Here is a 55,110-nt window from a genome sequence, read left to right on the forward strand (position 1 = left end):
ACTCCAGCGCCTTGACGGCCTGCGGCCCGTTCACCAGCAGCTGCTTGTTGCTGAACCAGTCACCGCCGAAGCCGCGCAGCAGCGACGGGTAGATGTACATGTTCTGGCCGGCGCCGGAGAAGCCGCGCAGGGCCAGGCCGTACATGCGGTTGGCCGGGTCGGTCAGCGCCTTGGCGTTGGCCAGCAGCTGGTCGTAGGTCTCGGCGGGCTTGAGGCCCTTGGCCTCGTACAGGTCCTTGCGGTAGACCTGCACCGTCACCTCGCCGTCGTACGGGATGCCGTACGGCTTGCCGTCGATCGAGTCGGCGTCGCGCCAGGCCTTGAAGATGTCGTTGTAGTTGAACCAGGCCGGATCGGTCAGCGTCGCGTCGTTCAGGTACTTGTCGAGCGGCTCCACCCACTTGTTGGACACGTACAGCGGGTAGTACATCGGGTCGGCCGCATGCGTGGCGTAGGTGCCCGTCTTGGACGACAGGTCCAGCATGGCCTTCTGGCGGATCTGGCCGGGCGGCACCTTCTCGGCGCGCACCTTGATGCCGGTCAGCGCCTCGAACTGCGGCAGCAGCGCCAGCAGGTTGTCGAAGTAGCTGGCCGGGATCACGGCCACGGAGATGGACTCGCCCTCGGCCTGGCGCCAGTTGATCTTGGCGCTGCGGTACGGGGCCAGGTCGGGGGCGCCCTGGGCCCAGGCGCCGCCGGCCCAGCTCGCGCCGACGCCCGCCGCGGCGAGCGCGGCGGCCTGTCCGATGAAATCGCGGCGCGTGCCGCCCGCCTCGGCTCGTTCTTTCTCAGTCATCGCATGTCTCCTTCGTCTTCTCGGGGTGGAACTGACCGGGCGCGCGTGCCGCCACGGCTTGTGGCCGGGGCAGGTCGGTGCATCGCCATGCAATCGATTACATGAGGCGGGAGTCTAGGGGCAAGACGGCCTCCTGTCAGTCTTCCGCGCTCAGGGATTTCCCTGTTCACGCGCCCGGTTTTCCGGGCATGGGCCGAGGTACATTCGCGCCAGCTGGCGGCCTCGCCATGCAATCGATTACAAGGAGCCACGCGCAGCGATGGAGGGACACCGGGGCAAGCACGCCGCACCGTCGGCCAAGTCGCGCAGCGGCGCCAAGGACGTGGCGCAGCTGGCCGGCGTTTCCACGGCCACGGTCTCGCGCGTGCTCAACAACTCGCAGCAGGTCGACCCGGCCACGCGCCAGCGCGTGCTGGAGGCGGCGGCCAAGCTGCGCTACGTGCCGCACGGCGCCGCCCGCACCTTGCGCAGCCACCGCAGCAAGATGATCGGCGCCATCGTGCCGTCGTTCGATTACGCGCTGTACGCCCGCACCACCAGCGCGTTGCACCAGCGGCTGGACGAGCGCGGCTATTCGCTGGTGCTGGCCGAGCACCACTACGACCTGCAGGCCGAGTCGCGCATCGCCTTCCAGCTGGTCGAGCACGGGGTGGATGCCTTCATGCTGGTCGGCCTGGACCACGAGCAGGGCCTGTTCACGCTGCTGGAGGACTACGGGCGTCCGTACGTGCTGACCTGGGGCGTGGATCCGCTGCGCCGCCATCCCAGCATCGGCTTCGACAACCGCGCGGCCACCTACCTGGCCACGCGCCACCTGATCGCGCTGGGCCATCGCCGCATCGGCCTGCTCAGCGCCCCGCTGCCCGGCAACGATCGCGCGCAGGCGCGCGGCGAGGGCCTGCGCGCCGCCCTGGCCGAAGCGGGCTTGTCGCTGGATCCGCGCCACGTCGCCTACGAGCCGATCTCGCTGGCCAGCGCGGAGGCGGGCATGCACCGGTTGCTGCAGGCACCCGACCGCCCGACCGCCGTGGTGGCCACCAACGACGTGTTCGCGGTCGGTGCCATGGTGGCCTGCCGCCAGGCGGGCGTCTCGGTGCCGGGGGAGATGTCGATCACCGGCGTGGACAACACCGACCTGGGCGCCACCCAGACGCCGGGCCTGACCAGCGTCGCGACCCCCATCGTGGACATCGGGCGAGCCGCGGCCGACCAGCTCGTGGCGCGCCTGGAGGGCGTGGGCTGGGAGCCGTTCCACGACTACCCGGTGCAGCTCGTCATCCGCGGCAGCACGGCCGCGCCGCGGCCGGGCGACTAGACTCGCCGGCATGCACATCGACGACACGCGCGTCGCCTTCATCGGCGGCGGCAACATGGCCACGGCCATCCTCGGTGGCCTGCTGCGGCAGGGCTTCAAGCCGTCCCAGCTGGACGTGGTCGAACCCTGGGCCGAGGCCCGCGAGCGGCTGGCGCGCGAGCACGGCGTGCAGGCCCGGCCGCAGGCCGACGCCGCGCTCGCCCGCGCCGGGCTGGTCGTGTGGGCCGTCAAGCCGCAGACCTTCCGCGACGCCGCGCGGGCGGCCGCGCCGCACACCGGCGCCGCCCTGCACCTGAGCGTGGCGGCCGGCATCCGCTCGGACAGCATCGCCCGCTGGCTGGGCACCGAGCGCGTCGTGCGCAGCATGCCCAACACGCCGGCGCTGGTCGGCCAGGGCATGACGGCGCTGTTCGCGCGCGCCGCCGTGTCGCCGGCCGACCGGGCGCTGGTCGAGCAGGTGCTGGCGCCGACCGGCGCGACGCTGTGGGTCGATGCCGAGGCGCAGCTGGACGCCGTGACCGCGCTGTCGGGGTCGGGCCCGGCCTACGTCTTCTATTTCATCGAAGCCATGGCGCGCGCGGGCGCCGAGATGGGCCTGCCGCCGGACAAGGCGCTGCAGCTGGCGATCGGCACCTTCCGCGGCGCGTCCGAGCTGGCGCGCGCCTCGGGCGAGCCGCCGCAGGTGCTGCGCGAGCGCGTGACCTCCAAGGGCGGCACGACCTATGCCGCGCTGACGGCGATGGAGGCGTCGCAGGTCGGCGCCCACTTCGTGCAGGCCATGCACGCGGCCTGCCGCCGCGCGAGCGAGCTGGGCGACGAATTCGGCCGCGACTGAAGGCAGGCTACTTCAGCGCATAGCCGGCGACGATGCCGGCGAACACCGCGAAGCCCACCCAGTGGTTCAGGCGGAAGGCCCGGAAGCACCCATCGCGCGTGCGATCGCGGATCAGCCGCCAGTGCCACAGCGCCTGCGCCGCGGCGGCGGCGATGCCGGCATGGAACGGCCACCCCAGCTGGCGCGGGGCGAGCGCCGCCACCCAGATGGCGAGGAACGCGGCGTAGCAGGCCATCACCACCGGCACGTCGGCGCGGCCCAGCGTGATCGCCGAGGTCTTGATGCCGATGCGCAGGTCGTCGTCGCGGTCGACCATGGCGTACTCGGTGTCGTAGGCCAGCACCCAGAACAGGTTGCCCAGCAGCAGCACCCAGGCCAGCAGGGGCACGCGCGACTGCACCGCCGCGAACGCCATCGGGATGCCGAAGCTGAAGGCCACGCCCAGGACCGCCTGCGGCATCGACACCACCCGCTTGGCGTACGGGTAGACCAGGGCGATCGCCAGCGCCGCGAACGACCAGGCGATGGTGGCCGCATTCGTCGTCAGCACCAGGCCGAAGGCCAGCAGCGCCAGCACGGCGCCCAGCGCCAGCGCCTCGCGCACCGACACGCGGCCGGCGGTGACCGGGCGCTGCGCCGTGCGCTTGACGTGGCGGTCGAAGTCGCGGTCGGCCACGTCGTTCACGCAGCAGCCGGCGCTGCGCATCAGGACGGTGCCGAGCGTGAACACCGCCACCAGGTGCCAGCCGGGAAAACCGTGCGCCGCCACCCAAAGCGCGCCCAGCGACGGCCACAGCAGCAGCAGCCAGCCCGCCGGCCGGTCCCACCGGATCAGGTCCAGCCAGAGGGCGATGCGCTCGCGCATGGAACGGGCGGCGGCGCGCTCGCTCAGGCGAAGCCCAGGCGCCGCAGGTCGAGCTGGCCGTGGCGCATCGGGGGGCACCAGAAGTAGGCGCCGGTGACGGGCTTGGAGAGCTGGAACACGCCGTCCAGCAGGCCGTCGTCCAGGCCGGCCATGCGGCGCATCTGGGCCTCGAAGGCGTCGAAGGAACGGCCGAAGGCGACGAACATCAGCCCCGCGTGCGTGCTGGCCAGCCAGGGCATGGAGCGGCGCAGCAGGAACGCCGGCGGCTCGAAGCTCTCCTGCGCGGTGCGCTTGACGTGCGCGGACTCGGGCGCGTCGTCCAGCTCCTCGTTGTCCGACAGCCGCCGGCCGATGCAATGGTTCTGTTGCTCCTCGGGCATGGCGTCGAAGGCGTCGAGGTCATGCACCCACTGCTGCACGGCGACGAAGCTGGCGCCGTCCAGACCCTCGCCCTGGCCCTGCGCGAACGCGGCCTGCAACGCCTCGTCGCCGCAGGGGTTCTCGGTGCCGTCCTCGAACCCGGTGAGGTCGCGGCCGAAGCCGGTGGCGTCGTCATGGCGGTGCCGGAACGCGTCGACCACGTGGCGCAGCGTGAACACCGGCGCCAGCGCCTTCTGCACGCGGCGCGTGAGGTGCAGCAGGTCGCCCAGGTCGTCGCCGCGCACCCAGCACCACAGCTGCCCGGGGGTGGCAGGCACCTTGGCGTGCGCCGACAGGTCGGCCGGGAATTCGCGCAGGCCGGGGATGTCGCCGCCGAGCGCGCGCACGAGCGAGGGCCCGAGGCCGACCACGACGTCGCTGCCGTTGGCCAGCGGCGACAGGCGCGTCAGCGCCTCCTGGATGGCCTGGGCCGGCTGCTGCTCGCCGGTCAGGGCGAACAGCACGTAGCGCGCGACGCGCGGCACGCCCTCGAGGATGCCGGGTTGGTAGAGGGTGTCGGTGGGCATGGGAAACGACGGGTCTGGAGGTTGCGGCCGGCGTCAGGACAGGCGTTTCACGCCCGGCAGTTCGCAGGCATAGATCGCATTGCGCAGCGCGGCGATCGCCTCGTAGCGCGTGAAGCTGCGGCGCCACGCCAGCACCACGCGGCGCGTCGGCGGGTCGCCGTCGAACGGGATGTAGCGCACGAAGGCCTGGTCGTCCTTGCGCCGCCGGGTGGCCTTGGGGTCGAGCGCGTCCTTGGGCACCGACAGCCGCGGCACCAGCGTGACGCCCATGCCCGCCGCCACCATGTGCTTGATGGTCTCCAGCGATGAGCCCTCGAAGCTCTTGCGGATGCCCTCGGCGTCACTGGAAAAGCGCGCGAACTCGGGGCAGACCTCCAGCACGTGGTCGCGAAAGCAATGCCCCGTGCCCAGCAGCAGCATGGTCTCGCTCTTGAGCTCCTGGGCGGTGATCGTCTTGCGGCCGGCGAACGGGTGCGTGCTCGGCACCGCCGCGAGGAACGGCTCGTCGTACAGCGGCCCGATCGCCAGCCCGGTGTCGGGAAACGGCTCGGCCATGATGGCGCAGTCGATCTCGCCGGTGCGCAGCATCTCCAGCAGCTTGACCGTGAAGTTCTCCTGCAGCATCAGCGGCATCTGCGGCGTGCGCGCGATGGCCTGGCGCACCAGGTCGGGCAGCAGGTACGGCCCGATCGTGTAGATCACCCCGAGCTTGAGCGGGCCGGCGAGCGGGTCCTTGCCGCGCTTGGCGATCTCCTTGATCGCGGCGGCCTGCTCCAGCACGCTCTGCGCCTGGCGCACGATCTCCTCGCCCAGCGGCGTGACGCTCACCTCGTTGGCGCTGCGCTCGAACAGCTTGATCTCCAGCTCGTCCTCGAGCTTCTTGATCGCCACCGACAGGGTGGGCTGCGAGACGAAGCAGGCTTCGGCGGCCTTGCCGAAATGCTTTTCGCGCGCGACGGCGACGATGTACTTGAGCTCGGTGAGGGTCACGGGATCCTAGGCCTTGAGGTATTCCGATTTTCCACCCAACCAGCGGGCCGTGTGGCGCTGCGCCAGGTCCGGATGGCGATCGAGCATCCGGGGCGCCAGCTCGCGCGCCGCCTCCAGCAGCCGCGCGTCGGTGGCCAGGTCGGCAAAGCGCAGCAGCGGCGCGCCGGACTGGCGCGCGCCGAGGAACTCGCCGGGGCCGCGGATGTCCAGGTCGCGCCGCGCGATCTCGAAGCCGTCGGCGGTCTCCGCCATCGCCTTGAGCCGCGCCCGCGCGGTCTCCCCGAGCCGGCCGTTCTCGCCGGTCGCATAGAGCAGCACGCAGGCCGACGCCGCCGCGCCGCGCCCGACCCGCCCGCGCAGCTGGTGCAGCTGCGACAGGCCGAACCGCTCGGCGTGCTCGATCACCATCAGCGAGGCGTTGGGCACGTCCACGCCGACCTCGATCACGGTGGTGGAGACCAGCACGCCCATCTGGCCGCCCTCGAACAGCGCCATCACCGCCTTCTTCTCCGCCGCCGGCATGCGCGAGTGCAGCAGGCCGACCAGCACGCCCGGCAGCGCCGCCGAGAGGGCCTCGTGCGTCGCCGTGGCGTTGGTGAGGTCCAGCGCCTCGCTTTCCTCGATCAGCGGGCAGACCCAGTAGACCTGGCGGCCCTGCGCCAGCTGCGCGCGGATGCGCTCGATGACCTCGTCGCGGCGCGTGTCGGCGACCAGCTTGGTGACCACCGGGGTGCGGCCGGGCGGCAGTTCGTCGATCGTCGACACGTCCAGGTCCGCGTAGTAGCTCATCGCGAGCGTGCGCGGGATCGGCGTGGCCGACATCATCAGCAGGTGCGGCTCGCGCTGCCCGCCGGCGTCGCTGGGTGCGTCCTGGCGCTGCGCCGGCCCGCCCGTCGAGGAAGGCGCCGCCTGGTCCTCCCCATGCATCTTGGAGCGCAGCGCCAGCCGCTGCGCCACGCCGAAGCGGTGCTGCTCGTCGATGATGGCCAGCGCGAGCCGGCGGAACTGCACCTGCTCCTGGATCACCGCGTGCGTGCCCACCACCAGCGCCGCCTCGCCGCTGGCGATGCGCTCGAGCATCGCGCCGCGCTCCTTCTTCTTCTGGCTGCCCGTGAGCCACGCGACCCCCAGGCCCCGGGGCGCCAGCAGCGGCTCCAGCCAGCCGATCAGCTTGCGGAAATGCTGCTCGGCGAGGATCTCGGTGGGCGCCATCAGGGCGCATTGCCAGCCCGCGTCGATGGCGATCGACGCCGCCAGCGCGGCCACCACCGTCTTGCCCGAGCCCACGTCGCCTTGCAGCAGGCGGTGCATCGGCACCGCCCGCGCCAGGTCGCGGGCGATCTCCTCGCCCACGCGGCGCTGCGCCGGCGTGAGGTCGAAGGGCAGCACCCGCAGCAGCTGCTCGTGCAGCCCGCCGGCGCGCGCGGCCAGCGCCGGTGCCCGCAGCCGGTCGCGTTCGCGCTTGCTCTCCAGCTGCGACAGCTGCTGCGCGAGCAGCTCCTCGGCCTTCAGCCGCTGCCAGGCGGGGTGGCTGCGGTCCTCCAGCGCGGCCAGCGACGTCTGCGGCCCCGGGTGGTGCAGGAACTGCAGCGCCTCGCGCAGCGTCCAGCCCGCCTGCAGGCCCAGGCGCGGCGCGAACTCGGGCGGCAGGGTTTCGGCCAGGTCGGCGCGCGCCAGGCCCGCGAGCACCGCCTTGCGCAGGTACGCCTGCGGCAGCGCCGCCACCGTCGGATAGACCGGCGTCAGCGCCTCGGGCAGCGCGGCGCCGGCCGCCCGCGTGGTCGGATGCACCATCTGCCAGCCCACCAGCCCGCCCCTGACTTCGCCGCGCGCCAGGATGCGGTTGCCCACGGCCAGCGCCTTCTGCTGCGACGGATAGAAGCTGAAGAAGCGCAGCACGCACGTGTCGGTGCCGTCGTCCACCGTCACCACCAGCTGGCGGCGCGGACGGAATGCGATGTGGTTGTCGGTGACCACGCCTTCGATCTGCACGGTGTCGCCGCCGTGAGCGTCGCGCAGCTTGACGATCCGGGTCTCGTCCTCGTAGCGCAGCGGCAGGTGCAGCGCCAGGTCGATGTCGCGCACCAGCCCCAGCTTGCGCAGGGCCTTCTGCGGCTCCGACAGGGCTTTCTTCGGCGCGGCGGCGGCCTGGGTGGCGGGCATGGGACAATTCTGCCCTCACCACTTGGCACGGGTCCGTCCGACCCTCAAGCAGCATGCGTCACTTCACGCTGGCGGACTTCGATTTCGCCCTCCCCCCCGAACTGATCGCCCAGCATCCCGCGGCCGAACGCAGCGCCTCGCGCCTGCTCGATGGCCTCGCGCTGCCGCCCGTGGACCGCGTCTTTCGCGAGCTGCCTTCGCTGCTCGCGCCCGGCGACCTGCTGGTGTTCAACGACACCCAGGTGGTCAAGGCGCGCCTGTTCGGCGAGAAGCCGACGGGGGGCAAGGTCGAACTGCTGGTCGAGCGCGTGCTGCAGGAGCGCGAGGTGGTGGCCCACATGAAGGTGAGCAAGAAACCGCCCGTCGGCACCGTGCTGGCCATGCAGGGGGGCTTTTCCGCCACGCTCCTGGGCCGCTGGCCCGACGAGGACGGCGCCCTGTTCCGCTTCGCCTTCAGCGGCGAGCCGTTCGCGCTGATGGAGCGCCACGGCCACGTGCCGCTGCCGCCCTACATCGGGCACGCCGACACCGCCGAGGACGAGCGGCGCTACCAGACCGTGTTCGCCCGCCATCCCGGCGCGGTGGCCGCGCCGACGGCGGCGCTGCACTTCGATGAGGGCGTGCTCTCGGACCTGGAGGCGCGCGGCATCGAGCGCGCCAGCCTCACGCTGCACGTGGGCGCCGGCACCTTCCAGCCTGTGAAGACCGAGAACCTGGCCGAGCACCGCATGCACAGCGAGTGGTACGAGGTCCCGCCGGCCACGCAGGAGGCGATCGCGCGCACGCGCGAGCGCGGCGGCCGCGTCGTGGCCGTGGGCACGACCACGGTCCGCACGCTGGAGTCCTGGGCGCAGGGCGGCCAGGAGCGCGGCGACACCAGCATCTTCATCACGCCGGGCTTCGGCTTCCGGGTGGTGGACCTGCTGGTGACCAACTTCCACCTGCCCAAGTCCACGCTGATGATGCTGGTCAGCGCCTTCGCCGGCCACGACACGGTGATGGCGCTGTACCGCCACGCCGTCGAGCGCGGCTACCGATTCTTCTCCTACGGCGACGCCATGCTGCTGCAGCGTCGGCCCACCTGACATGCTGCACTTCGACATCCTCGCCACCGAAGGCCACGCGCGCCGCGGCCGCCTGACGCTCAACCACGGGGTCGTGCAGACGCCGATCTTCATGCCCGTGGGCACCTACGGCACGGTCAAGGGCGTGACGCCGCGCTCGCTCGAGGAGATGAACGCACAGATCATCCTGGGCAACACCTTCCACCTGTGGATGCGCCCCGGGCTGGACGTGATCGAGCAGTTCGGCGGCCTGCACCGCTTCGAGCAGTGGGACCGCCCCATCCTCACCGACTCCGGCGGCTTCCAGGTCTGGAGCCTGGGCGAGATGCGCAAGATCAGCGAGGAAGGCGTGCGCTTCGCCTCGCCGGTCAACGGCGACCGCCTGTTCCTCACGCCCGAGGTCTCGATGCAGATCCAGACCATCCTGGACAGCGACATCGTCATGCAGTTCGACGAGTGCACGCCGTACGAGACCAAGGGCCACGTCACCACCGAGGCCGAGGCGCGCGTCTCGATGGAGCTGAGCCTGCGCTGGGCGCGCCGCTGCCAGCACGAGTTCGCGCGGGTGCAGAACCCGAACGCGCTGTTCGGCATCGTGCAGGGCGGGATGTTCGAGCACCTGCGCGAGGCGTCGCTCGCCGCGCTGGTGGAGATGGATTTTCCCGGCTACGCCGTCGGCGGCGTGAGCGTGGGCGAGCCCAAGGAGGAGATGCTGCGCATCATGGCGCACACGCCGCACCGCCTGCCCGCGCACAAGCCCCGCTACCTGATGGGCGTGGGCACGCCGGAGGACCTGGTCGAGGGCGTCGCCCAGGGCGTGGACATGTTCGACTGCGTCATGCCCACGCGCAATGCGCGCAACGGCCACCTGTTCACGCGCTTTGGCGACCTGAAGATCCGCAACGCGCGCCACCGCAACGACCAGCGGCCCCTGGACGAGACCTGCACCTGCTACACCTGCCGCGGCCACACGGGCGCGGACGGCGCGGTGCGCGGGGGCTTCTCGCGCGCCTACCTGCACCACCTGGAGCGCTGCGGCGAGATGCTGGCCCCGATGCTCGCCACCATCCACAACCTGCACTACTACCTGCAGCTGATGCAGGAGGTGCGCGACGCGCTGGAGGCGAACCGCTTCGCCGCCTTCGCCCAGCAGTTCCGGCAGGATCGCGCGCGCGGCGTCTGAGCCCCGCGCGCTAGGATCGCAGCGCCATGCCGCGCGCGCTGCTGCGAATCCTGGGCCGGCTCCTGAGCTGGCCGCTGGCCCTTCTCATCCTGTTCGAGGAATGGGGCTGGGAGCCGCTGCAGCAGGCGCTGGTGCGGCTGTCCGAGCGCCTGCACCTGCGCTGGCTGGAAGCGGGCATCCGGGCGCTGCCGCCCTACGCCGCGCTGGCGCTGTTCGCCGGTCCCGCGTTGCTGCTGCTGCCGGTCAAGCTCGCGGCCCTGTGGCTGATCGGCGCCGGCCACGTGCTGCTCGGCACGCTGGTGATCGTGGCGGCCAAGGTCGCGGGCACGGCCGTGGTCGCGCGGCTGTTCACGCTGACGCAACCGGCGCTGATGCGGCTGGCGTGGTTCGCCCGCGTGCATGCCCGCTGGACCCGCTGGAAAGAATCGCTGCTGGCGAGCGTGCGCGCCTCCTGGCCGTGGCGCTGGGGCCGCGTGGCGCGCCGGCGCTGGCAGCGGCGGGTGGCCGCCATGCGGCGCGGCTGAAGGCCGCCTTCAGGCGCCGGCGGCGGACCGCGGCTCCAGGAACACGGTGAGCACGCCGGTGTAGCCGTACACGTGGTGGCGCGCGATCTCGCCGCCGGCGAAGAAGCCCACCAGCGGCACGTCGCCCAGCGCGTGGCGCACGATCTGCAGCTCCGCGCTCGGGCCGCCGAAGTGCGGGCCGCCCCGGCCGGCGCAGCTGACATAGATGGCGCCGGCGATCCGGCGCGCCGGGTGCGGGCCGGCGTGCGCCTGCGGCGCGGCCAGCGCGGCGGCCACGGGCAGCGCCAGTTCCTCGGGCTCGAGCTCCTCGCGGATCTCGGCGCAGATGCGCACCAGGTCGGCCCGCGCCGCCTGCGCGTTGCGGCGGCAGAACGCCATGCGCATGCCGGCGGCCACCTGGGACGCGATGGCCACGCCGTGCCGGGCCGGATCGAGGCCGATGATGTGGCGCACCACCACGTCGGCGCCGAAAGTGCCCGGCGGGCCGATCACGTCGGCGCCCGGCTCCGTCAGCCCCACCAGGGTCGCCCGCAGGCGCGTCATCGCCTCCTGCGGCCGCTCCAGCGAGATGCCGGCTTCCTGCAGCAGCACGTCGAGCGCCGGCTCGCCGTCGAGCTCGAGCAGCACGTTGCCCTCGGCGGCGGTGACCTGCCGCTGCCGGCCGAGCGGCTGGCAGCCCTGGGTGACGCGCGAGACGAGCGCGACGTCCTCGCCGAACGCCACGCCGGACAGGCCGCCGCGGAACACGCCGCGCGCCTTGCCCTGGCCCTTGATGTTGCCGTTGCCGCCGATGGCGAACTGGACGGTGTCGCCGCGGCTGGCGGCCAGGCCGCCGAACACGTAGCCGGTGGTGGTGCGCGCGGCCATCTCGGCGATCAGCTCGCCGACGTCGGGGGTGCGCGCGTCCGCGTGCACCAGCGCCGTGTGCGGCTCGAAGCCCATGCCCTCGCCGGTGCCCAGCGGGGCGACGCCGGAGAACACGCGGTACTGGTGCGGTGGGATGGCGCACAGCATCACCGCCAGCGCCGGCTCGTCGAAGTACTCGACGTTGTTGGAGGCGATGCCCACGCCCACGGTGCCGGACCAGTCGGTCACCTCGGGCAGCTCGGCGCCCAGGTGGTCCAGGATCTCCTGCGCGTGCGGCGCGTAGTGGTCGGTGATGTACAGCAGGCCCAGGGTCGGCGCGCTCGCGTACTCGGGCAACGCCATCTGCGCGCGCAGTTGCGCCAGCACCAGGCCGGCGGCCATCTGCCAGTGCGGATGCGTGGCATGGCCGAACGGAAACAGCTTCATGGCGCCCCCGGCGGTGTTCAGCGGGCCGCCGCCTTGCGGCCGGCCGCCTTGCGCGCGGGCGGGGCCTTGGACCGCGCCGCCTTGCGTGCCGGCTTGGCCGCCGCGCCGGCCGCGGCCGACGTCATGACGCTGCCGGCGGACTTCATCGCCTCCCGCGCCGCGCCGACCGCGTTGCCGCGCGACGCATCCTTCATCGCGTCGGCCGCGATCTGCTGGAACTGCTGCGTGAGGGCGCCCCACCATTGCAGCGGGTCGACCGCCGCCGTGGCCTTGGCCGCCGGCCTGGACTTGCCCTTGCCGTTCCTGCCGTTCCCGCTGTCCTTGCCGCCCGCGACCGCCGACACCGCGGCCGCCGCCGTGTCGGCGGTCTTCTGCATCCCGCTGGCGACGGTGTCCGCCGCCTTGAGCTTGAGCGCGTTGGCGACGTCGCCCATGTTGAAGTTCATGCCCTGCAGCGTGGCCAGCGTCATCTTCTGCACTTCGAGCGCCTGGATCGTGGCGCCCAGCGCCTTGGAGTTCTGGTCGAGCCAGAAGTGCACGGCCTTGAGTTCGTCGATGCGCTTTTCCAGCTCCTCGACGTTGAGCGTGGGCGCCACCCAGTTGGACAGGTTGGGCAACTGCGGGATGGCCTGCGACGCGCCCTTGGCGATGTTCTGCAGGAAGTCGAAGCCCGGGACGAACTTGCCGAAGCCGAGGGTGGGGTTGTCGCTCATGCGCTGCCTCCGGGGATGGTGGAAGGCAGCTTAGCAGGCCGCGGGCGCCGGCGGTGGCCGCCCGCCGGCGCGAGGCGCAAGCAACGGTTAGTGCTTGTGCATGCCGTGCGTGGTCGCGGCGCCCACGTCCTTGGGCGCCACCGTCGACACCGGCACCTGCAGCGCCAGCTGGCGCTGCTCGCCGCGCGCGGTGCGGAAGGTCAGCGTGAGCGGCACCACCGTGTCCGGCTGCAGCGGCGCCTTCAGCTCCTGCAGCATGAGGTGGTAGCCGCCGGGCTTGAGCTGCACCGGCTGGTGCGCCGGCAGCTCGAGCGACTCGACCGCGCGCATGCGCATCACGTCGCCTTCCATCTTCATCTCGTGCACCTCGGCCACGCCGGCCACCGGGGTGGAGATGCCCACCAGCCGCAGCGGCTCGCTGGCCGTGAGGGTCATGAAGGCGCCGCTGGAGCGCTGGCCCGGCACGCTGGCACGGGCCCAGGCGCCGACGGCCGTGACCGGCGCGGGCGCCGGTTGCGCCCAGCTGGAGGAAACGCCGGCCGCCAAGAGGGCGGCCAGCAGGAAACGGCGGGTGGCTTGTCGCATGGAAATCTCGGGATCTGGCCCCCGATTGTCCGGGTTTCGCGATGCCCGCCCGCGGCGCGGGGGCGGCCGGCTCAGGCGCCCGGGAACCGGGGCGCGCGGCGCTCGCGCAGCGACGCCACGCCCTCGCGCACGTCGGGCCCGGCGAAGCCCATGAACTCCAGCGCCAGCGAGGTGTCGAAGGCGGGCCCGGCTTGGCGCAGCCAGTTGTTCAGCGAGTACTTGGTCCAGCGGATGGCGCTCTGGCTGCCCTGGGCCAGCCGGTCGGCGACCTCGTACGCCTTGGGCAGCAGCTGCCCGGCCTCGACCGCCAGCGCCACCAGGCCGATGCGCTCGGCTTCCTCGCCGGTCACCGGCTCGCACAGCAGCAGGTGGTACTTGGCCTTGGCCATGCCGCACAGCAGCGGCCACACGATGGCGGCGTGGTCGCCCGCGGCCACGCCCAGCCGCGTGTGCCCGTCGACGATGCGCGCATCGCGCGCGGCGATCGGGATGTCGGCCAGCAGCCCGGCCACGAGCCCCGCACCGACGGCCGGGCCATGCAGCGCGCTGACGATCGGCTTGTCGCAATTGATCACGTTGTAGACCAGGTCGCGCGCTTCCTTCCAGACCCGGCTGCGCACCTCGAAGTCCCGCGCCATGTCCTCGACCAGCGCCAGGTCGCCGCCGCCGGAGAAGCCCTGGCCCTCGCCGCGCAGCACCGCGCAGCGCACGGTGTCGTCGGCCGCGACGTCGCGCCAGATCTCGGCCAGCTCGCGGTGCCCCTCGTGGTCGGCGGTGGGCAGCTTGCCGTTGGCCGCGCGCATCTGGATGTCCAGCACCGCGTCGCCGGGTCCGCGGCGGGTGATGGCAAGGGTGCGGTAGCGTGCGTAGTCCATGGTCGTCTCCGGCTGTGCAGGCGGCGATTGTCCCTTGGACGCCTGCGGCCTTGATTGTGGTCAAGCCGGCCGATGCCGGCCGCCGGGAAGATGGGGCCAACCGACCAACCCCGAGAGGCCCCATGAGCACCTTCCACGCCGTCGTCTGGATGGACCGATCCGAAGCGCACGTGCTGCAGTTCGACAGCGAGCACGTCGAGGCCAGCCGCATCCGCGCCCGCAGCCACCACAAGCACCAAGGCAAGGAGAGCGATCGCGGCACGTTCTTCGGCGCCGTCTCCGCCGCCCTGGCGGGCACGCACGAAGTCCTCCTGACCGGCCCGGGCGCCACCCGCGACCAGTTCGTGCGCTGGGTCAAGGCGCAGCAGCCGCAGGCCGCCGGCCTGATCGTGGACGCGGTGCCGAGCGACCATCCGAGCGACGCGCAGCTGGTGGCGCTGGCGCGCAAGTACTTCCACCGCTACGACCAGCAGGGCGCCGACCCGTCGCGCGCCTGAGGCGCACGGCGGCCGCGCGGGTCGCGGCCCTTTCCGTCCAAGCGCGTGCGCCCGTAGGAAGCCTCCTACGGAGTGAGGCGGTAGCAGTCCGCTGGTCGGGGGGGCCGGCGGATGTTACGTTCAGGGTCCATGAATTTCGTGGACATCCTGAGTCCGGCCTGCGCGCTGTTCCTGGACTTCGACGGCACGCTGGTGGACATCGCACCGGAACCCGGTGCCGTGGTCGTCCACTGCAGCCTCGTGCCCACGCTCACCGCGCTCCAGGCCTACCTGGGCGGCGCGGTGGCGGTCGTGAGCGGCCGCCCGATCCGCGAGATCGACCAGTACCTGGAGCCGCTGCGCCTGCCGGCCGCGGGCGTGCACGGCGCCGAGCGGCGCAGCGCCGGCGGCGCCGTGGACCGCATCTCGGCGAGTCCGCTGCACGCGGTCGAGCGCGCGGTGCGGGCGCTGCACCTGCGCCATCCGCAACTGCTCGTCGAGCACAAGGGCGCCTCGATCGCGCTGCACTACCGCCAAGCCCCCGAGCTCGAGGCGCTGTGCATCGAGGCGATGCAGGAGGCGGTCGACCAGTCCCCCGGCCTGGCGCTGCTGCGCGGCAAGATGGTCGTGGAAGCCAAGCCCGGCGGGGCGAGCAAGGGCAGCGCCATCGAGGCGTTCCTGCGCGAGCCCCCGTTCGCCGGCCGCACGCCGGTGTTCGTGGGCGACGACGTCACCGACGAAGCCGGTTTTTCCACCGTGCAGCGGCTCGGCGGCCTGGGCGTGAAGGTCGGCGAGGGGCCGACCGTCGCCTGGCAGCGGCTGCCGCATCCCGGCGCACTGCGTCAAGAATTCGAACAAGCGGTCGCTGCCAAGGTGGCCGCCAGAGCACCGGCATGAAAGCCAACACCTCGGTCCAGAACCTCAACCTCGGCGTCATCGGCAACTGCGCGTACAGCGCCCTCGTGGACGAGCGCGGCAGCATCGTGTGGTGCTGCCTGCCGCGCTTCGACGGCGACCCGGTCTTCAACTCGCTGCTCGACCCGACCGAGAACGGCGCCCTGTGGGCCTTCGAGCTGGAGGACTTCGAGCGCAGCGAGCACCAGTACGAGCCCAACACCGCCATCCTGCGCACGCGGCTGTACGACCGCCAGGGGCAGGGCATCGAGATCACCGACTTCGCGCCGCGGTTCTGGAACCGCGGCCGCACCTTCCGGCCGCTGACGCTGATCCGGCGCGTGCGCGTGCTGGGCGGCACGCCGCGCATGCGCGTGGTGCTGCGCCCGCGCTTCGACTGGGGCCGCGAGGCCCCGCGCGTCACCCGCGGCAGCACCCACATCCGCTACGTGGGTCCGCAGCAGACGATCCGCGTCAACACCGACGCGCCGATCGACTACATCCTGTCCGAGACGTTCTTCGTCGTCGACCGGCCGCTGAACTTCATCCTCGGCCCGGACGAGACGCTCACCGGCGGCATCGAGGACACCGCGCGCTCGTTCGAGCAGGACACGGCGGCGTACTGGCGCAACTGGTCGCGCGCGCTCGCGCTGCCGCTCGAGTGGCAGGAGGCGGTGATCCGCGCCGCGATCACGCTCAAGATGTCGCTGTTCGAGGACACCGGCGCCATCGTGGCGGCGATGACCACCAGCATCCCCGAGGCGGCCCACAGCGGGCGCAACTGGGACTACCGCTACTGCTGGCTGCGCGACGCCTTCTTCGTCGTGCGCGCGCTCAACAGCATCTCTGAAGTCGCGACGATGGAGGAGTACCTGCGCTGGCTGAACAACGTCGTGGTGCGCTCGCGCGGCGGCCACATCCAGCCCCTGTACGGGGTAGGCCAGGAGGAGCAGCTGCCCGAGTCCATCCTGGAGCACCTGCCCGGCTACCGCGGCATGGGGCCGGTGCGCCTGGGCAACCAGGCGGCCGAGCACTTCCAGCACGACGTGTACGGCAACATCATCCTCGGGGCGGCGCAGGCCTTCCACGACCACCGGCTGCTCAAGCGCGCCGGCCGCACCGAGTTCGCCTCGCTCGAGGCCGTGGGGGAGCAGGCGTTTCGCGTCTACACGGAACCGGACGCGGGCATGTGGGAGCTGCGCACGCGCGCGCGCATCCACACCTCGTCGGCGCTCATGAGCTGGGCCGCCTGCGACCGGCTGGCCAAGATCGCCGTCGGCCTGGGGCTGCGCGACCGCGCCAACTACTGGGGCGAGCGCGCCACCACCATCCGCGAGCGCATCCTGAAGGAATCGTGGAGCGAGGAGCGCCAGGCCTTCGCCGAGAGCTTCGGCGGCCGCGACCTGGACGCCAGCGCGCTGCTGATGGCCGAGGTCAACATGATCGACCCGCGCGACCCGCGCTTCGTCGCCACGGTCGACGCGCTGGAGAAGTCGCTGTGCGACGGGCCGTACATGCGCCGCTACGAGGCGGCCGACGACTTCGGCAAGCCCGAGACCGCGTTCAACATCTGCACCTTCTGGCGCATCGACGCGCTGGCGCGCATCGGCCGCAAGGCGCAGGCGCGCGAGATCTTCGAGGTGATGCTGTCGTGCCGCAATCCCCTGGGGCTGCTGTCGGAGGACACCCACGCGCAGACCGGGGAGATGTGGGGCAACTTCCCGCAGACGTACTCGATGGTGGGCCTGATCAACGCCGCGGTGCGGCTGTCGGCGCCCTGGGACACCGTGATCTGAGCCGGCCGCGATGGGCAGGCTCGTCGTCGTCTCCAACCGCATCGCCGACCCGCGCAAGACCGCGGCCGGCGGGCTGGCCGTCGCGCTCGGGGAAGTGCTGAACAACAGCGGCGGGCTGTGGTTCGGCTGGAGCGGCAAGCTGGTGGACGCCCACGCGGGCCCCGACGTGCCGCTGGACGTGCACCACGCGGGCCCCGTGACCCTGGTGACCATGGACCTCGCGCGCGAGGACTACCAGTCGTACTACGTCGGCTACTCCAACGGCGTGCTGTGGCCGGTGCTGCACTACCGGCTCGACCTGGCCGACTTCGACGCCGGCTACATCGAGGGCTACCGGCGCGTGAACCAGCTGTTCGCCCGCACGCTGCTGCCGATGCTGCGCCCCGACGACGTGATCTGGGTGCAGGACTACCACCTGATCCCGCTGGCGGCCGAACTGCGCGCGCTCGGCTGCCGCCAGCGCATCGGCTTTTTCCTGCACATCCCGTTGCCGCCGCCGCTGATCCTGGCCGCCATTCCCGGCCACGACTGGCTGGTCAAGGGCCTGTGCTCGTACGACCTGGTGGGCTTCCAGAGCCAGGCCGACCACGAGCACTTTTGCCGCTACATCGAGGCCGAGGCGCATGCGCAGGACCTGGGCGAGGGGCGCTGGCGCGTGTTCAACCGCACGGTGCAGGCGGGCGCATTCCCGATCGGCATCGACGTGCAGGAGTTCCGCACGCTGACCGAGGCGCCCGAGGCGGTCGAGATGTACGAGCGGATGAAGAAGGAATACTCGCGCCGCAAGCTGCTGGTCGGCGTGGACCGGCTCGACTACTCCAAGGGCCTGCCCCAGCGCATGCGCGCCTTCCGCGAGCTGCTCACCCGCTACCCGGACACGCGCAACAGCGCCACGCTGATCCAGATCGCGTCGCCCAGCCGCGAGGACGTGAGCGCCTACACGGACATCCTGCACGAGCTCGAGAGCCTGTGCGGCTCCATCAACGGCAACTTCGGCGAACTGGACTGGATGCCGGTGCGCTACATGCACCGCACGGTGGCCCGGGCGCGCCTGCCCGGTCTGTACCGCGCCAGCCGCGTGGCGCTGGTCACGCCGCTGCGCGACGGCATGAACCTGGTGGCCAAGGAGTTCATCGCCGCGCAGGATCCGGACGACCCGGGCGTGCTGGTGCTATCGCGCTTCGCGGGCGCGGCCGAGCAGCTGAAGGAAGCGCTGCTGGTCAATCCCTACGACACCGAAGCCACCGCCGGCGCGATCCACCTGGCGCTGCAGATGCCGCTGGAGGAGCGCCGGGAGCGCCATGCGGCGCTGCTGGCCACCATCCGCCGCACCGACGTGCACTGGTGGTGCGACACCTTCCTGCACCTGCTCGGCCAGACCGAGGCCGAGGAGAGCGGCACGCCCTGGCTGCGCCTGTGAGCGCCGGGCGCTGTCAGCGCCGGGTGTCGATCAGGCCGTCGGGCGCGGTGAAGGGCTCCCAGCTGGGCGGCAGTTGGTCGATCTCCAGCCGCACCTTGTGCTCGGCGGCCACCAGCGCCTGCAGCTCGTTGGGATAGAGGCTGCTGGTCACGTCGGCCGCGCCCTTGGCGCGCCAGGCGGCGCTGGGCCGCGTCGCGCAGGCCTTGCCGTAGCCGACGAAGCCGCCCTTGGCCGGGACGGTGTAGGCGGCCACGTAGTAGCCGCGATGCGGGCCGGTGATGCGGTGCATGCGCGAATCTTACGGTCGCGTTCGCGGGCGCGGAAGGCCCTGCAGCGCAGTCCGGCCAAGCCGCCTGCGCGCGGGCGGCGTGCGCAGCGTGGACTGCTCGCGCCGCCACCGCACGACCCCGGCTTCAGTCCAGCTTGACGCCGGCGGTCCGGATCACCGGGCCCCAGCGCTTGGCTTCCTCGCGCGCCATGGCCAGGAACTGCGCCGGCGTGCCGGGCAGCGGCTCCATGCCGAAGTCGGTCAGGCGCTTTTGCACCGCGGGCGCCGCCAGCGCCTTGTTCAACTCGCCGTTCAGGCGGCCGACCACGGCTTCGGGCAGGCCGGCGGGGCCGAGCAGTCCCTGGAACGCATAGACCTCGGCGTTGCGCACGCCGGCCTCGGCCAGCGTGGGCACGTTCGGCAGGCTGGGGGCGCGCTTGCCCGAGCCGATCGCCAGCGCGCGGACCTTGCCCGACTGGATGACCGGCAGGCCCGCCGCGAGGTCCAGGAACATGCACGGCACCTGCCCGCCCATCACGTCCTGCATCGCCGGCGCGGCGCCGCGGTAGGGGATGTGCGTGATGAACGTGCCGGTGCGGTTCTTGAACAGCTCCATCGCCAGGTGGTGCGGCGAGCCGTTGCCCGGCGAGGCGTAGTTGAGCTTGCCCGGGTTGGCCTTGGCGTAGGCGATGAAGTCGGCCAGCGTGCGCGCCTGGAAGTCCGGATGCACCACCAGCGCGAGCGGGAAGCGGGCGATCGCGCCGATGTAGGTGAAGTCGCGCTGCGGATGGAACGGCAGCTTGGAGAACAGGTGCTCGTTGAAGGCCAGGATCGCGTTGTCGGCCGACATCACGGTGTAGCCGTCCGGCTTGGCGTGCGCGACGACGTCGCCGCCGATGTTGGTCGAGGCGCCCGGGCGGTTGTCCACCAGGATCTGCTGGCCCAGGCTGCTGCGCATCGTCTCGGCCAGCGTGCGGGCCAGGGCGTCGGTGCCGCCGCCGGCCGGGTACGGAACGATCCAGCGGATCGGCTGCGCCGGCCAGGCGGCCTGGGCGCGGACGGTGGAGGCGGCGGCCAGCGCGGCGGCCGCGGCAATGAAGTCTCGTCGTTGCATGGAGTGGTTCTCGTGCTGGGAGGGCCGGCGGCGCGCCGGCATCCGGGGAAAGGGCCCCGGCTGCCGCCGGGGCCGCGGTGGCGGCTCAGGCGAGCGGCGCGATCTTCTGCTCGATGGTGCCGAAGAGGTTCTGCCCGTCCTTGCCCTTCATCTCGATGCGGATGGTGTCGCCGAACTTCATGAACTCGGTCGACGGCTTGCCGTCCTGGATGGTCTCGATGGCGCGCTTCTCGGCGATGCAGCTGTAGCCCTTGGGCCATTCCATGCGGCCGTTCTGCTCCACGCCCTTGTTGCTCACGGTGCCGGAGCCCACGATGCTGCCGGCGCGCACGTTGCGCGTCTTGCAGATGTGCGCGATCAGCTGGCCGAAGTGGAAGGTCATCTCGGGGCCGGCCTCGCACATGCCCACGCGGCGGCCGTTCCAGGTCGATTGCAGCGTCAGGTGCACGCGCCCGCCCTGCCAGGCGTCGCCCAGTTCGTCGGGCGTCACGGCCACCGGGCTGAACGCGGTGGCCGGCTTGCTCTGGAAGAAGCCGAAGCCCTTGGCCAGCTCGGCCGGGATCAGGTTGCGCAGCGAGACGTCGTTGGCCAGCATCAGCAGCCGGATGCCCTCGATCGCCTGCTCGGGCGTGGCGCCCATCGGCACGTCGCCGGTGACCACCGCCACCTCGGCCTCGAAGTCGATGCCGTACTCCTCGCTGGGCACCACGACGTCGTCGCGCGGGCCCAGGAAGTCGTCGCTGCCGCCCTGGTACATCAGCGGGTCGGTGTAGAAGGTCGCGGGCACTTCGGCCTTGCGCGCCGCGCGCACCAGCTCCACGTGGTTGATGTACGCCGAGCCGTCGGCCCACTGGTACGCGCGCGGCAGCGGCGCCATGCAGCGCTGCGGATCGAAGGCGAACGCGTGGCGCGCCTTGCCCTGGTTGAGCGCCTCGTACAGGTCCTGCAACTGGGGGGAGATGAAGCCCCAGTCGTCCAGCGCCTGCTGGAGCTTGTCGGCGATGCCGGTCGCATAATGGGCCGAGGCCAGGTCGCGCGACACCACCACCAGCTGGCCGTCACGCGAGCCGTCCTTGTACGTTGCAAGCTTCATCGGGAATTGCCTTCGTCTCGCGTGATGCGCTAGAGTCGCCACCGACCGTCGCGTTACGCATGGTGAAATGAATTTACCTAATCGAAATTCTACAAGACCGCCCGCCGCATGAAGGAACGCGCCGGGATCCAGTCCGTGGAGGTGGGGTTCGCGCTGCTCGAGGCGCTGGGCAATGCGCCCGGGCCGCAGATGCTGCGCGACCTGGCCGCCGCCGCCGGCATGAGCGCCGCCAAGGCGCACCGCTACCTCGTGAGCTTCCAGCGCCTGCAGCTGGTGGTGCAGGACGCCGCCAGCACGCGCTATGACCTCGGTCCGGCCGCGCTCAAGCTGGGGCTCGCCTCGCTGTCGCGGCTGGACGCCGTGCGGCTGGCGCGCGAGCGTGCCGGCGCGCTGATGGAGCGCATCGGGCACACCGTGGCGCTGGCGGTGTGGGGCAACCACGGGCCGACCATCGTGCACTGGGAGGAATCGCCCTCGGCGGTCACCGTCAACCTGCGCCTGGGCGACGTGATGCCGCTGCTGTCGTCGGCCACCGGGCGCTGCTTCGCCGCCTACGCCTCGCGCGAGGCCATCGCGCCCATGCTGCGCGAGGAGCTGTCGCGTGCCCAGCGGCAAGGCCGCACCGACGTGCCGGCCAACATGGCGGGCGTGCGCGCCATGCTCGAGGAGGTGCGCGAGCGCGGCGCCGCCCGGGTGGTCGACGTTCTGCTGCCGGGCATCGTGGGCTTTTGCGTCCCGGTGTTCGACGCCGACGGCCACCTGGCGCTCGGCATCGTGTCGCTCGGACCCACCGGCACCTTCGACGGCGAGTGGAACGGCGCGGTGCATCGCACCCTGCGCGAGGCCGCCACGCAGCTGTCCGCCGACCTGGGCTGGCGGGGATGACGACCCGGACCGGCGTGCCCTGGCGCCCGCTGGTCCTGACGACGGCGGTGGTGCTGTGCGCGCACTGGCTCGCGCTGCGCGGCGTGCCGGCCGCGCTGTCGTGGCAGCGGCCCGCGCCGAGGGGCGCGATGGTCGTGCGCAGCGTGCCGGCCGCCGATCTCGCCGTCCCGGCTGTCGCGCCGTCAGTCGTCGCGCGTGCCGCCACGCCCGTCGCGCCGCACGCCACCGGCCCCGTCCCCGCGCCCCCAGCCCGCACGAAGCCCGTCGTCGCCGGGCCTGCGCGGCCGGTGGCCGACCCCGGCGTCCGCTTGGAGCCGGCACCGACGGCTCCCGCGCCCGAGCCGGTCACCGAGCTCGCGTCCGCGCCCGTCCCCGTGCCTGTCCCTGCGCTCGCGGCCGCCCCCGCCAGCGCAGGCGCCGCCGCTCCTGCCTTGCCCCCACCGCCGGTGCGGCTGCCGGCCGCCGCGCGCTGGCGCTATGCCGCCACCGCCTGGCATCGCGGGGTGCTGCTGCCGGGCGAGGCCGAACTGGCCTGGGCGCCCGACGGCACGCGCTACGCCGCCTCGCTGCGCATCGCGGTCACGGGGCTGCCCACGCGCGTGCAGCGCAGCGAGGGCAGCCTCGCCGCGGCGGGCCTTCGGCCGCAGCGCTTCGCGGACCGCACGCGCAGCGAGGAGGCCACCCACTTCGACCACGCCCAGGGCCGCATCGTCTTCAGCAGCAACCGGCCCGAGGCCGCGTTGCGCGAGGGCGCGCAGGACCGCCTCGCCGTGCTGGTGCAGCTGGCCGCGCTGGTGGCGGCGGATGCCGGCCGCCTGGCACCGGGCACCTCCCTCACGGTGCAGGTGGCGGGCACGCGCGAGGCGGACGACTGGACCTTCGTGGTCGACGGCCCCGAGGCGCTGGCGCTCCCGGCCGGCGCCGTGCGCGCGCTCAAGCTCACACGGGCGCCGCAGCGCGACTGGGACCTCCGGCTGGAGCTCTGGCTGGTCCCCGGCCCAGACTACGGGCCGGTGCGCCTGCGTCTGACACCCCCCAATGGCGATTGGCTCGATCTGCAATGGTCCGGCACCGACAAAGGCTGAGCCTGGGGTGCGCCTACTCTGGAGCCCTTGGAAAACCATCTCCGTGAGCGGTCATCTTGAAACCGGGCGCGGCGTTGATATCTAACCGGGCAAAGGATTTCCACCATGCAAATGCTTTATGACTCCGACACGTTCGTCGTCGTGCACATGCAGGCGAACGAACCCACCGACGGGGAACCGCAGCCGGGGATCGTGCGCCATGGCTTCGAGATCGTCGACAAGCGCTCCAACAAGGAGGTCTACCTCGACGGCTCGTGGGCCGAGGCGTTCCAGCGCCAGATCAACGCCTGGCAGCTGAACACGCCCACCCAGGAAGAGGTCGAGGAAACGCTCGACGGCTACGCCGAACTCGCCCAGAACCCGCTGGTGATGCACTGACGCGTCACCCGCTGCTGGCTGCGGGTCACCGCAGCCAGCCGTGGCGGTAGAGCGGCTCCACGAGCACCAGCACCGCCACCAGCCGGCAGACCTGGAATGCGGTCACCACCGGCACTCCCAGCTGCAGCACCTTGGCCGTGATGGCCATCTCGGCGATCCCGCCGGGCGAGGTCCCCAGGACCAGCGTCGCGGGATGCAGTCCCGTCAGCCACGCCAGCCCCGCGCCCACCAGCGCGCACAACACCAGCATCGCCACCGTCCCGAACCCGACCGCTGCCAGCCAGCGCGGGGCGGTGTGGATGAACTCGGCGCGAAAGCGCACCCCGAGCGAGACGCCGATCACCAGCTGCGCCGCGTTGGACAGCGGCTGCGGCACCGCCGACAGCTCGACGCCGGCCATGGTGAACCCCATCGCGACCAGCAGCGCCCCGATGAACCACGGGTTGGCCCGGCCGGTGCGCGCCATCAGCCACGCCCCCGCGCCGGTCGCCAGCGCCAGCAGCAGCAGTCCCACCGGCTGCACGGTCCGGGGCCCCGGCAGGTTCGGGTCCACGCCGTGCAGGCCGCTCCAGGTGATGGCCAGCGGCAGCGTCAGGGTGACGATCAGCAGCCGCAGGCTGTGCGCCGCCGCGACCAGGTCGGTGCGCGCGCCGGCGCGCTCGGCCAGCAGCGTCATCTCCGAGGCACCGCCGATCGCGCCGGCGAAGTAGCTGGTGCCGCGCCGCTCGGCCGGCGTGCCGGGCAGCCGGTCGCGCACCACGTGGTGCAGCCAGCGCCCGAAGCCCCAGCCCAGCAGCAGGGCCCAGACGATGCCCAGCAGGATGGCCCACCAGAGGCGTCCGACCAAGGCCGTCACCTCGGGCGTGAAGTACAGCCCCAGGACGGTGCCGATCACCCACTGGCCGACGTTGCGCAGCGGCGTCCAGCTCTGCGTCGGCGCGCCGAGCACCGACGCGGCCGCCGTGGCCACCAGCGGGCCCAGCACCCACGGCAGCGGCGTGCGCAGCCAGGCGCACAGCAGGGCGGCGGCAAGCGCCAGCGCCAGCGTGGCGGCGACGCGGAGCGGGACGGAAGAACGCATGCGGGAGAAGGCCGCGGCACAGCCGTGCGCGGGCCCGTAGTATCGGTCCATGGCCCCGCGCCTCCTTCCCCTGGCCGCCTGCCTGGCGCTGGCCGCCGGCTGCGCGTCGATCGCCCCCGACCCGCAGGAGCTGGCGGGCGCCGACGTCGTGCTGCTGGGCGAGCAGCACGACGACCCGGCGCACCAGCGCGCGCACCGCGACACGATCGCGGCGCTGGCCGTGCGCGGCCGGCTGGCGGCCGTCGCCCTCGAGATGGCGGAGCAGGGCACCAGCACGGCGGGGCTGCCGCGGGCCGCCGACGAATCGACGGTGCAGGCGGCGCTGCGCTGGGATGGCGCGGGCTGGCCCTGGGCCAGCTATGCGCCGGCGCTGATGGCCGCGGTGCGCGCCGGCGTGCCCGTGATCGGCGCCAACCTGCCGCACGAGCGGCTGCAGGCCGCCATGGGCGACGCGGCGCTGGACACGCTGCTGGATCCGGCCGCGCTGGCGGCCCAGCGCGAGGCGATCCGCCGCGGCCACTGCGACCTGCTGCCGGCGGCCCAGCTGGCGCCGATGGCGCGCGTGCAGATCGCGCGCGACCGCACCATGGCGCGCACGGTGGCGGCCGCGCTGGTGCCGGGCAAGACGGTGGTGCTGCTGGCCGGCGCGGGCCACGTGGACCCGGCCCTGGGGGTGCCTCGCCACCTGCCTGCCACCGTCACGGTGCGGCCGGTGCCGCTGGCCGCCTCCGGCCAGGCGGCGCCCACGGACCATTGCGCCGAGCTGCGCGAGCAGCTGCGGCGCCCGCGCGCGTCCTGAGCGCTCAGGCGTGGCGCCGGATGGCGTCGGCCAGCGTGTTCACCAGCTGGTCGATGTGCGACTTCTCCACGATGTAGGGCGGCGCGATCACCAGCACGTCGCCGGCCGGGCGCACCAGCGCGCCCTTGCGGAAGCATTCGAGGAAGATCTCGTAGGCGCGCTTGCCGGGGGCGCCGGCGATCGGCGCCAGTTCCACCGCCGCGGCATGGCCCAGGCTGCGGATGCCAATCACGTTGGGCAGGCCCTTGAAGGTGGAATGGAACGCGTCGCCCAGCACCTTGCCCATCTCGCCGGCGCGGGCGAACAGGTTCTCCTGCTGGAACAGCTGCAGCGTGGCGATCGCCGCCGCGCACGCCACCGGGTGCCCCGAGTACGTGTAGCCGTGGAAGAACTCGACCACGTGCTCGGGCGCGTCGGTCTTCATCATCGCGTCGTACAGCGTGTCGCGGCAGATCACGCCGCCCAGCGGGATCACGCCGTTGGTGACGCACTTGGCGAAGTTCAGCATGTCGGGCACCACGCCGTAGTAGTCGGCCGCGAAGTTGGTGCCCATGCGGCCGAAGCCGGTGATGACCTCGTCGAAGATCAGCAGGATGCCGTGCTTGTCGCAGATCTCGCGCAGGCGCTTCAGGTAGCCCTGGGGCGGGATGTACCAGCCCGCGGAGCCGGCGATCGGCTCGACGATGATGGCCGCCACGTTGCTCGGGTCGTGCAGCGGCAGGATGCGCTGCTCCAGCTCGAGCAGCGGGTCCTCCTTCCACTGCGGCTCCTGGTTGTGGATGAAGGCGTGGTTCACCGGGTCGTGGATGAACCGCATGTGGTCCACGCGCGGCAGCAGCGAGGTGCCGAACACCTTGCGGTTGGCCGGGATGCCGCCCACGCTCATGCCGCCGAAGCCGACGCCGTGGTAGCCCTTCTCGCGGCCGATGAACAGGTTGCGGTGCCCCTCGCCTCTGGCGCGGTGGTAGGCCAGCGCCACCTTCAGCGACGTGTCCGCCGCCTCCGAGCCCGAGTTGCAGAACAGCACCTTGTTCAGGTCGCCCGGCGCCATGGCGGCGATCATCTCGGCCGCCTTGAACGCCTTGTCGTTGGACACCTGGAACGCGGTGGCGTAGTCCAGCGTGTCCAGCTGCTTCTTGATCGCCTCGTTGATCGGCTGGCGGTTGTGGCCGGCGCCCACGCACCACAGGCTGGAGATGCCGTCGATGACCTGGCGGCCGTCGTGGGTGGTGAAGTGCATGCCGTCGGCGGCCACGAACACCCGCGGCTCCTTGCGGAAGTGGCGGTTGGGCGTGAACGGCAACCACTGGTTGTCCATGTTGAAGTCGTTGTAGGCCATGTGCTGCTCCTTGGATGCGAATGACGATTGTGGGCCCGCGGGCGGCGCCGCGTGGCGCGCTCAGCGGATGGCGCCGAACACCTTCTGCAGGATGGCGCTGCCGGTGCCCATGGGATCGCGGCGGATCTTCTTTTCCTCGTCGCCGATCACCAGGTACAGGCCGTCCAGGGCCTTGCGCGTGACGTAGTGGTCGATGCTGGCGTCCTCCTGCTTGAGCAGGCCGACGCCCGCCGCCTTGGCGGCGATGCGGTCGTACTTGGCCGCCAATCCCACCTTGGAGGTGGCCTGCTTGATCTTGGGCAGGAACTGCGCCGACAGCGGCGTGCGCGTCCGGTCGGCAAAGAACGTGGTGACCGAGGTCTCGCCGCCGGTGAGGATGTTCTTGGCGTCGGTGACGCTCATGGACCGGACCGCGTTGACCAGCAGGTCCTTGGCCAGCGGCACCGCGCTCTCGGCGGCGCGGTTCATCGCCACCTCCAAATCCTCGACCTGCTTGCCCTGGCCCATTGCCTTGAGCAGCCTGGACGCGTCCTGCAGCGCGCCGGGCAGCGGGATGCGCACCCGCGGGTTGCCCAGGAACCCGTCCTGCACCCCCAGCAGGCGCACGGCGGCCAGCGCGCCCGTTTCCAGGGCGGTCTTCAGGCCCTTGGTCGCGTCGGCGTCGGAGAGCGACGCGAGCCCCTGGGCCTGCCCGGCACGCGGCAGGAGCAGCAGGGCGGGGGCGGCGGCGAGGGCGGCGGACAGCGTGCGGCGTTGCATGGCGGGCTCCTGGGACGGATCGAACCGCCATGATGCCCGCGGGACCCCAACGCGGCAATTGCGGCACCCCCTGCCACAATCGAGCCCAGCATGACCCACGCCTACATCCTGACCCTCTCCTGCCCGGACCGGCCGGGCATCGTGCATGCCGTCTCGGGCTTCCTGCTGGAGCGCGGCGGCAACATCGAGGAGGCCGCGCAGTACAACGACCCGGACACCGGCCTGTTCTTCATGCGGGTGCGCTTCGCCTGCGACCAGCTCACGTTCGACGACCTGAAGGCGCAGCTGGGCACCTTCGCCGGGCCGTTCGGCATGGCGTGGCGCCTGCACGCGACCCGCCAGCCGATGCGCACCGTGATCCTGGTCAGCCGCGAGGGCCACTGCCTGAACGACCTGCTGTTCCGCTGGAAGAGCGGGCTGCTGCCGGTGGACATCGCGGCCATCATCTCCAACCACCGCGACTTCTACCAGCTGGCGGCCAGCTACAACGTGCCGTTCCACCACGTGCCGGTGACGGCCGACGGCAAGGCGCGCGCCGAGGCCCGGCAGTTCGAGATCATCGAGGCCGAGAAGGCCGAGCTGGTGGTGCTGGCGCGCTACATGCAGATCCTCTCGGACGACCTGTGCCGCAAGCTGGCCGGCCGCGCGATCAACATCCACCACAGCTTCCTGCCCAGCTTCAAGGGCGCCAAGCCGTACTACCAGGCGCACGACCGCGGCGTGAAGCTGATCGGCGCCACCGCGCACTACGTGACCGCCGACCTGGACGAGGGCCCGATCATCGAGCAGGACGTCGCCCGCGTGGACCACTCCCACACGGTCGAACACCTCACCGCGGTGGGCCGCGACACCGAAAGCCAGGTGCTCGCGCGCGCCGTGAAGTGGCACAGCGAACACCGCGTGCTGCTCAACGGGCACAAGACGGTGATCTTCAAGTGACCCCGGCGGGCGCCGCGCACAGGGCGGCGCCCCGCAGGCCACGCAGCGTCCCAGCCTTCCCATGACCCGCATCCCGCCCATCCAGTGCCTGCTGACCTTCGAGGCGCTGGCGCGGCTGCGCTCGGTCACGCTGGCGGCCGACGAACTGTGCGTCACCCCCAGCGCGGTGAGCCACCGCGTGCGCCAGCTCGAGCAGATCATCGGCACCAAGCTGTTCGGCCGCGCCGACTTCTCGCTCACCACCGACGGCAGCGAGTACCTCGCCCACGTGCGCGAGGGGCTGGCCAGCCTGGAGCGGTTTCCGGGCCAGGCCGGGGCCCAGGGCAAGCGCAAGCTGCGCGTCGCCGTCACGCCCACCTTCTCGCGCTCGATCCTGATGCCGCGCCTGCGCGGCTTCATCGACGCCTACCCGGAGATCGACCTGACGCTGCAGGTGTCGATCCCGCTGCTGGACGTGGTGGCCGAGGACGCCGACCTGATGATCCGCTTCGGCACCGGCCGCTATGCCGACGTCGAGCACCTGTGCCTGATGACCGACGAGGTCACTCCGCTGGCCGCGCCCGCCTTCCTGCGCGAGCACGGCCCGTTCGACAGCGTCGAGGAACTGCTGGCCGCCAAGCTGATCAAGAGCCCGCTGGAGCCCTGGCGCACCTGGTTCCTGGCCCACGGCGTGGACGCCGGCGAGCCGGCCGAGGGCTCCTCGTTCAACGACATCGGCCTGATGTGCGATGCCGCCGCGCAGGGCCTGGGGATCGCGCTGGTGCGCCTGAAGCTCGGGGCACCCTGGCTGGAGAACGGCACGCTCGAGCGGATCTCGCACCGCAACGTGCCCAGCCCGCATGCGCATTACCTGTGCTGGCGCACCGGCACCATGGACCGGTGGGAGTGCGCGGCGTTCGCGGAATGGCTGAAGAAGAGCCTCGCGTGACGCCGCACCGGCCGTGCAGCCCGGCGGCATGACCCCGCCCCACCGGCGCGCCGCCCGGTCCGCGCTGCGGCGGGACGGCATTTTTCAGCCGACGGCGCCAAAAAGTTCAAGCGCCGCGGGCGCCCTGCCGTCTACAGTCGGCGCATGAACGCCCCGCAGGATCCCCAACTGCTGCAGCGCGCCGACCGGCAGGCCCAGGTGGTCGCCGCGTTGCGGCAGGTGCTGCCCGCGCATGCCGTGCTGTGGCACGGCGAGGACACCACGCCCTACGAGTGCGATGGCCTGACCGCCTACCGCCAGCGGCCGATGGTGGTGGCGCTGCCCGAGACCGAGGCCCAGGTGCAGGGCGTGCTGCGCGCCTGCCACGCGGCCGGCGTGCCGGTGGTGGCGCGCGGCGCCGGCACCGGGCTGTCCGGCGGCGCCATGCCGCACCGCGAGGGCGTGACGCTGTCGCTGGCCCGGTTCAACCGCATCCTGGCGCTGGATCCGGCCAGCCGCACGGCGCGCGTGCAATGCGGCGTGCGCAACCTCGCCATCAGCGAGGCCGCGGCGGCGCACGGCCTGTACTACGCCCCCGATCCGTCGAGCCAGATCGCCTGCACGATCGGTGGCAACGTGGCCGAGAACTCGGGCGGCGTGCACTGCCTGAAGTACGGCCTCACGCTGCACAACGTGCTGAAGGTGCGCGGCTTCACCGCCGAGGGCGAGCCGGTGGAATTCGGCAGCGACGCGCTCGACGTGCCGGGCTACGACCTGCTCAGCATCGTGGTCGGGAGCGAGGGCATGCTGGCGGTCACCACCGAGGTGACGGTCAAGCTGGTGCCCAGGCCGCAACTGGCGCGCTGCATCATGGCCAGCTTCGACGACATCCGCCGGGCCGGCGACGCGGTCGCGGCGGTGATCGCCGCCGGCATCATCCCGGCCGGGCTGGAGATGATGGACAAGCCCATGACCGCGGCCGTGGAGGACTTCGTCCATGCCGGCTACGACCTGGACGCCGAGGCCATCCTGCTGTGCGAGAGCGACGGCACGCCCGAGGAAGTCGAGGAGGAGATCGGCCGCATGAGCGAGGTGCTGCGCGCGGCGGGCGCCACCGCCATCGCCGTCAGCCGCGACGAGGCCGAGCGGCTGCGCTTCTGGAGCGGGCGCAAGAACGCGTTTCCGGCCTCGGGCCGCATCAGCCCCGACTACATGTGCATGGACTCGACCATCCCGCGCAAGCGGCTGGCCGACATCCTGCTCGCCATCCAGGAGATGGAGAAGAAGTACGGCCTGCGCTGCGCCAACGTCTTCCATGCCGGCGATGGCAACCTGCACCCGCTGATCCTGTTCGATGCCAACGACCCCGACCAGTTGCACCGCTGCGAGCTGTTCGGCGCCGACATCCTGGAGACCAGCGTCGCGATGGGCGGCACCGTGACGGGCGAGCACGGGGTCGGCGTGGAGAAACTCAACTCGATGTGCGTGCAGTTCAGCCCCGAGGAGCGCGAGCAGATGCTGGCGGTCAAGCGCGCGTTCGATCCGGCGGGCTTCCTGAACCCCGGCAAGGTGATCCCGACGCTGCACCGCTGTGCCGAGTACGGCAAGATGCTGGTGCGCGGCGGACGGCTCGCGCACGCCGACCTGCCGCGCTTCTGAACGGCGGCCGCGGGGCGCGACGCGACCGCCGCGCCGCGTCAGGACGGCTTGCAGGCCGTGTCGGTCTGGACGATGTCGCCGTCCTTCCTGGTCTTCTGCTCGTCCTGCTTCTGCTTGTTTTCCTCGGTCAGCAGCAGCGTCACGAACTTGGCGACCACGTTGTCCTGCTCGGAAACGGCTTCCTGCACGGTCTCGCGCGGGACGCTGCCATCGAGCATCGCGACGATCTGGTCCACCAGCAGCGCCTCGGCAGGGGCCGGGCCCGGCGCGGGCGCCGGCGCGGGGGCAGGTGGCGGCGCAGGAACCGGTGCAGGCACCGGCGGGGCCGCGAACAGGGCCGACACCATTCCGCCACTGCTGATCTGCAGCTGAGGCGCCAGGTCGGTGGGCACCGAGACGGCGGCGAACGCGCTGCCCGAGGCCACGCTGCCGGCATCGATGACGACGTAGGTGTCGGTGGCGGCGGCCAGCACCTGGCGCGCCAGCACCGGGTCGGTCGCGGGCGGTGGCGCGGCGACGGCCACGGCGGGAATCGCATTGACCTGCAGCTGGCCGCCGAGCGTCACGTTGCCGGTGACCAGCAGCTGGTCGTGGGTCACGCCCGCGATGGGCGGCGAATTGGCCGCGATGTCGAACACCAGCTTGCCGCTGGATTGCTGCAGCAGGTCGCCGGCGATCGTGAACCGGCCCACGGGGCTGACGGCATCGCCCGGCGAGACGGTGCCGAAGTTGGACACGTTGGCCTGCAGCGTGCCGGTGCCTTCCAGCAGGCCGTTGTTGACGAAGGTGACCCCGCCGGGCGTGAAGGTGGAGAGCTCCTGGTTCCAGGTGCCCAGGCTCAGGAGCGAGCCCTCGCCCAGGCGGACCGTGCCGTTGTTCGTGAAGGGCTGCGTGTTGCGGACCCAGGCCCCGGGGGCCAGCACCAGGGATCCGCTGTTGGTCCAGCGGGCATCCACGTTCAGGGAGGTGGCCGTGGAGTCGTCCGACACCCCGAGGTCGGGGGTCGCGATCGACGGCGCGACGTAGACGCCGCCGGGCGCCGTGATCGACAGCGTGCTGGTGGCGCCCGCCGCCCCCGCTCGCAGCGGGTCGGGCGTGCCGTAGCTGTAGCTGACCGGGTCGTAGTCGACCGCCAGTCCGCCCTCGCCACCGCCGGCGAACACGCCGCCGCCCAGCGCCAGGGTGGCCGCCGGGGTCGACAGCGTGACGCTGATCGGCCCGCCCGCGCCCCCCGTGCCGCCCACCGCCAGCGAGCCGGCGGCCGGCGCGTAGCCGCCGCCGCCGCCCCGGCTGTTGAGCTCTCCCTCCAGCCGCGAGCTGCCGCTGGCGGTGATGCGGATCGCGCCCCCGGTGCCGCCCGTGCCGCCGCGCGCGGTCGAAGCGGTGCCGGTGGTCTCGCCGCCCCAGCCGCCTTCGGTGTCGAAGGACGAGCCGGAGCTGTTCATGACGGAGCCGCTGGTGACGATGCCGCCGCCGTTGGCGGCCAGCGTCAGGGTGCCGCCGTTGCCGCCGGCGCCGCCGACGCTGGCATGGCCGCCGCCCCAGCCGCCTGTCGCGTCGATGCCGACGCCGTCCAGCACCAGGTCGCCGCTGGCCAGGGTCACGCTGACCGCGCCGCCATTGCCGCCGCGGCCGCCCGTGGTCGTGCCGCCACCGCCGCCGCCGCCACGCGCGCTGAGGTAGCTCAGCCCCATCCCCGTGCCCGCGGCCAGGGTGACGTTGCCGGCATTGCCGCCGGCGCCGAAGCTCGTATCGCCGCCGGAGCTGTCGATCCAGCCCACGTCCAGCGCGGTGGCCGCGTTCAGGCCGATCGCGCCCCCGGCGCCGCCGGCACTGGTGGCGCCGTAGCCGCCGCGGGTGCTCACGCCCCCGAGCGCCGACACGCCGCCGGCGGTCGAACGGATGGTCACCGCGCCGCCCGCGCCGCCGCCACCACCGCTGCCGGCCGAGCCGCCGGACGCCGACACCGCATCGCCGTAGTAGCTGGCCGCCGCCAGGACTTCGGTCGAGCCCGTCGCCAGCGTGATGTCGCCCGCGGCGGTGACGGACACGCTGCCTGCCCGGCCGCCGCCCTGGTCGCCGTAGCCGCCGTCGGACCACAGGCCCGACTGGACCCACAGCGCATTGCCGCTGCCGCCGGCGGTGAGGGTGACGGCGCCGCCGGCACCGCCCACGCCCATGCCGCCGTCGCCGCCGGAGGCGTCCACCGCATCGACCGTCAGCGCGCCGCCGGCCGCATTGAGGCTCACCAGGCCACCGGTGCCGCCGCCCAGGCTGCCGTAGCCGCCGGACGCATACAGGCCGCCATCCAGCGTGATCGGGCCGGCCGAGGTCGTGATCCGGACGGAGCCGGCGTTGCCGCCGTTGGTCGAGTAGCCGCTGCCGCCGCCGACATCGATGCCGGAGACGACATGCACGCCGCCACCGCTGGAGGCGATGCTGACCTGGCCGCCCGTGCCGCCGCCGGCGAGGTCGCCAGAGCCGCCGTAGGCATCGACCCAGCCGCCGATCGCCACGTCCGCGCTGCCGCTGACCTGGATCGAGCCCGCGGCGCCGCCGCGGTCGCCGGAGCCGCCGGACACCGTCAGGGCGCCGGTGCTGAGCACGTTGCCCGCGCCGGCGGTGCTCAGGCGGATGGTGCCGCCGTTGCCGACCGTCGCGCCGGCCGGCGCGCTGCCGCCGCCCACGTCGATGTCGCCGACCGTCAGGCCGCCGGCCGCGGCCGCGATGCTGACGGTGGCGCCGTTGCCGCCCGCCCAGCTGCCGCGGGCGTCGATCGTCCCCAGCGCGATGGCGCCGGTGTCGCTGGTGACCGTGACGTTGCCGCCGGCCGCGCCGGTGGCGCCGTCGGCGGACGTGGCCCCGTCGGCCCAGATGTTGCCGGCCGTGACGCCGGCGCCGGCCTTGAGCAGGACGGAGCCGCCGGCCGAGGCCAGCGTGCCGACGGCGCCGCCGACGGTGTTGATGTCCAGGACGCTGATCGCGCCGGCGGCGGTGAGGTCGACGTCGCCGAGCTTGGGCAGCGCGGGGTCGTACTTGCCATAGGTGTTGATCATCGTCTCGGCACGGATGTCACCGGCCGCCGTGATCGACAGCGCGTCGGTCCACACCGTGGCCGTGCGGTCCAGCAGCACGCTGCCCGAGCCCGGCGTCGCGCTGGCGGCGTTGTTGACGATGCGCACCGGGCCGGTGCCGTACAGGCCATCGAGCTGGCTGCCCGAGGGGCTGGTGAGCGTCTTGATGGTGAGCAGGTCGGCCTGGTTGACCAGCTCGAACGACGGCGCGGACACCGCCAGCGCGTGCACGGCGTTGCCGGCGTTGGTCAGCACCGTGTTGCCGGTGCCGCTGAACGCCATCAGCTCGTTGGCGCGAATGGCGGCGCCCTGGGTGATGCCGTTGCCCGAGGCGTCCATGCCCCACGCGGACAGCACCAGCTGGTCCGCCGTCACGGCGCCGTCGAGACGGATGGTGCCGTTGCGCAGGTCGCCGTTGCCGGCCCCGATCTCCATCGGGCCCGCGGCGGTGACCGCGCGGTTGATCACCACGTCGCCGTTGTTGGCGAGCAGCTGCACCGGCCCGGTGGCCGTGATCGCGGAGCCGTTGGCGCCCAGGGTCAGCGCGCCGTTGTTCTGGTTCAGGCTCAGGGCATCGCCGGCGAAGTTGAAGGTGCCGGCGCCGGCATCGAACGCATTCGTCACTGTCAGGTTGGCCGAGCCGGTGAGGCCGAAGTTCGCGCCGGCGGCGCCCTGCGCCAGCGTGTCGGCCGAGAACGTGCCGGAGGACAGGGCCACGGTGCCGGCGTTCACGAACGTGCCCAGCTGCCACGGCGAGACGCCGCCGATGCCGCCGCCGGCGCCCGGATTGCCGTTCACCGTGCCGAGGTTCTGGAAGGTCGCGGCCGCGGCGCCGTCGTGCAGCAGCACCTGCGCATTGGTGCCGAGCGTGAGCGTGCCCTCGTTGGTCCAGGTCCTGCCGCCGTTCACCTGCGCCACCACCTGGTCGCCGGCCGTGGCGCCGCCCAGGCTGACGGACGCGCCGGCCTGGGTGGTGATCTTGCCGCCGGCGTTGAACAGCACGTCGAGCCGGCTCGCCACCGGCGCGGCGCTGGGCGCCGGCGCGGCGACCGCGTTGAAGTTCACCGTGCTGCCGGCCGCAAAGACGATGTCGTTCCACGCGTTCAGCGTCAGCGAGGCGGCGCCGCCGCTGCTGCGCGCCAGGTTCACGTTGCCCTGGAACAGGATGTCGCCGCTGCCGCTGCCCGCCGAGGTGGACTGGTCGCTGGTGGTGACGGTCACGGAGGTGCCCGCGTTCAGCGCGCTGTTCAGCGTGGAGTCGTACAGCACCGAGGCGCCGCCCGCCGAGCCCGGCGTGAAGTCCGGCCCCGGGGCGCCACCGACGTTCTCGGCCGGCGTGCCGCCCGGGTCGGCCAGGATGGTGAGGTCGTCCGGATCGAGCAGCCACGCGCCGGCCGTGCCCTGGGGCGCCGTCGCGCTCACCTTCACGCCGTTGGCGTCCAGGTAACGCTTGCCCGAGGTCTCCACGAAGCCGCCGTTGCCGCCCCTCGGGCCGGCGTTGGCCTGGATGGTGCCGTGCACCCGCGTGGTGTCGTCGGCCCACACGATCACCTTGCCGCCATCGCCGTGGTCGGTGGCATTGGCGGCAAGCGTCGCGTCCTTGTCGACGTACGTGACTTGCGCGTTGGGCAGCCGGGCGTTCTGCCCCTGCTCGTCGCCGCCGACGCGGATCTGGCCGCCGCCCGCGGCGTTGGAGGTGTCGATCGCCGCGCCGGCGAGCACGCCGACCTTGGCGCCCAGCACGTCGACGCTGCCGCCGGCGCCCTGGCGGCCCTGCGCCTGGATCGTCCCCGCGGCGAGGGCCTGGTCGGCCGCCCGCAGCACCACCCGGCCGCCTTCGGTCGTGACCGCCTGGGCCTGGATCAGGCCGCTGTGCCGCAGGGTGCCGGCGAACACGCCGACGGCATCGCCCTTCAAGGTGCCCAGGTTCACCGCCTGGTCGCCCGGGGCCTGGACTTCGAACACGATGCCTTCCAGGCCGCGGCCGGTGACTTCCACCTTCTGGCCGGCGGCCAGCACGGTGGCGCCCTGCGGGCTCTGGATCAGCGCCGAGGCACCGGCCTGCACGTTCTGCCCGATCAGGACCACGTCGCCGCTGCGCGCGAGCACCTGGCCGTCCACCTGCAGCAGCCCGCCCGCGCTGCCGTCGAAGCGCAGCCGGCCCGCCAGCGCATCGGCGTCGCTCATGCGCAGCGTCGAGGCGGTGAAGCCCGCCGTGTCGACGACCGCGCCGGCGCCCACCGTGATGCCGGCCGGGTTGACCAGCACGAGCCGCCCGTTGGAGCCCAGCGTGCCGTAGATCGCGCTCGGGTCCGCCCCGAGCACGCGGTTGATGGAGAGGCTGGCGGCGCTCGGCTGCGCGAAATAGGCGCTGCTGCCGGCCGGCACCGAGAAGCTTTGCCAGTTGATGGCGGAAAAGCCGCCGGCGCCGTTCTGCGTCGTCACCACCAGCCGGTTGCCCTGCTGGCTCAGGCTCGCGTTGCCCACGATGGCCTGTGCCCCGGTGGCCTGCGCGCGCGCGGCCAGCGGCGCGAAGCCCGCCGCGAGCGCCAGCGCGAGCAGCAGCGGCCGGTGCCCGGACGGGGCGGGCCTCGCGGCGGCCGTGCGGGGTTGGCGACGGAGAGGGGGGCGACGGGACATGGTGGGCTTCTTCTTCGGTTGCGTCGTGCGTGAGCCCCGGCCCGGGATGGCCGGACCGGCTCGGCAGACGCCCGGGAGCGCGCAACCACCGCGGCTGGCGCCTGCTCGACAGTGGGAGGACGGTAGCATACCGTTACACCCAGGCAAAGGGCCGAAGGGCCGAGGGGCACGCGCCGTGCGGCGGCAAAACGGTCGCGGTGCGGCAAAGTTCACGGCGCCCGCAACCCGCCCCCTGTCGCGCATGTCCATCTTCGTCAGCATCGCCGCCTACTGCGATCCCGTGCTTGCCTTCACGCTGGCCCGCGCGCGCGCCGCCGCCAGCCGCCCGCAGGAGCTGCACTTCGCCGTGATCGACCAGAGCCCGCAGCCGCTGCCGGCCTCGGCGACCGCCCTGCTGGCGCCGGCGCGCCTGACCTACCAGCGCATCGACCCGGTGTTCTCGCGCGGCCCCTGCTGGGCCCGGGCGCTGGCGATGGCCCTGTACGACGGCGAGGACTGGTTCCTGCAGCTGGACTCGCACATGGACTTCGACCCCGGCTGGGACGAGCGGCTGGCCGCGCAGGCGCGGGCCCTGCTGCCCGGGCGCCCCGGCGTGGTGATCTCCTCCTATCCGAATGCGTTCGTGTTCGAGGACGGCGTGCCGGTGCGCCGCGCCGTCACGGGGCAGGTGCTGGCGCACGTCGTCAAGCCCGGCGCCGGCTTCGAGCCGGGGCATCCGGTGCTCGCGTTCGAAGCCCACCCGGTCGACTCCGACCGGCCGCTGCCGGGGTTCCACCTGGGCGCCGGCTGCCTGTTCGCGCCGGGCCGGTTCGCGCTCGCGTTCCCCTACGACGCCGCGCTGTACTTCCATGGCGAGGAGCAGGCGCTCGCGGCGCGGCTGTACACGCACGGCTGGGACATCTTCCACATGCCGGGGCTGCCGATCCACCACCTGTACAACGATGGCGCCTCGGGCGCACCGGCGCGCCCGCTGCACTGGGACGAGGGGCACGACGGCGCCCGCGCCGAGAACTGGTGGGCGCTGGAGCAGCGCTCGCGCGCCCGGCTGGCCCAGGTGGTGGCGGGAGCGCCGCTGGGCGCCTACGGCCTGGGGACGCGGCGCAGCCTGCGCGAGTACGCCGACTGGTGCGGCATCGACTACGCGGCGCGCACGCTCGGCGCGCAGGCCTACCGGCCGCTGGCGCCCGCCTGAGCGGCGGCCATCAGCTCCTGCGCCAGGCACAGGTCGGACCAGGCCTTGGCCTTGTCGGCCAGGTTGCGCAGCAGGTAGGCGGGGTGGTAGGTCACCACCAGCGGCACGCCCTGGTACTGGTGGGCGCGCCCGCGCAGGCGGCCGATCGGCTCCTGGGTCTGCAGCAGCGTCTGCACCGCGAACCGGCCCATGGCCAGGATGACCCGCGGCTGCACCAGTTCGACCTGCCGGCGCAGGAACGGCTCGCACTGCGCGATCTCCTGCGGCTCCGGGTTGCGGTTGCCCGGCGGGCGGCACTTGAGCACGTTGGCGATGTAGACGTTGCTGGCGCGATCCAGGCCGATGGCGCGCAGCATGTTGTCCAGCAGCTTGCCGGCCTGGCCGACGAAGGGCTCGCCCTGCAGGTCCTCGGTCTCGCCGGGCGCCTCGCCGATCACCATCCAGTCGGCGCGCTGCGGCCCGACGCCGAACACCGTCTGGTGGCGCGTCTCGCACAGGCCGCAGGCGCGGCAGGCGGCGACGGCGGCCTGCAACTCGGGCCAGTCGAGCGCCGCCACCCCGGCGGGCCGATCGCCCGGCACGCGCGCGAGCGGCGCCCCTGCCGGCGCTGCCGGCGCGGCTGGCGGGGCCGGCTGGCTCACCGGCGCACGGGCGAGCGGCGCCTGCACCGGCGCCTGGACGGGGGCGGGGGCGGGTGCGGGCGCGGGGGCAGCCCGCGCCGGCGCCAGGTCCGCCGGCGGCGCGGCCGGCGCGGCCACCGGCGGGAGCAGGCGCAAGCCCATCTCCTGCAGCATGGCGACGCGGCGCTCGTCGAGGTCCAGGCTCACAGCTTCAGGCTCATCACGATGGCGTCCTCGCGCCGGCCCCCGAGCGCCGGGTAATACGCCTTGCGCTCGCCGACGCGGCGAAAGCCGTGGCGTTCGTAGACCGCCTGCGCGCGCTCGTTGCCCACCCGCACCTCCAGCCACAGCCACTCGGCGCCCTGCTGGCGCGACCACAGGGCCAGCGCTTCGAGCATCAGGCGGCCCCAGCCGTGGCGCTGGTGAGCCGGGGCGACGGTGATGTTCAGCAGGTGCACCTCGTCGACGCCCTTCATGGCGACGAAGTAGCCCAGCACCTGGCCGCCGGCGCACAGCAGCTGCGCCTCGTAGCCCGAGCGCAGCGAGTCGGCGAAATTGCCCGCCGTCCACGGGTGGTCGTAGGCGCTGCGCTCGATGCGCAGCACCTCGTCGATCCGGGCCTCGGTCATCGGCTCGAAGCCGGCTTCATCCACGTCCAGGACGGCGCTCATGGCGACATTCTCCCGTGCATCGCGGCGGCCCGGGCGGCTTCGCGTTCGGCCGTGGTCTGCGCCACCTTGTCGCGCACGTAGAGCGGCAGCGCCTCGTCGGCGGCGCGCGCCTCGCCGGCGGCGATCAGGGCCGGCGCCAGCCGCAGCAGCGCCGCGGCGGACGGGACGGCCTCGATCCGCTCCGCGGCCGGCAGCCGATCGCCATAGGCGGCGAACACGTTGCCGGCCAGGGGCACGCCGGGCGGCACGCGCACATCCTGCGGCGCGGCCAGCCGGATCGGCTCGCCACGGCGCCAACGCACGCCGTCGTGGCGGTAGTCGGCCACATAGACCTCGTCCATGCGCGCATCGAGCAGCGCGAGCACCTCGGCGGCGCCGGTGGCCAGGCGCGCCTGCTCGGCCACCGCCATCAGCGTTTCGACCGGCAGCACGCGCACCCCGGCGCCCAGCGCCAGTCCCTGGGCCACCGCGCATGCCGTGCGCAGCCCGGTGAAGGAGCCGGGTCCGCAGCCGAACACGATGGCATCGAGCCCGGCGAGGGTGAGGCCGGCGCGCTCGAGCAGCGCGAGGATCGCCGGGATCAGCGTCGCCGAGGACTGCGCGCCGCCGGGCGCGACGTGTGCCAGCGGCGCCTGCTGGGCGTCGCCGCGCGAGACGGCGACGCTCAGGAGGTCGGTGCTGGTGTCGAAGGCGAGGAGGTTCAAAGGGGCGCGCGCCGCGGGTGGAGGACGGATTATCGAGCCCGATAATCGCCCGATGCGTTTCCTGCTGCCGATCGTGGCCGCCCTCGTCGCCGCGGCGGCCTCGGCGCAGCCGCTGCCCGCCGAGGTGGAATCCGCCCTGGCCGCCGCCCAACTGCCGCCCGACGCGGTGACCATCGTGGTCGCCGACGTCGATCCGGCCCGGCCCGTGCGCCTGTCCCACCGCGCCGAGGCCGCGGTCAATCCGGCCTCGATCGCCAAACTGGCCACCACCGTGGCGGCCCTGGACCTGCTCGGTCCGGCCTTCGCCTGGACCACCCCGGTGCTGGCGGACGGCCCGGTGCGCGGCGGCACCCTGCGCGGCAACCTGTACATCAAGGGGCAGGGCGACCCCAAGCTGGTGGTCGAGCGCCTGTGGCTGCTGCTGCGCCGGCTGGACGCCCTGGGCGTGCACCGCATCGCCGGCGACATCGTCCTGGACCATGCCGCCTTCGAGGTGCCGGCCGCGGATGCGGGCGCGTTCGACAACGAGCCGCTGCGGCCGTACAACGCCACGCCGGACGCGCTGCTGCTGAACTACAAGTCGGTGCAGCTGGGCTTCGTGCCGCAGGCCGACGGACGCGCGCGCGTGCTGGCCGACCCGCCGCTGGACGGCGTGCGCTGGCCGGCCTCGGTGCCGCTGACCCGCGGCGAGTGCGGCGACTGGCGCGCCGGCCTGCGCGCGGACTTCTCCGATCCCGGGCGCCCGCGGCTGCGCGGCGGCTATCCGGCCGCGTGCGGCGAGCGCAGCTGGCCGCTGGCCTGGCCCGACCCGCCCGGCTACGCGGCGCGCGCGGTCGCGGGCATGTGGCGCGAGATCGGCGGGCGGCTCACGGGGACGGTGCGCGACGGCGCCACGCCGGCGGCCGCCACCGCGCTGTTCGAGGTGACGTCGCCCAGCCTCGCCGAGGTCGTGCGCGACATCAACAAGTACAGCAACAACGTCATGGCGCAGCAGCTGTTCCTCACGCTCGGCCTGCACCTGCGCGGCAGCGGCACGCGCGAGGCGGCGCGCGAGGTGCTGCGCGCATGGTGGCGCGACCGCATCGGCGGCGACGTGCCGCAGTTCGACAACGGCTCGGGCCTGTCGCGCGACGAGCGCATCACGGCGCAGCAGCTGGCCCGGCTGCTGCAGTACGCGTGGTCGTCGCCGTGGATGCCCGAGGTGATGGCCTCGCTCCCGATCGCCGGCATCGACGGCACGCTGCGCCGCGCGCGCCCGGCCGCCTCGGCCCACCTCAAGACCGGCAGCCTGCGGGACGTGCAGGGGGTGGCCGGCTACGTGGACACGCCCGGCGGCCACCGCCAGGTGCTGGTGGCGATCGCCAACCATCCGAACGCCGCCGCCATGCGCCCGGTGATCGAGGCGCTGCTGGGCTGGGCGGCGCGCGGACCATGACGGCGATCGACTGGGTCGGCTACCTGGCCGCGTTCCTCACCACCTGCAGCTTCGTGCCGCAGGCCTGGCTGACCTTCCGCACGCGCGACGTGCGCGGCATCTCGCTGGGCATGTACAGCGTGTTCGCGCTCGGGGTCGGCCTCTGGCTGGCCTACGGACTGCTGCTGGGCGCCTGGCCCATCGTGCTGGCCAACGCGATCACGCTTGCGCTGGCGCTGTCGATCCTGGCGATGAAGCTGCGCTACCGGCAGGCCGCGGCGGGCGCGCCACGGCGCTGAGGCCCAGGCAAAAGGGCCCGTCGCCGGGCCCTTTGCTTGCTCGGGTGCGAATCAGAACCGTCCGCGCAGGCGATCGGCCACGTAGTCGCCAAAGCGCGCGTGCGCGGCCGGCGTGATGTAGACCGGGTCGGCGAACAGCGTCGCCGACTCGATCAGCGCGCCATTGAGCGTCGAGGCGTTGCACAGCGCGGAGCTCACCTGGCCGGCGCCGATGCCGATGCCCACGCCCGGGTCGACCGAGGTGCAGATGACGCTGGTGACGTCAGTGAAGCCGTAGCCGGCGGGCGTGCCGGTCACCAGGTTGAAGTACAGCGCCGCGTCGACGTACAGCACGTTCGCGCCCAGGTCCACGATGGACACCAGCAGCGCGTCGTTGAACTTGTTGCTCAGCGCCTCGAGCTGTGCCGCCCGGTTGCTGCGGGCCGCCCACGGCGAGCGACCCAGGTTGTAGGTGCCGATCACGACCACGTGCTTGGCGCCCCCGTTCACCAGCCGGCGCACCTGGGCGCCGAAATCGCGCGCCGCCTGCGTGACGTTGGCGGTCGTCGCGGCGCCCGTCTGCTTGCCCGCGGCCTCGGCCGAGACCTCGGCGATGATGTCCGAGATGCCGCCGTTCAGGACGACCAGGTCGTTGGCGGCGGGGCCGCCGGCGGCCAGGAAGGAGCCCACCTGGCTGGCGATCGTGGGCGTGGCGGCGTTGCCCGCGGCATCGGGCGTGGCGGTCACGCGGGCGCTGCCGATGGCGTACGAGGTGCCGCCCTTGGCGCTGGGGGTCACTCCCAGGCCGAACCGGGCCCCCAGCTCCTGGGTCCAGTTCATGACCGTCGAATTGTTGATCGTGTACTGCACGCCACGCTGGCCGACGTCGCTGAACGCATCGCCGAACGTCACCATCCGCGTGGGGATGAACTGCGACACGGTGCTGCTGCCGCCGCCGCAGGCGGAGAGCAGGGACGAGGCGAAGGCGGCCGCCAGCAGTGCGCGGCGCAACCGTGGGAAACGCATGGGGAGTTCTCCGAAAAGCGGTGCCTAGTGTAACGAGCAGGCGCGGACGGCCGGCGCGCAGGCCCGCGGCGCGATCAGGCGGCGGCCGCGCGCTGCAGGCGATCGCGCACGCCGTCCCAGGCCGCGTCGGCGGGCGGCGCCTCGACCCAGATCAGGCGCACGCCCTGGGCATCGAACTCGCGCAGCACGGCGAACAGCTGGCGCGCGGTCTCGCGCGCGTCGTCCGGCATCCGCCGCCGCAGCACGCCGGCGGACGGGGTCTGCACGATGGCGCGTGACCAGACGGCGATGTGCGCCGCCTGCGGACCGAGCAGGTCCAGCGCCGTCTGCAGCCCCCTGGCGTCCATCAGGCGCACCTTGGCACGCGGTGCGTAATGCGCCTCCAGCGTGCCCGAGGCGCGCGGCGCGGCCCGCCCGACGTCCTGCGGCTGCGCGAGCGGCTGGCCCATCGCCGCCTCGATGCGCGGGGCGTCCAGCACGCCCGGGCGCAGCAGCACCGGCCGGCCGCGCGAGCAGTCGACGATGGCCGACTCGATGCCGACGTCGCAGGCGCCGCCGTCCAGCACCAGCAGCGCGTCGCCGAACTCCGAGGCGACGTGGCCGGCGGTCGTGGGGCTGACGCGTCCGAACAGGTTGGCGCTGGGGCCGGCGAGGCCGAACACCGGTGGCTGCGCTGCCGCGCAGGCGCGCAGCAACGCCTGCGCGGCCGGGTGCGCCGGGCAGCGCACCCCGACCGTGTCCTGGCCGCCGGCGGCGACCTCGGCGACCCCGGCGCGCCGCGGCAGGATCAGCGTCAGCGGGCCGGGCCAGAACGCGTCCATCAGGCGGCGCGCGAAGGGCGGCACCTCGCTCGCGAAGCGGTCGGCGCCCGGCGCATCGGGCACGTGCACGATCAGTGGATGGTCGGCCGGCCGCCCCTTGGCGCGGAAGATGCCGGCGACCGCCTCGCCGTTGCAGGCATCGGCGCCCAGCCCGTACACCGTCTCGGTCGGGAACGCCACCAGCCCGCCGGCCTGCAGCGTGCGGACGGCCTCCTCGAGGGCCGCGGGGTCGCGGGCGTCGCGGCGCATGGGGTTCAGAACGGCTCGAGGCCGAGCAGTTCGCAGGCGCGCCGGGCGGCGGCGCGGGCGCCGTCCTGGTCGGCCGCGGTGAGGGTCAGGTGGCCCATCTTGCGGCCGGGCCGCGCGACCGGCTTGCCGTACAGGTGCAGGTGCGCGCCCGGCAGCGCCAGCACGGCGTCCCAGGCCGGGGTGCGCTCCTGCCCGTTCGCGAACCACAGGTCGCCCAGCAGGTTGAGCATGACGGCCGCGCTGTGCTGGCGCGGCTGCACCAGCGGCAGGGCCGCGAGCGTGCGCACCTGCAGCTCGAATTGCGACACGTCGGCCGCGTCGATGCTCCAGTGGCCGCTGTTGTGCGGGCGCGGGGCCATCTCGTTGACCACCAGCGAGCCGTCCTGCAGCACGAAGAATTCGACGCACAGCACGCCGACATAGTCCAGCCCCGCGGCGACCGCACGCGTGGCTTCGATGGCGCGCGCGGCCACTGGGGCGGGCACGACCCCGGCGCCGACCTCGGTCACGGCCAGGATGCCACCGCGGTGCAGGTTGCGCTGCACGGGCAGGTGGACCATGGCGCCGTCGGCGCCGCGCGCGACGACCACCGAGCACTCGAAGGCGAGCGGCAGCAGCCGCTCGAGCACGCAGGGCACGCGCCGCAGGTCGTCCCAGGCGGCGGCGAGCTCGGCGCGCGTGGCCACGCGCGCCTGGCCCTTGCCGTCGTAGCCGAGGCGGGCGGTCTTCAGGATGCCGGGCAGCAGGGCGTCGCCGACGGCGGCGAGCTGCTCGGGCGTCTCGATGACGGCGTGCGGCGCGCAGGGCACGCCGCAGCGGGTGAAGTGCGCCTTCTCGCGCGCACGGTCCTGGGCGATGGCGACCGCGTCCGCGCCTGGGGCGACGGGGCGCTCGGCCGCGAGTTGCGCCAGGGCCTGGGCCGGCACGTTCTCGAATTCGGTGGTGATCGCCGCGGCCACGCGGGCGAGCTGCCCGAGCCCCGCCGGGTCGAGGTAGTCGGTGCGCACATGCTCGTGGCTGACCCGCCCCGCCGGGCTGTCGGCGTCCGGGTCGAGCACGGCGGTGAAGTAGCCCATCTGCTGCGCGGCGTGCACGAACATGCGGCCGAGCTGGCCGCCGCCGAGCACGCCCAGCGTGCTGCCGGGCAGGAGCGGTGCGCGCGCGGAACTCATGCGGCGGGCGGCAGGGTCATGCCGCGGGCCGCCTCCGTTTGCCGGGCCCGGAACGCATCGAGCCGCGCGCGCAGCCCGGCGTCCTCGCCGGCCAGCATGGCGACCGCGAACAGCGCGGCATTGGCCGCGCCCGCCTCGCCGATGGCGAAGGTGGCCACGGGCACGCCCTTGGGCATCTGCACGATGCTGTGCAGCGAGTCGACCCCCTGCAGGTGGCGGCTGGCCACCGGCACGCCCAGCACCGGCACCGTCGTCTTGGCCGCCAGCATGCCCGGCAGGTGGGCGGCACCGCCGGCGCCGGCAATGATGGCCTTGAGGCCCCGGCCGGCGGCCTGCTCGGCGTAGGCGAACATGTCGTCGGGCATGCGGTGCGCCGAGACCACCCGCGCCTCATGCGGGATGCCGAATTCCTGGAGAATCTGCACTGCGTGCTGCAAGGTCGCCCAGTCGCTGCTGGATCCCATCACCACGCCGACCTGAACGGGGGGCATTGCGCGCTCCTAAAGCAGGAATTTTAAGGTTACGAGTCCCACACCCATGATCGACGTCACCCTGGAGAACTTCGAGAGCGAAGTCATTGCCGCCTCCATGAGCCAGCCCGTGCTGGTGGATTTCTGGGCCACCTGGTGCGGCCCCTGCAAGGTGATCGGCCCGATCCTGGAGAAGCTGGAGACCGAATACGCCGGCCGCTTCAAGCTGGTGAAGATCGATTCCGACCAGGAGCAGCAGCTGGCGGCGGCGTTCGGCATCCGCAGCATCCCCACCTGCATCCTGCTGATGAACGGCCAGCCGGTCGACGGCTTCATGGGCGCGCAGCCCGAAGGCAAGGTGCGCCAGTTCCTGGACAAGCACCTGCCGCCCGCCGGCGAAGGCGAGGACGACGACGAGCAGGCGCTGGTCGAGGAAGGTCCGCTGGACGACCAGGCACAGCTGGAGAAGCTGCAGCACGCGGTGGCCGCCAACCCGGCCGACGACGAGGCCCGCTTCGACTACGTCAAGGCGCTGCTGCTGGCCGGCCGCGCCGACGACGCCCGCACCGCGTTCGCGCCGCTGGCCGGCAAGGCCGCGGGCGTGCGGCGCTTCGAGTCGCTGCAGCGCGTGATCGAGGCCAGCGACTTCGCGGCCCGGCAGGGCGCCGCGGCGCAGGCCGTCGCGGGCTTCGATGCGCAGATCGCGGCCAACCGGCGCGATTTCGACGCCCGCTTCGGCAAGGCCCGCGTGCTGGCCGGCCAGCGCCGCTGGACCGAGTCGATGGACGAGCTGCTGGAGATCCTGATGCGCGACAAGGCGTGGAACGAGGACGCCGCGCGCAAGACCTACATCGCGATCCTGGACGTGATCGAGCCGCCCAAGCCCAAGGTGGCCGAAGGCCAGATCCCGCCCGACGACCCGGTCGTGGCGACGTATCGCCGGCGGCTGTCGAGCGTCGTGCTCAGCTGAGGCGCGGCCTTTCGGCCCTCAGGCCGTCAGCCGCTCCAGCGCCTCGCGGTACTTGGCCGCCGTCTTCTCCACCACCTCGTGCGGTAGGCGCGGCGCGGGCGGCGTCTTGTCCCAGGGCTTGCCGTTGATGCGCACCTGCTCGAGCCAGTCGCGCACGAACTGCTTGTCGAAGCTGGGCGGGTTCTCGCCGCGCTCGAACGCGGCCTGGTAGCCCTCGACCGGCCAGTAGCGCGACGAGTCGGGCGTGAGCACCTCGTCCATCAGCACCAGCTGGCCCGCCTGGTCGAGGCCGAACTCGAACTTGGTGTCGGCGATGATCATGCCCTTGGCCAGCGCGATCCTGGCGGCCTCCTCATAAAGCGCGATGCTGATGTCGCGGATGCGCCCCGCCAGTTCCGCACCGATCATCTGCACCGTCTTGTCGAAGGTGATGTTCTCGTCGTGCTCGCCGGCCTCGGCCTTGGCCGCCGGCGTGTAGATCGGCTGCGGCAGCCGGCTCGCGTTCTTCAGGCCCGGCGGCAGGGGCACGCCGCACACCGACTGGCTCTCCTGGTATTCCTTCCAGCCGCTGCCGGCCAGGTAGCCGCGCACCACCGCCTCGACGGGGATGGGCTTCAGGCGCTTGACCAGCATGGAGCGGTCGACCACCTGCGCCACTTCGGCCGAGGTGACCACGCTCTCGGGCAGCTCGCCGGTGAGGTGGTTGGGGCACAGGTGCGCCAGCTTGCCGAACCAGTACAGCGCCATGTGCGTCAGCAGCTCGCCCTTGCCCGGGATCGGCTCGCCCATGATGACGTCGAAGGCGGACAGCCGGTCGGTGGCGACCATCAGGATGCGGTCGTTGCCGACCGCGTAGTTGTCGCGCACCTTGCCGCGCGCCAGCAGCGGCAGCGAGGTGAGCGAGGAGGTGTGCAGGGCGGTGGTCATGGTGCGGTTCGCCAAAGAAAAACGGCCCGCGGGAAGGCGGGCCGGTCATTATCGCAAGCGGCGCCCGCGATCAGTTGACGGTCTGGGCGAGCTCGCCGCGCTCGTACTTCTGCGCCACGGCCTGCAGCGTCTGACCCTTGATCCTGGCGGCCTGGCCCTCGCAGCCGAACTCGATGTAGCGCTGCTTGCAGATCTGCCTGGCGGCCTCGCGCGCGGGCTTGAGCCACTCGCGGGCATCGAACTTCTCCGGGTTCTCGGCCATGAACTTGCGCACCGCGCCGGTCATCGCGAGGCGAATGTCGGTGTCGATGTTGATCTTGCGCACGCCGTGCTTGATGGCTTCCTGGATCTCCTCGACCGGCACGCCGTAGGTCTCCTTCATCTGGCCGCCGTACTGGCGGATGATGGCCAGCAGGTCCTGCGGCACCGACGAGGAGCCGTGCATCACCAGGTGCGTGTTCGGGATGCGGCGGTGGATCTCCTTGATGCGGTCGATCGCCAGGATGTCGCCGGTGGGCTTGCGGGTGAACTTGTAGGCGCCGTGGCTGGTGCCGATGGCGATGGCCAGCGCGTCCAGCTGCGTCTTCTTGACGAAGTCGGCCGCCTGCTCGGGATCGGTCAGCAGCTGCTCGCGCGTCATGGTCGAGTCGGTGCCGTGGCCGTCCTCCTTGTCGCCCTTCATCGTCTCCAGCGACCCCAGGCAGCCCAGCTCGCCCTCGACGGTGACGCCCAGCTTGTGCGCCATGTCGACCACCTTGCGGGTGACGTCCACGTTGTACTCGTAGCTGGCGATGGTCTTGCCGTCGGCCTCGAGCGAGCCGTCCATCATCACCGACGAGAAGCCCAGCTTGATGGCGCCGGCGCAGATCTCGGGGCTCTGGCCGTGGTCCTGGTGCATCACCAGCGGGATCTCGGGATAGGCCTCGAGCGCCGCCTGGATCAGGTGCTTGATGAAGGGCTCGCCGGCGTACTTGCGGGCGCCCGCGCTGGCCTGCAGGATCACCGGCGCGCCGGTCTCCCGGGCCGCTTCCATCACGGCCTGCACCTGCTCGAGGTTGTTGACGTTGAAGGCCGGGATGCCATAGCCGTTCTCGGCGGCATGGTCCAGCAGTTCGCGCATGGAAACGAGGGGCATGGTGCAGTCCTGGATGGTGAAGAAACCGGGGTGCCGCAGCGGCCGCGGGACCACTCGGCTGACTGCGGGAATTCTACCGGCGGGGTCCCGCGCCGTGGGCTCAGGCGCGGCCGTGGGCCGGCTCGCGCACGAAGGCCAGGACCTCCTCGCGCACCGGCGCCAGCCACTGCAGGGGCCGCGCGATCGCGCCGAGCGCCGTGGCATGGTTGAGCTGCTCGAACAACCGCAGGCGCACCGGCACGCCCGCGGCCTGCAGCCGCTCCGCCAGGCCGACCGTGCTGCGCTGCGGGTTCACCACCGTGTCCCGGCCGCCGGCCAGCAGCAGCGCGGGCCGCGCCGCCGCGGAAACGTGCTCGATCGGCTGGCTGTCGGCGGGCGTGCGGGGCCAGTCGAACGCGACCTGCGTCTGCGGGTCGCCGATCGGCAGGAAGTCGTACGGCCCGGCGATGCCGATCCAGCCGGCCAGCCGCTGCGGCTGCAGCCCGTGCGCGCCGAGCCAGCGCGGGTCCAGGGCCAGCATGGCGGCGTTGTAGGCGCCCGCACTGTGGCCCATGGCGAACAGCTGGCGCGGATCGGCACCGAGGGACGCGGCGTGGTCCGCGCACCAGCGCAGGGCCGCCGCGCAGTCCGAGAGGATGTCGCGCCAGCGCACCTGCGGGCTCAGCCGGTAGTCGGCCACCACGCAGGCGATGCCCTGGGAGGCGAGCGCCTCGCCGACGAAGCGATAGTCGGCGCGATCGCCGTGCGTCCAGCTGCCGCCATAGAAGAACGCGACCAGCGGGACGGGCGCGCCGGCTCGCAGCGGCAGGTAGGTGTCCAGGCGCTGGCGCGGGTGGGCGCCGTAGGCGATGCCGGCGTCGCCCCGGTAGCTGTCGTCCGGCACGAGCGCGTCGAGCGCGCGCGTGGCCGAGCAGCCGCCCAGCAGGGCCGTCGCCGCGGCCAGCAGGCCGGCGCGCCGCGTCATGCCGGCGCAGGAAGGATCGTGCATGCGCGAAGGACGCAATGCGCCGCCCGGGTTCGTCGCGCCGGTGGCAGGGCCGCCGTCAGGCGACGCGGCAGACCTTGAGCATGTTGGTGCCACCGGGCGCCCCCATCGGCTCGCCGCAGGTGATGGCGTAGATGTCGCCCGAGGCGACGATGCCGCGGCGCTTGAGGTGCGCCTCGGCGTCGCCCAGCGCGGTGTCGCGCTCGGCGCTCTGGTCCATCAGCAGCGGCCGCACGTTGCGGTACAGCGCCATCTTGCGCTGCGTCTCCAGCTTGGGCGTGAGCGCATAGATCGGGATGTGGATGCGATGCCGGCTCATCCACAGCGGCGTGGAGCCCGAATCGGTGAGCGCCACGATCGCCTTGCACCCGAGGTGGTAGGCCGTGAACAGCGCGCCCATGGCGATGGACTGGTCGATGCGCGAGAAGCTCATGCCGCTGAAGTCCGCATCGAGCCGCACGTCCTCGGCCATCTCGGCCTCGGCACAGATGTTGGCCATCTCGATGATGGTCTCCAGCGGGTACTTGCCGGCCGCGGTCTCGGCGCTGAGCATCACGGCGTCGGTGCCGTCCAGCACCGCGTTGGCGACGTCGCTCACCTCGGCGCGCGTGGGCACCGGGTTGGTGATCATCGACTCCATCATCTGGGTGGCGGTGATCACCAGCTTGTCGCACTGGCGCGCCAGCCGGATCATCTTCTTTTGCAGCGCGGGCACGGCCGCATTGCCGACCTCGACCGCGAGGTCGCCGCGCGCGACCATGATGCCGTCGCTGGCGCGCAGGATGGACTCGAGGTTGGGGATTGCCTCGGCGCGCTCGATCTTGGCGATCAGGCCCGGCTTGTGCCGGTAATCCGCGCCGGCGACGTTGCACAGCTGGCGCGCCATCTCCATGTCGGTGGCGGTCTTGGGAAAGCTCACGGCCACGTAGTCGGCCTGGAAGCTCATGGCGGTGCGGATGTCCTCCATGTCCTTGGCCGTCAGCGCCGGCGCGGTGAGGCCGCCGCCCTGCTTGTTGATGCCCTTGTTGTTGGACAGCACGCCCCCGAGCTTGACGGTGGTGCGCACCTGCTCGCCGCGCACCTCGTCGACGGTCAGCACGATCAGGCCGTCATTGAGCAGCAGCACGTCGCCGGTGCGCACGTCGCGCGGCAGCTCCTTGTAGTCCAGGCCGACGCCGTGGATGTCGCCCGGCTCGGCGCGCGAGGCGTCCAGCACGAACTTCATGCCCGGCTCCAGCGTCACCTTGCCGTCGGCGAACTTGCCGACGCGGATCTTGGGCCCCTGCAGGTCGGCCATGATGGCGACCTCGCGGCCGGCCTTCTGCGCCGCCTCGCGAACGAGCATGGCGCGGTCGATGTGGTCCTGCGCCTTGCCGTGGCTGAAATTCAGGCGCACGACGTTGACGCCCGCGCGGATCATCTGTTCGAGGAGCTTGGGGTCGCTGGAGGCGGGGCCGAGGGTGGCGACGATCTTGGTGGCACGACGGGCCATGGGTTTCCTGTGGGTTGAGAGCGCTTTTTCGCCATTCTCACATGGCGCGTGGTGTTGACCCAGATCAGGTCCGCACGCCGGCGCCCGGCCTAGCATCGACCGTTTTTTTCCGCGAACGCGAACGCTGTCCCCGCTCACTCCCATGGACGAATCCCTCCCGCTGCCCCCCGAAGCCCCGCTGCCGCACCGCAAGGTGCTGCGGCAATGGCTGCTGCCCCTGTCGGCCAAGACGACCGGCCGCGCCCTGCTGCTGCTCGTGGCCGACTACCTGCTGCTGCTGGCCGCGCTGGCCGGCACGGTCCTGCTGCAGGCCTGGTGGGCCAAGCTCGCCTGCGGCCTGGCCGCGGGCTTCGTGACCGGCCGCCTGTTCATCATCGGCCACGACGCCTGCCACCAGAGCCTCACGCCCCGGCGCACGTTGAACAAGTGGATCGGCCGCATCGCGTTCCTGCCCTCGCTCACGCCCTACAGCCTGTGGGACGTGGGGCACAATGTGGTGCACCACGGCTACACCAACCTCAAGGGCATGGACTTCGTGTGGGCGCCCTGCACGCGCGAGGAATTCGCCGCGCTGCCGCCGGCGCAGCGCGCGCTGGACCGCATCTACCGCAGCGGCTGGGCGCCGGGGCTGTACTACATGGTGGAGATCTGGTGGAAGCGCATGTTCTTCCCCAACCGCCGGCTCATGCCCACGCGCCGCGCCGTGTTCCTGTGGGACAACCTGCTGGTCAGCGCCTTCGCCCTCGCCTGGGCCGGCGCGCTGGCGGCGATCGCCGCGGCCACCGGGCAATCGGTGGCGCTGCTATTGGCCACCGGCCTGGTGGCGCCGTTCCTGTTCTGGTGCGCCATGATCGGCTTCGTGGTCTACGTGCACCACACGCACACGGCCGTGTCCTGGCACGAGGAGCGCAGCCAGTGGTCCGCCGCGCAGCCGTTCGTCTCGACGACCGTGCACCTGACGTTCCCGCTGGCGATCGGCACGCTGATGCACCACATCATGGAGCACACCGCGCACCACGTGGACATGGGCATCCCGCTGTACCGCCTGAAGCAGGCGCAGGCCCGGCTGGAGGAGATGCTGCCCGGGCGCATCGTGATCCAGCGCTTTTCCTGGCGCTGGTACTTCGACACCGCCCGGCGCTGCAAGCTGTACGACTTCGGCCGCCGCTGCTGGACCGACTACGCCGGCCGGGCGACGAGCCAGCCGCAGCCGGCCTGAGCGCTCAACCCGCGGCGCGCCTGGCCAGGATCTCGAAGGCCGGCAGCGTCTTGCCTTCCAGCACCTCGAGGAAGGCGCCGCCGCCCGTGGAGATGTAGCCGACGTCCTTCTCGATGCCGTACTTGGCGATCGCGGCCAGCGTGTCGCCGCCGCCAGCGATGCTGAACGCGCCGGAGTCGGCGATCGCGCGCGCGATGGTCTCGGTGCCATGGGCGAAGGCGTCGAATTCGAACACCCCCACCGGACCGTTCCACACGATGGTGCCGGCCGCCTTGAGCTGCTCGGCCAGGCGGCGCGCGGTCTCGGGACCGATGTCCAGGATCAGGTCGTCGTCGGCCACCTCGCTGGCGCGCTTGACGGTGGCCGGCGCGTCGGCGGCGAACGCCTTGGCGGTCACGACGTCGGTGGGGATCGGCACCTCGGCGCCGCGCGCCTTCATCGCCTCGATCACCGCCTTGGCCTCGCCCACCAGGTCGGCCTCGGCGAGCGACTTGCCGATCTTCAGCCCCGCGGCCAGCATGAAGGTGTTGGCGATCCCGCCGCCCACGATCAGCTGGTCGACGTTCCTGGCCAGCGACTCCAGGATGGTCAGCTTGGTGGACACCTTGGAGCCGGCGACGATGGCCGCCAGCGGCCGCTTCGGATTGGCCAGCGCCTTGCTGATGGCGTCGATCTCGGCGGCCAGCAGCGGCCCGGCGCAGGCCACCTTGGCGTACTGCGCGATGCCGTAGGTGGACGCTTCGGCGCGGTGCGCGGTGCCGAACGCGTCGTGCACGAAGATGTCGCACAGCGCGGCCATCTTGCGCGCCAGCTGCGGGTCGTTCTTCTTCTCGCCCTTGTTGAGGCGGCAGTTCTCCAGCAGCACGACCTGGCCGGGCTGCACGTCGACGCCGTCGACCCAGTCGGACTTCAGCGGCACCTCGCGGCCGAGCAGCTCGGACAGGCGCTGCGCCACCGGGGCGAGCGAGTCCTCGGGCTTGAACTCGCCCTCGGTGGGACGGCCCAGGTGCGACGTCACCATCACGGCCGCGCCGGCGTCCAGGGCCAGCCGGATGCAGGGGATGGAGGCGCGGATGCGGGTGTCTTCCGTGATGCGGCCCTGCTCGTCCTGCGGCACGTTGAGGTCGGCACGGATGAACACGCGTTGGCCGGCGGCGCGGCCCTGGGCACAGAGGTCGGAAAAGCGGAGGACGTTCATGGATGGCAGCGCGTCGAGGACGGGAGCGGGGATTGTAGGCAGCGCCTGCGCGCCCAGGGCCCTGCCTGGCCCGCTCGCGCTACCAGCCCAGGCCCAGGTGCAGCGGCAGGTACACCGCCATGCCGCCCAGCATCGTGATCAGGACGCTGCGGCGCGCGAAGAAGAGCAGCGCGCCGGCCAGCGCGGCGTAGCAGCGCGCGTCCAGCCAGGGCGTGGTGAGCGTGCCCTGGGTGAGCACGACCTCCGGCACCACCACGCCCGCCAGCGCGGCCACCGGCGCGTAGTGGAGCGCGCGTTCGGCCCAGGCCGGCAGCGACCACGGCCTGTCGAGGATGAAGAAGAAGCAGCGGCTGAGCACCGTGACGCCCGCCAGGCCGGCGATCACGCCCAGGGTCCAGAAGTCGGTCGCGCCGTTCATGCCGGCTCCTTGGCGGCTCCCGGCGCGCGCCGGCCTTCCAGCCAGAAGCAGGCCGCCACCGCGGCGCCGATCGCCACCACGATGTTGAGCTTGAGCGGCAGGGCGTAGGCGGCGACCGCGACCACGCCGGCCACGCCCGCGGCCAGCAGGCGCAACCGCGAGTTCGCCAGCGAGCACAGGATGCCCACCAGGCACAGCACGCCGGCGAAGCCCAGCCCCCAGGCGCTCGGGATCGCGTGGCCCAGGGCGATGCCCAGCAGGCTCGCGCCCATCCATGCGCACCAGGTCATGCCGTAATTGCCGGCCAGGTAGGCCTCCTGGGCGCGCCGGCCCGCCGCATCGGACGCCGGCTCCGCGTAGCGCGCCGTGAAGAGCGCGTAGGTGAGGTCCGCCGTCAGGTAGCCGTTGAGCAGGCGCCGCCAGCGCGGCATGTGCATCAGGTAATTGCGCAGGTGCAGGCTGAAGACGACGAAGCGCAGGTTCACGCAGAAGCCGGTGGCCCACACCACCCAGGCCGGCGCGCCGGCCACGATGAGCGGGATGGCCGCCAGCTGCGAGCTGCCGGCATAGACGAACAAGGTCATCGCCACCGCCTCGACGACGCTCATGCCGGACTTGACCATCGCCACCCCGGTCATCAGGCCCCAGGCGGCGAGGCCGGGCGCGACCGGGGCGCTCGCGCGCACGCCCTGCAGGAATTCCGGTTGCCGGCGGACGGAGGCGAGCAGGAACATCAGCCGGCGCCGAACCGCTGGCCGGCCTGCAGCGGCCAGCCGCGCAGCACCTCTCCCGCGGGCAGTCGCTTGCCGCCGGGCCGCTGCAGTTCCACCAGGCGCAGCACGCCCTCCCCGGTGGCGACGTCGATGCCCGCCGCGCCGATCGCCACGATCGTGCCCGGCGCCGCGCCGTCCGCTGCGCCGGACACCAATTCGCCACGCCAGAGTTTCAGGACCTCGCCCCCGAGGACGGTGCTGGCGCCCGGGAACGGATCGAAGGCCCGCATGCGGCGCTCGATGGCCGCCGCCGGCTGCGACCAGTCGACCTGCGCCTCGGCCTTCTCGATCTTGTGCGCGTAGGTGACGCCCTCGGCCGGCTGCGGCGTGCGGTGCAGTCCGTCCCGCGCGCCCAGCTCGAGGGCTTCGACGATCAGGCGGCCGCCGAGCACGGCGAGCCGGTCGTGCAGCGAGCCGGCGGTGTCCGCGGGCCCGATCGGCACGCGCTCGACCAGCAGCATGTCGCCGGTGTCCAGCCCGGCATCCATCTGCATGATGGTGATGCCGGTCTGGGCGTCGCCCGCTTCGATGGCGCGATGGATCGGGGCCGCGCCGCGCCACCGGGGCAGCAGCGAGGCGTGGATGTTGAGGCAGCCCCGGCGCGGGGCGTCGAGCACCCACT

The 55,110-nt window shown here is 72.5% G+C and carries 52 protein-coding genes (2 of these 52 cut by a window edge); 21 read left to right on the plus strand and 31 right to left on the minus strand.

Annotation, left to right across the window (positions count from 1 at the left end):
* On the minus strand, positions 1-796 hold the 5' portion of the coding sequence (locus AC3ANR_RS00635) for an ABC transporter substrate-binding protein (RefSeq protein ID WP_488289941.1). Its footprint begins 614 nt before the window's first position; 796 of the gene's 1,410 nt are visible here — the first part of the coding sequence; its start codon is at positions 794-796; the stop codon falls past the left edge of the window.
* A gap of 259 nt (positions 797-1,055) precedes the next feature.
* Between AC3ANR_RS00635 and AC3ANR_RS00640 the strand changes: the two genes are divergently transcribed.
* Together AC3ANR_RS00640 and proC are read left to right on the plus strand one after the other, a co-directional pair.
* Positions 1,056-2,111: a LacI family DNA-binding transcriptional regulator gene (locus AC3ANR_RS00640; protein WP_488289942.1), complete on the plus strand. Its 1,056-nt coding sequence runs from the start codon at positions 1,056-1,058 to the stop codon at positions 2,109-2,111.
* A 10-nt stretch (positions 2,112-2,121) separates the two neighbouring features.
* Positions 2,122-2,946, plus strand: coding sequence for a pyrroline-5-carboxylate reductase (proC, locus tag AC3ANR_RS00645; protein WP_488289943.1), 825 nt, complete (start codon positions 2,122-2,124; stop codon positions 2,944-2,946).
* 7 nt (positions 2,947-2,953) lie between these two features.
* Here proC and ubiA read toward each other — a convergent pair whose 3' ends face one another.
* From ubiA to recG, 4 genes are read right to left on the minus strand one after another with little or no spacing between them, the layout of a single operon-like run.
* A complete protein-coding gene (gene ubiA / locus AC3ANR_RS00650) occupies positions 2,954-3,811 on the minus strand; it encodes a 4-hydroxybenzoate octaprenyltransferase (protein WP_488289944.1) in 858 nt (285 codons plus the stop codon).
* Between the two features lie 23 nt (positions 3,812-3,834).
* The gene (locus AC3ANR_RS00655; RefSeq protein WP_488289945.1) at positions 3,835-4,758 is read right to left on the minus strand and encodes a Dyp-type peroxidase; all 924 of its coding nucleotides are present in this window, start codon (positions 4,756-4,758) and stop codon (positions 3,835-3,837) included.
* Between the two features lie 33 nt (positions 4,759-4,791).
* Positions 4,792-5,748: a LysR substrate-binding domain-containing protein gene (locus AC3ANR_RS00660; RefSeq protein ID WP_488289946.1), complete on the minus strand. Its 957-nt coding sequence runs from the start codon at positions 5,746-5,748 to the stop codon at positions 4,792-4,794.
* A 6-nt stretch (positions 5,749-5,754) separates the two neighbouring features.
* A complete protein-coding gene (recG, locus tag AC3ANR_RS00665) occupies positions 5,755-7,911 on the minus strand; it encodes an ATP-dependent DNA helicase RecG (protein WP_488289947.1) in 2,157 nt (718 codons plus the stop codon).
* 53 nt (positions 7,912-7,964) lie between these two features.
* Between recG and queA the strand changes: the two genes are divergently transcribed.
* From queA to AC3ANR_RS00680, 3 genes are read left to right on the plus strand one after another with little or no spacing between them, the layout of a single operon-like run.
* Positions 7,965-8,996 carry a tRNA preQ1(34) S-adenosylmethionine ribosyltransferase-isomerase QueA gene (gene queA / locus AC3ANR_RS00670; RefSeq protein WP_488289948.1) on the plus strand — a complete coding sequence of 344 codons (1,032 nt, stop codon included), beginning with the start codon at positions 7,965-7,967 and terminating at the stop codon, positions 8,994-8,996.
* A 1-nt stretch (position 8,997) separates the two neighbouring features.
* Positions 8,998-10,158, plus strand: coding sequence for a tRNA guanosine(34) transglycosylase Tgt (gene tgt / locus AC3ANR_RS00675; RefSeq protein WP_488289949.1), 1,161 nt, complete (start codon positions 8,998-9,000; stop codon positions 10,156-10,158).
* A gap of 26 nt (positions 10,159-10,184) precedes the next feature.
* Positions 10,185-10,682 (plus strand): hypothetical protein, encoded by a 498-nt coding sequence (locus AC3ANR_RS00680; protein WP_488289950.1) that lies wholly within the window; start codon positions 10,185-10,187, stop codon positions 10,680-10,682.
* A 9-nt stretch (positions 10,683-10,691) separates the two neighbouring features.
* Here AC3ANR_RS00680 and AC3ANR_RS00685 read toward each other — a convergent pair whose 3' ends face one another.
* From AC3ANR_RS00685 to AC3ANR_RS00700, 4 genes are all read right to left on the minus strand, one after another.
* Positions 10,692-11,975, minus strand: coding sequence for an FIST signal transduction protein (locus AC3ANR_RS00685; RefSeq protein ID WP_488289951.1), 1,284 nt, complete (start codon positions 11,973-11,975; stop codon positions 10,692-10,694).
* 17 nt (positions 11,976-11,992) lie between these two features.
* A complete protein-coding gene (locus AC3ANR_RS00690) occupies positions 11,993-12,688 on the minus strand; it encodes a PhaM family polyhydroxyalkanoate granule multifunctional regulatory protein (protein WP_488289952.1) in 696 nt (231 codons plus the stop codon).
* Between the two features lie 87 nt (positions 12,689-12,775).
* On the minus strand, positions 12,776-13,273 hold the full coding sequence (locus tag AC3ANR_RS00695; RefSeq protein WP_488289953.1) for a copper chaperone PCu(A)C: 498 nt from the start codon (positions 13,271-13,273) through the stop codon (positions 12,776-12,778).
* 71 nt (positions 13,274-13,344) lie between these two features.
* Positions 13,345-14,148: an enoyl-CoA hydratase/isomerase family protein gene (locus AC3ANR_RS00700; RefSeq protein WP_488289954.1), complete on the minus strand. Its 804-nt coding sequence runs from the start codon at positions 14,146-14,148 to the stop codon at positions 13,345-13,347.
* Between the two features lie 122 nt (positions 14,149-14,270).
* On the opposite strand from AC3ANR_RS00700, the gene AC3ANR_RS00705 reads away from it, so the two are divergent.
* The 4 genes from AC3ANR_RS00705 to otsA all read left to right on the plus strand — a co-directional run bounded on the left by AC3ANR_RS00705 (position 14,271) and on the right by otsA (position 18,734).
* Complete coding sequence (locus AC3ANR_RS00705; RefSeq protein WP_488289955.1) at positions 14,271-14,645, plus strand: hypothetical protein; 375 nt, start codon at positions 14,271-14,273, stop codon at positions 14,643-14,645.
* 129 nt (positions 14,646-14,774) lie between these two features.
* Entirely contained in the window at positions 14,775-15,521 is a 747-nt protein-coding gene (otsB, locus tag AC3ANR_RS00710; RefSeq protein WP_488289956.1) for a trehalose-phosphatase, read from the plus strand.
* Positions 15,518-17,314 carry a glycoside hydrolase family 15 protein gene (locus tag AC3ANR_RS00715; protein WP_488289957.1) on the plus strand — a complete coding sequence of 599 codons (1,797 nt, stop codon included), beginning with the start codon at positions 15,518-15,520 and terminating at the stop codon, positions 17,312-17,314. The genes otsB and AC3ANR_RS00715 overlap by 4 nt, the downstream gene beginning before the upstream one ends.
* A 10-nt stretch (positions 17,315-17,324) precedes the next feature.
* Positions 17,325-18,734, plus strand: a complete 1,410-nt coding sequence (gene otsA / locus AC3ANR_RS00720; RefSeq protein ID WP_488289958.1) for an alpha,alpha-trehalose-phosphate synthase (UDP-forming) — start codon at positions 17,325-17,327, stop codon at positions 18,732-18,734.
* Positions 18,735-18,747: 13 nt separating this feature from the next.
* Here the strand turns inward: otsA and AC3ANR_RS00725 are convergent, their stop codons facing one another.
* The 3 genes from AC3ANR_RS00725 to AC3ANR_RS00735 all read right to left on the minus strand — a co-directional run bounded on the left by AC3ANR_RS00725 (position 18,748) and on the right by AC3ANR_RS00735 (position 21,209).
* Entirely contained in the window at positions 18,748-19,023 is a 276-nt protein-coding gene (locus AC3ANR_RS00725; RefSeq protein ID WP_488289959.1) for a hypothetical protein, read from the minus strand.
* 124 nt (positions 19,024-19,147) lie between these two features.
* Positions 19,148-20,116 carry a Bug family tripartite tricarboxylate transporter substrate binding protein gene (locus AC3ANR_RS00730; protein ID WP_488289960.1) on the minus strand — a complete coding sequence of 323 codons (969 nt, stop codon included), beginning with the start codon at positions 20,114-20,116 and terminating at the stop codon, positions 19,148-19,150.
* An 85-nt stretch (positions 20,117-20,201) separates the two neighbouring features.
* Entirely contained in the window at positions 20,202-21,209 is a 1,008-nt protein-coding gene (locus tag AC3ANR_RS00735; RefSeq protein WP_488289961.1) for a fumarylacetoacetate hydrolase family protein, read from the minus strand.
* A gap of 108 nt (positions 21,210-21,317) precedes the next feature.
* On the opposite strand from AC3ANR_RS00735, the gene AC3ANR_RS00740 reads away from it, so the two are divergent.
* The 3 genes from AC3ANR_RS00740 to AC3ANR_RS00750 all read left to right on the plus strand — a co-directional run bounded on the left by AC3ANR_RS00740 (position 21,318) and on the right by AC3ANR_RS00750 (position 23,557).
* The gene (locus AC3ANR_RS00740) at positions 21,318-22,094 is read left to right on the plus strand and encodes an IclR family transcriptional regulator (RefSeq protein WP_488289962.1); all 777 of its coding nucleotides are present in this window, start codon (positions 21,318-21,320) and stop codon (positions 22,092-22,094) included.
* Positions 22,091-23,179 carry a DUF3108 domain-containing protein gene (locus AC3ANR_RS00745; protein WP_488289963.1) on the plus strand — a complete coding sequence of 363 codons (1,089 nt, stop codon included), beginning with the start codon at positions 22,091-22,093 and terminating at the stop codon, positions 23,177-23,179. Before AC3ANR_RS00740 ends, AC3ANR_RS00745 begins: the two co-directional genes overlap by 4 nt.
* Before the next feature lie 105 nt (positions 23,180-23,284).
* Positions 23,285-23,557: a BTH_I0359 family protein gene (locus tag AC3ANR_RS00750; protein WP_488289964.1), complete on the plus strand. Its 273-nt coding sequence runs from the start codon at positions 23,285-23,287 to the stop codon at positions 23,555-23,557.
* Between the two features lie 25 nt (positions 23,558-23,582).
* Here the strand turns inward: AC3ANR_RS00750 and AC3ANR_RS00755 are convergent, their stop codons facing one another.
* A complete protein-coding gene (locus AC3ANR_RS00755; protein ID WP_488289965.1) occupies positions 23,583-24,638 on the minus strand; it encodes an AbrB family transcriptional regulator in 1,056 nt (351 codons plus the stop codon).
* Between the two features lie 49 nt (positions 24,639-24,687).
* Here AC3ANR_RS00755 and AC3ANR_RS00760 point away from each other — a divergent pair, with 49 nt between their 5' ends.
* A complete protein-coding gene (locus AC3ANR_RS00760) occupies positions 24,688-25,437 on the plus strand; it encodes a ChaN family lipoprotein (RefSeq protein WP_488289966.1) in 750 nt (249 codons plus the stop codon).
* Between the two features lie 4 nt (positions 25,438-25,441).
* On the opposite strand, the gene aptA is transcribed toward AC3ANR_RS00760, so the two are convergent.
* Together aptA and AC3ANR_RS00770 are read right to left on the minus strand one after the other, a co-directional pair.
* Positions 25,442-26,776 (minus strand): omega-aminotransferase AptA, encoded by a 1,335-nt coding sequence (gene aptA, locus AC3ANR_RS00765; RefSeq protein WP_488289967.1) that lies wholly within the window; start codon positions 26,774-26,776, stop codon positions 25,442-25,444.
* Positions 26,777-26,836: 60 nt separating this feature from the next.
* A complete protein-coding gene (locus AC3ANR_RS00770) occupies positions 26,837-27,535 on the minus strand; it encodes a DUF4197 domain-containing protein (RefSeq protein ID WP_488289968.1) in 699 nt (232 codons plus the stop codon).
* A gap of 90 nt (positions 27,536-27,625) precedes the next feature.
* On the opposite strand from AC3ANR_RS00770, the gene purU reads away from it, so the two are divergent.
* The 3 genes from purU to AC3ANR_RS00785 all read left to right on the plus strand — a co-directional run bounded on the left by purU (position 27,626) and on the right by AC3ANR_RS00785 (position 31,040).
* Positions 27,626-28,474, plus strand: coding sequence for a formyltetrahydrofolate deformylase (purU, locus tag AC3ANR_RS00775; protein ID WP_488289969.1), 849 nt, complete (start codon positions 27,626-27,628; stop codon positions 28,472-28,474).
* Between the two features lie 61 nt (positions 28,475-28,535).
* Positions 28,536-29,402 (plus strand): LysR substrate-binding domain-containing protein, encoded by an 867-nt coding sequence (locus AC3ANR_RS00780; protein WP_488289970.1) that lies wholly within the window; start codon positions 28,536-28,538, stop codon positions 29,400-29,402.
* A gap of 144 nt (positions 29,403-29,546) precedes the next feature.
* Positions 29,547-31,040, plus strand: coding sequence for an FAD-linked oxidase C-terminal domain-containing protein (locus tag AC3ANR_RS00785; RefSeq protein ID WP_488289971.1), 1,494 nt, complete (start codon positions 29,547-29,549; stop codon positions 31,038-31,040).
* 38 nt (positions 31,041-31,078) lie between these two features.
* Here the strand turns inward: AC3ANR_RS00785 and AC3ANR_RS00790 are convergent, their stop codons facing one another.
* Entirely contained in the window at positions 31,079-36,754 is a 5,676-nt protein-coding gene (locus AC3ANR_RS00790; protein WP_488289972.1) for a beta strand repeat-containing protein, read from the minus strand.
* A gap of 241 nt (positions 36,755-36,995) precedes the next feature.
* Between AC3ANR_RS00790 and AC3ANR_RS00795 the strand changes: the two genes are divergently transcribed.
* Positions 36,996-37,946, plus strand: coding sequence for a GlcNAc-transferase family protein (locus tag AC3ANR_RS00795; protein ID WP_488289973.1), 951 nt, complete (start codon positions 36,996-36,998; stop codon positions 37,944-37,946).
* Here AC3ANR_RS00795 and AC3ANR_RS00800 read toward each other — a convergent pair.
* Genes AC3ANR_RS00800 through tsaB form a run of 3 tightly spaced genes read right to left on the minus strand, consistent with a single transcriptional unit; the run spans position 37,922 to position 39,941 of the window.
* The gene (locus tag AC3ANR_RS00800) at positions 37,922-38,767 is read right to left on the minus strand and encodes a uracil-DNA glycosylase (protein ID WP_488291856.1); all 846 of its coding nucleotides are present in this window, start codon (positions 38,765-38,767) and stop codon (positions 37,922-37,924) included. The two genes, AC3ANR_RS00795 and AC3ANR_RS00800, sit on opposite strands and share 25 nt — an antisense overlap.
* A gap of 2 nt (positions 38,768-38,769) precedes the next feature.
* Positions 38,770-39,237 (minus strand): ribosomal protein S18-alanine N-acetyltransferase, encoded by a 468-nt coding sequence (rimI, locus tag AC3ANR_RS00805; protein ID WP_488289974.1) that lies wholly within the window; start codon positions 39,235-39,237, stop codon positions 38,770-38,772.
* A complete protein-coding gene (gene tsaB, locus AC3ANR_RS00810) occupies positions 39,234-39,941 on the minus strand; it encodes a tRNA (adenosine(37)-N6)-threonylcarbamoyltransferase complex dimerization subunit type 1 TsaB (RefSeq protein ID WP_488289975.1) in 708 nt (235 codons plus the stop codon). Before tsaB ends, rimI begins: the two co-directional genes overlap by 4 nt.
* 52 nt (positions 39,942-39,993) lie before the next feature.
* Between tsaB and dacB the strand changes: the two genes are divergently transcribed.
* Positions 39,994-41,376 (plus strand): D-alanyl-D-alanine carboxypeptidase/D-alanyl-D-alanine endopeptidase, encoded by a 1,383-nt coding sequence (dacB, locus tag AC3ANR_RS00815; RefSeq protein ID WP_488289976.1) that lies wholly within the window; start codon positions 39,994-39,996, stop codon positions 41,374-41,376.
* The gene (locus tag AC3ANR_RS00820; RefSeq protein ID WP_488289977.1) at positions 41,373-41,654 is read left to right on the plus strand and encodes a SemiSWEET transporter; all 282 of its coding nucleotides are present in this window, start codon (positions 41,373-41,375) and stop codon (positions 41,652-41,654) included. The genes dacB and AC3ANR_RS00820 overlap by 4 nt, the downstream gene beginning before the upstream one ends.
* A gap of 51 nt (positions 41,655-41,705) precedes the next feature.
* On the opposite strand, the gene AC3ANR_RS00825 is transcribed toward AC3ANR_RS00820, so the two are convergent.
* From AC3ANR_RS00825 to purE, 4 genes are all read right to left on the minus strand, one after another.
* A complete protein-coding gene (locus AC3ANR_RS00825) occupies positions 41,706-42,659 on the minus strand; it encodes an SGNH/GDSL hydrolase family protein (protein ID WP_488289978.1) in 954 nt (317 codons plus the stop codon).
* Between the two features lie 74 nt (positions 42,660-42,733).
* Positions 42,734-43,729 (minus strand): L-threonylcarbamoyladenylate synthase, encoded by a 996-nt coding sequence (locus AC3ANR_RS00830; RefSeq protein WP_488289979.1) that lies wholly within the window; start codon positions 43,727-43,729, stop codon positions 42,734-42,736.
* 5 nt (positions 43,730-43,734) lie between these two features.
* The gene (locus tag AC3ANR_RS00835; RefSeq protein ID WP_488289980.1) at positions 43,735-44,901 is read right to left on the minus strand and encodes a 5-(carboxyamino)imidazole ribonucleotide synthase; all 1,167 of its coding nucleotides are present in this window, start codon (positions 44,899-44,901) and stop codon (positions 43,735-43,737) included.
* On the minus strand, positions 44,898-45,392 hold the full coding sequence (gene purE / locus AC3ANR_RS00840) for a 5-(carboxyamino)imidazole ribonucleotide mutase (RefSeq protein ID WP_488289981.1): 495 nt from the start codon (positions 45,390-45,392) through the stop codon (positions 44,898-44,900). The genes AC3ANR_RS00835 and purE overlap by 4 nt, the downstream gene beginning before the upstream one ends.
* 46 nt (positions 45,393-45,438) lie before the next feature.
* Here purE and trxA point away from each other — a divergent pair, with 46 nt between their 5' ends.
* A complete protein-coding gene (trxA, locus tag AC3ANR_RS00845) occupies positions 45,439-46,341 on the plus strand; it encodes a thioredoxin (RefSeq protein WP_488289982.1) in 903 nt (300 codons plus the stop codon).
* 18 nt (positions 46,342-46,359) lie between these two features.
* On the opposite strand, the gene AC3ANR_RS00850 is transcribed toward trxA, so the two are convergent.
* The 4 genes from AC3ANR_RS00850 to pyk form a co-directional block, all read right to left on the minus strand.
* Positions 46,360-47,268, minus strand: a complete 909-nt coding sequence (locus AC3ANR_RS00850; RefSeq protein ID WP_488289983.1) for a phosphoribosylaminoimidazolesuccinocarboxamide synthase — start codon at positions 47,266-47,268, stop codon at positions 46,360-46,362.
* Between the two features lie 70 nt (positions 47,269-47,338).
* The gene (fba, locus tag AC3ANR_RS00855; protein WP_488289984.1) at positions 47,339-48,403 is read right to left on the minus strand and encodes a class II fructose-bisphosphate aldolase; all 1,065 of its coding nucleotides are present in this window, start codon (positions 48,401-48,403) and stop codon (positions 47,339-47,341) included.
* 100 nt (positions 48,404-48,503) lie between these two features.
* On the minus strand, positions 48,504-49,391 hold the full coding sequence (locus AC3ANR_RS00860; protein ID WP_488289985.1) for an alpha/beta hydrolase: 888 nt from the start codon (positions 49,389-49,391) through the stop codon (positions 48,504-48,506).
* Positions 49,392-49,446: 55 nt separating this feature from the next.
* A complete protein-coding gene (gene pyk, locus AC3ANR_RS00865) occupies positions 49,447-50,880 on the minus strand; it encodes a pyruvate kinase (RefSeq protein WP_488289986.1) in 1,434 nt (477 codons plus the stop codon).
* Positions 50,881-51,022: 142 nt separating this feature from the next.
* Here pyk and AC3ANR_RS00870 point away from each other — a divergent pair, with 142 nt between their 5' ends.
* Positions 51,023-52,099, plus strand: a complete 1,077-nt coding sequence (locus AC3ANR_RS00870) for a fatty acid desaturase (RefSeq protein ID WP_488289987.1) — start codon at positions 51,023-51,025, stop codon at positions 52,097-52,099.
* A gap of 4 nt (positions 52,100-52,103) precedes the next feature.
* Here AC3ANR_RS00870 and AC3ANR_RS00875 read toward each other — a convergent pair whose 3' ends face one another.
* The 4 genes from AC3ANR_RS00875 to fmt all read right to left on the minus strand — a co-directional run.
* Positions 52,104-53,297 carry a phosphoglycerate kinase gene (locus AC3ANR_RS00875; RefSeq protein WP_488289988.1) on the minus strand — a complete coding sequence of 398 codons (1,194 nt, stop codon included), beginning with the start codon at positions 53,295-53,297 and terminating at the stop codon, positions 52,104-52,106.
* 79 nt (positions 53,298-53,376) lie between these two features.
* A complete protein-coding gene (locus tag AC3ANR_RS00880) occupies positions 53,377-53,715 on the minus strand; it encodes an AzlD domain-containing protein (protein ID WP_488289989.1) in 339 nt (112 codons plus the stop codon).
* On the minus strand, positions 53,712-54,449 hold the full coding sequence (locus AC3ANR_RS00885; RefSeq protein WP_488289990.1) for an AzlC family ABC transporter permease: 738 nt from the start codon (positions 54,447-54,449) through the stop codon (positions 53,712-53,714). The genes AC3ANR_RS00880 and AC3ANR_RS00885 overlap by 4 nt, the downstream gene beginning before the upstream one ends.
* Positions 54,449-55,110: the 3' portion of a methionyl-tRNA formyltransferase gene (gene fmt / locus AC3ANR_RS00890; RefSeq protein ID WP_488289991.1), read on the minus strand. 301 nt of this gene lie beyond the right edge of the window; only the last 662 of its 963 coding nucleotides appear in the window; the start codon falls outside the window, past its right edge; it ends in the stop codon at positions 54,449-54,451. The genes AC3ANR_RS00885 and fmt overlap by 1 nt, the downstream gene beginning before the upstream one ends.

The organism is Ramlibacter sp. JJN2-2R, from assembly GCF_057747835.1.

Coding starts and splice junctions, on each gene's coding strand:
- AC3ANR_RS00640 (WP_488289942.1), top strand. CDS start 1,056: ATGGAGGGACACCGGGGCAAGCACGCCGCACCGTCGGCCAAGTCGCGC.
- proC (WP_488289943.1), top strand. CDS start 2,122: ATGCACATCGACGACACGCGCGTCGCCTTCATCGGCGGCGGCAACATG.
- ubiA (WP_488289944.1), bottom strand. CDS start 3,811: ATGCGCGAGCGCATCGCCCTCTGGCTGGACCTGATCCGGTGGGACCGG.
- AC3ANR_RS00655 (WP_488289945.1), bottom strand. CDS start 4,758: ATGCCCACCGACACCCTCTACCAACCCGGCATCCTCGAGGGCGTGCCG.
- recG (WP_488289947.1), bottom strand. CDS start 7,911: ATGCCCGCCACCCAGGCCGCCGCCGCGCCGAAGAAAGCCCTGTCGGAG.
- queA (WP_488289948.1), top strand. CDS start 7,965: ATGCGTCACTTCACGCTGGCGGACTTCGATTTCGCCCTCCCCCCCGAA.
- tgt (WP_488289949.1), top strand. CDS start 8,998: ATGCTGCACTTCGACATCCTCGCCACCGAAGGCCACGCGCGCCGCGGC.
- AC3ANR_RS00680 (WP_488289950.1), top strand. CDS start 10,185: ATGCCGCGCGCGCTGCTGCGAATCCTGGGCCGGCTCCTGAGCTGGCCG.
- AC3ANR_RS00685 (WP_488289951.1), bottom strand. CDS start 11,975: ATGAAGCTGTTTCCGTTCGGCCATGCCACGCATCCGCACTGGCAGATG.
- AC3ANR_RS00690 (WP_488289952.1), bottom strand. CDS start 12,688: ATGAGCGACAACCCCACCCTCGGCTTCGGCAAGTTCGTCCCGGGCTTC.
- AC3ANR_RS00695 (WP_488289953.1), bottom strand. CDS start 13,273: ATGCGACAAGCCACCCGCCGTTTCCTGCTGGCCGCCCTCTTGGCGGCC.
- AC3ANR_RS00700 (WP_488289954.1), bottom strand. CDS start 14,148: ATGGACTACGCACGCTACCGCACCCTTGCCATCACCCGCCGCGGACCC.
- AC3ANR_RS00705 (WP_488289955.1), top strand. CDS start 14,271: ATGAGCACCTTCCACGCCGTCGTCTGGATGGACCGATCCGAAGCGCAC.
- otsB (WP_488289956.1), top strand. CDS start 14,775: ATGAATTTCGTGGACATCCTGAGTCCGGCCTGCGCGCTGTTCCTGGAC.
- AC3ANR_RS00715 (WP_488289957.1), top strand. CDS start 15,518: ATGAAAGCCAACACCTCGGTCCAGAACCTCAACCTCGGCGTCATCGGC.
- otsA (WP_488289958.1), top strand. CDS start 17,325: ATGGGCAGGCTCGTCGTCGTCTCCAACCGCATCGCCGACCCGCGCAAG.
- AC3ANR_RS00725 (WP_488289959.1), bottom strand. CDS start 19,023: ATGCACCGCATCACCGGCCCGCATCGCGGCTACTACGTGGCCGCCTAC.
- AC3ANR_RS00730 (WP_488289960.1), bottom strand. CDS start 20,116: ATGCAACGACGAGACTTCATTGCCGCGGCCGCCGCGCTGGCCGCCGCC.
- AC3ANR_RS00735 (WP_488289961.1), bottom strand. CDS start 21,209: ATGAAGCTTGCAACGTACAAGGACGGCTCGCGTGACGGCCAGCTGGTG.
- AC3ANR_RS00740 (WP_488289962.1), top strand. CDS start 21,318: ATGAAGGAACGCGCCGGGATCCAGTCCGTGGAGGTGGGGTTCGCGCTG.
- AC3ANR_RS00745 (WP_488289963.1), top strand. CDS start 22,091: ATGACGACCCGGACCGGCGTGCCCTGGCGCCCGCTGGTCCTGACGACG.
- AC3ANR_RS00750 (WP_488289964.1), top strand. CDS start 23,285: ATGCAAATGCTTTATGACTCCGACACGTTCGTCGTCGTGCACATGCAG.
- AC3ANR_RS00755 (WP_488289965.1), bottom strand. CDS start 24,638: ATGCGTTCTTCCGTCCCGCTCCGCGTCGCCGCCACGCTGGCGCTGGCG.
- AC3ANR_RS00760 (WP_488289966.1), top strand. CDS start 24,688: ATGGCCCCGCGCCTCCTTCCCCTGGCCGCCTGCCTGGCGCTGGCCGCC.
- aptA (WP_488289967.1), bottom strand. CDS start 26,776: ATGGCCTACAACGACTTCAACATGGACAACCAGTGGTTGCCGTTCACG.
- AC3ANR_RS00770 (WP_488289968.1), bottom strand. CDS start 27,535: ATGCAACGCCGCACGCTGTCCGCCGCCCTCGCCGCCGCCCCCGCCCTG.
- purU (WP_488289969.1), top strand. CDS start 27,626: ATGACCCACGCCTACATCCTGACCCTCTCCTGCCCGGACCGGCCGGGC.
- AC3ANR_RS00780 (WP_488289970.1), top strand. CDS start 28,536: ATGACCCGCATCCCGCCCATCCAGTGCCTGCTGACCTTCGAGGCGCTG.
- AC3ANR_RS00785 (WP_488289971.1), top strand. CDS start 29,547: ATGAACGCCCCGCAGGATCCCCAACTGCTGCAGCGCGCCGACCGGCAG.
- AC3ANR_RS00790 (WP_488289972.1), bottom strand. CDS start 36,754: ATGTCCCGTCGCCCCCCTCTCCGTCGCCAACCCCGCACGGCCGCCGCG.
- AC3ANR_RS00795 (WP_488289973.1), top strand. CDS start 36,996: ATGTCCATCTTCGTCAGCATCGCCGCCTACTGCGATCCCGTGCTTGCC.
- rimI (WP_488289974.1), bottom strand. CDS start 39,237: ATGAGCGCCGTCCTGGACGTGGATGAAGCCGGCTTCGAGCCGATGACC.
- dacB (WP_488289976.1), top strand. CDS start 39,994: ATGCGTTTCCTGCTGCCGATCGTGGCCGCCCTCGTCGCCGCGGCGGCC.
- AC3ANR_RS00820 (WP_488289977.1), top strand. CDS start 41,373: ATGACGGCGATCGACTGGGTCGGCTACCTGGCCGCGTTCCTCACCACC.
- AC3ANR_RS00825 (WP_488289978.1), bottom strand. CDS start 42,659: ATGCGTTTCCCACGGTTGCGCCGCGCACTGCTGGCGGCCGCCTTCGCC.
- AC3ANR_RS00830 (WP_488289979.1), bottom strand. CDS start 43,729: ATGCGCCGCGACGCCCGCGACCCCGCGGCCCTCGAGGAGGCCGTCCGC.
- AC3ANR_RS00835 (WP_488289980.1), bottom strand. CDS start 44,901: ATGAGTTCCGCGCGCGCACCGCTCCTGCCCGGCAGCACGCTGGGCGTG.
- purE (WP_488289981.1), bottom strand. CDS start 45,392: ATGCCCCCCGTTCAGGTCGGCGTGGTGATGGGATCCAGCAGCGACTGG.
- trxA (WP_488289982.1), top strand. CDS start 45,439: ATGATCGACGTCACCCTGGAGAACTTCGAGAGCGAAGTCATTGCCGCC.
- AC3ANR_RS00850 (WP_488289983.1), bottom strand. CDS start 47,268: ATGACCACCGCCCTGCACACCTCCTCGCTCACCTCGCTGCCGCTGCTG.
- fba (WP_488289984.1), bottom strand. CDS start 48,403: ATGCCCCTCGTTTCCATGCGCGAACTGCTGGACCATGCCGCCGAGAAC.
- AC3ANR_RS00860 (WP_488289985.1), bottom strand. CDS start 49,391: ATGCACGATCCTTCCTGCGCCGGCATGACGCGGCGCGCCGGCCTGCTG.
- pyk (WP_488289986.1), bottom strand. CDS start 50,880: ATGGCCCGTCGTGCCACCAAGATCGTCGCCACCCTCGGCCCCGCCTCC.
- AC3ANR_RS00870 (WP_488289987.1), top strand. CDS start 51,023: ATGGACGAATCCCTCCCGCTGCCCCCCGAAGCCCCGCTGCCGCACCGC.
- AC3ANR_RS00875 (WP_488289988.1), bottom strand. CDS start 53,297: ATGAACGTCCTCCGCTTTTCCGACCTCTGTGCCCAGGGCCGCGCCGCC.
- AC3ANR_RS00880 (WP_488289989.1), bottom strand. CDS start 53,715: ATGAACGGCGCGACCGACTTCTGGACCCTGGGCGTGATCGCCGGCCTG.
- AC3ANR_RS00885 (WP_488289990.1), bottom strand. CDS start 54,449: ATGTTCCTGCTCGCCTCCGTCCGCCGGCAACCGGAATTCCTGCAGGGC.